The organism is Corynebacterium sp. HMSC074E01 (assembly GCF_001808885.1).
Lineage (GTDB): Bacteria > Actinomycetota > Actinomycetes > Mycobacteriales > Mycobacteriaceae > Corynebacterium.
Map to the genome: position 1 here is coordinate 125,082 of NZ_KV794844.1, position 45,780 is coordinate 170,861.

The 45,780-nt window shown below is 61.9% G+C and carries 46 protein-coding genes and 1 pseudogene; 20 read left to right on the forward strand and 27 right to left on the reverse strand.

The features are described from left to right. Positions 1-232: 232 nt before the first annotated feature. A pseudogene (locus tag HMPREF2537_RS04650) lies at positions 233-619 on the forward strand (IS110 family transposase); the annotation flags it as partial. A 2-nt stretch (positions 620-621) separates the two neighbouring features. Here the strand turns inward: HMPREF2537_RS04650 and HMPREF2537_RS04655 are convergent. From HMPREF2537_RS04655 to glf, 3 genes are all read right to left on the reverse strand, one after another. Then, positions 622-1,230, reverse strand: coding sequence for a three-helix bundle dimerization domain-containing protein (locus tag HMPREF2537_RS04655; protein WP_070525928.1), 609 nt, complete (start codon positions 1,228-1,230; stop codon positions 622-624). A gap of 50 nt (positions 1,231-1,280) precedes the next feature. Then, positions 1,281-1,517 (reverse strand): hypothetical protein, encoded by a 237-nt coding sequence (locus HMPREF2537_RS04660; RefSeq protein WP_046647607.1) that lies wholly within the window; start codon positions 1,515-1,517, stop codon positions 1,281-1,283. 74 nt (positions 1,518-1,591) lie between these two features. Continuing rightward, a complete protein-coding gene (glf, locus tag HMPREF2537_RS04665) occupies positions 1,592-2,788 on the reverse strand; it encodes a UDP-galactopyranose mutase (RefSeq protein WP_070525930.1) in 1,197 nt (398 codons plus the stop codon). A gap of 169 nt (positions 2,789-2,957) precedes the next feature. On the opposite strand from glf, the gene HMPREF2537_RS04670 reads away from it, so the two are divergent. Beyond that, positions 2,958-4,889, forward strand: coding sequence for an N-acetylmuramoyl-L-alanine amidase (locus tag HMPREF2537_RS04670; RefSeq protein WP_070525932.1), 1,932 nt, complete (start codon positions 2,958-2,960; stop codon positions 4,887-4,889). Positions 4,890-4,978: 89 nt separating this feature from the next. On the opposite strand, the gene HMPREF2537_RS04675 is transcribed toward HMPREF2537_RS04670, so the two are convergent. The 7 genes from HMPREF2537_RS04675 to serS form a co-directional block, all read right to left on the reverse strand. After that, positions 4,979-6,079, reverse strand: coding sequence for an HNH endonuclease signature motif containing protein (locus tag HMPREF2537_RS04675; RefSeq protein ID WP_070525934.1), 1,101 nt, complete (start codon positions 6,077-6,079; stop codon positions 4,979-4,981). Positions 6,080-6,124: 45 nt separating this feature from the next. Continuing rightward, complete coding sequence (locus tag HMPREF2537_RS04680; RefSeq protein WP_070523840.1) at positions 6,125-6,970, reverse strand: Cof-type HAD-IIB family hydrolase; 846 nt, start codon at positions 6,968-6,970, stop codon at positions 6,125-6,127. A gap of 115 nt (positions 6,971-7,085) precedes the next feature. After that, positions 7,086-8,633, reverse strand: coding sequence for a glycerol kinase GlpK (glpK, locus tag HMPREF2537_RS04685; RefSeq protein WP_070525936.1), 1,548 nt, complete (start codon positions 8,631-8,633; stop codon positions 7,086-7,088). Between the two features lie 33 nt (positions 8,634-8,666). Continuing rightward, the gene (locus HMPREF2537_RS04690) at positions 8,667-9,404 is read right to left on the reverse strand and encodes an MIP/aquaporin family protein (protein WP_070525938.1); all 738 of its coding nucleotides are present in this window, start codon (positions 9,402-9,404) and stop codon (positions 8,667-8,669) included. A gap of 75 nt (positions 9,405-9,479) precedes the next feature. Next, positions 9,480-11,204, reverse strand: a complete 1,725-nt coding sequence (locus HMPREF2537_RS04695; RefSeq protein WP_070525939.1) for a glycerol-3-phosphate dehydrogenase/oxidase — start codon at positions 11,202-11,204, stop codon at positions 9,480-9,482. A gap of 331 nt (positions 11,205-11,535) precedes the next feature. Next, on the reverse strand, positions 11,536-13,281 hold the full coding sequence (locus tag HMPREF2537_RS04700; RefSeq protein WP_070525941.1) for a lysophospholipid acyltransferase family protein: 1,746 nt from the start codon (positions 13,279-13,281) through the stop codon (positions 11,536-11,538). A gap of 89 nt (positions 13,282-13,370) precedes the next feature. Beyond that, the gene (serS, locus tag HMPREF2537_RS04705) at positions 13,371-14,633 is read right to left on the reverse strand and encodes a serine--tRNA ligase (RefSeq protein WP_070525943.1); all 1,263 of its coding nucleotides are present in this window, start codon (positions 14,631-14,633) and stop codon (positions 13,371-13,373) included. Positions 14,634-14,699: 66 nt separating this feature from the next. On the opposite strand from serS, the gene HMPREF2537_RS04710 reads away from it, so the two are divergent. From HMPREF2537_RS04710 to HMPREF2537_RS04720, 3 genes are all read left to right on the forward strand, one after another. Next, positions 14,700-15,431 carry a GntR family transcriptional regulator gene (locus HMPREF2537_RS04710; protein WP_210383618.1) on the forward strand — a complete coding sequence of 244 codons (732 nt, stop codon included), beginning with the start codon at positions 14,700-14,702 and terminating at the stop codon, positions 15,429-15,431. A 73-nt stretch (positions 15,432-15,504) separates the two neighbouring features. Continuing rightward, positions 15,505-16,620: a septum formation family protein gene (locus HMPREF2537_RS04715; protein ID WP_070525948.1), complete on the forward strand. Its 1,116-nt coding sequence runs from the start codon at positions 15,505-15,507 to the stop codon at positions 16,618-16,620. 28 nt (positions 16,621-16,648) lie between these two features. Then, entirely contained in the window at positions 16,649-16,996 is a 348-nt protein-coding gene (locus HMPREF2537_RS04720; protein ID WP_070525950.1) for a metallopeptidase family protein, read from the forward strand. 45 nt (positions 16,997-17,041) lie between these two features. On the opposite strand, the gene HMPREF2537_RS04725 is transcribed toward HMPREF2537_RS04720, so the two are convergent. Together HMPREF2537_RS04725 and pheA are read right to left on the reverse strand one after the other, a co-directional pair. Continuing rightward, positions 17,042-17,689, reverse strand: a complete 648-nt coding sequence (locus HMPREF2537_RS04725) for a histidine phosphatase family protein (RefSeq protein ID WP_070525952.1) — start codon at positions 17,687-17,689, stop codon at positions 17,042-17,044. 11 nt (positions 17,690-17,700) lie between these two features. Then, the gene (gene pheA, locus HMPREF2537_RS04730; RefSeq protein ID WP_070525953.1) at positions 17,701-18,612 is read right to left on the reverse strand and encodes a prephenate dehydratase; all 912 of its coding nucleotides are present in this window, start codon (positions 18,610-18,612) and stop codon (positions 17,701-17,703) included. Between the two features lie 41 nt (positions 18,613-18,653). Between pheA and HMPREF2537_RS04735 the strand changes: the two genes are divergently transcribed. From HMPREF2537_RS04735 to HMPREF2537_RS04745, 3 genes are all read left to right on the forward strand, one after another. Continuing rightward, on the forward strand, positions 18,654-19,799 hold the full coding sequence (locus HMPREF2537_RS04735; RefSeq protein ID WP_070525954.1) for an amidase: 1,146 nt from the start codon (positions 18,654-18,656) through the stop codon (positions 19,797-19,799). After that, positions 19,796-20,494: a CPBP family intramembrane glutamic endopeptidase gene (locus HMPREF2537_RS04740; protein ID WP_070525955.1), complete on the forward strand. Its 699-nt coding sequence runs from the start codon at positions 19,796-19,798 to the stop codon at positions 20,492-20,494. Before HMPREF2537_RS04735 ends, HMPREF2537_RS04740 begins: the two co-directional genes overlap by 4 nt. Positions 20,495-20,585: 91 nt before the next feature. Then, complete coding sequence (locus tag HMPREF2537_RS04745) at positions 20,586-21,980, forward strand: LCP family protein (RefSeq protein WP_083298967.1); 1,395 nt, start codon at positions 20,586-20,588, stop codon at positions 21,978-21,980. A 107-nt stretch (positions 21,981-22,087) separates the two neighbouring features. On the opposite strand, the gene HMPREF2537_RS04750 is transcribed toward HMPREF2537_RS04745, so the two are convergent. From HMPREF2537_RS04750 to HMPREF2537_RS04760, 3 genes are read right to left on the reverse strand one after another with little or no spacing between them, the layout of a single operon-like run. After that, on the reverse strand, positions 22,088-23,017 hold the full coding sequence (locus HMPREF2537_RS04750; protein WP_070525957.1) for a DUF5926 family protein: 930 nt from the start codon (positions 23,015-23,017) through the stop codon (positions 22,088-22,090). A 21-nt stretch (positions 23,018-23,038) separates the two neighbouring features. Then, positions 23,039-23,743, reverse strand: a complete 705-nt coding sequence (locus HMPREF2537_RS04755; RefSeq protein WP_049156880.1) for a glycerophosphodiester phosphodiesterase family protein — start codon at positions 23,741-23,743, stop codon at positions 23,039-23,041. Next, positions 23,743-24,690: an L-lactate dehydrogenase gene (locus tag HMPREF2537_RS04760; RefSeq protein ID WP_070443241.1), complete on the reverse strand. Its 948-nt coding sequence runs from the start codon at positions 24,688-24,690 to the stop codon at positions 23,743-23,745. The genes HMPREF2537_RS04755 and HMPREF2537_RS04760 overlap by 1 nt, the downstream gene beginning before the upstream one ends. A gap of 140 nt (positions 24,691-24,830) precedes the next feature. Between HMPREF2537_RS04760 and HMPREF2537_RS04765 the strand changes: the two genes are divergently transcribed. Then, complete coding sequence (locus HMPREF2537_RS04765) at positions 24,831-26,672, forward strand: alpha/beta-hydrolase family protein (protein ID WP_070525959.1); 1,842 nt, start codon at positions 24,831-24,833, stop codon at positions 26,670-26,672. A gap of 24 nt (positions 26,673-26,696) precedes the next feature. Here the strand turns inward: HMPREF2537_RS04765 and msrA are convergent, their stop codons facing one another. Further along, positions 26,697-27,347, reverse strand: coding sequence for a peptide-methionine (S)-S-oxide reductase MsrA (gene msrA, locus HMPREF2537_RS04770; protein ID WP_070525961.1), 651 nt, complete (start codon positions 27,345-27,347; stop codon positions 26,697-26,699). Positions 27,348-27,536: 189 nt separating this feature from the next. Here msrA and HMPREF2537_RS04775 point away from each other — a divergent pair, with 189 nt between their 5' ends. The 4 genes from HMPREF2537_RS04775 to HMPREF2537_RS04790 all read left to right on the forward strand — a co-directional run bounded on the left by HMPREF2537_RS04775 (position 27,537) and on the right by HMPREF2537_RS04790 (position 31,360). Then, positions 27,537-28,139 carry a superoxide dismutase gene (locus tag HMPREF2537_RS04775; protein ID WP_046647628.1) on the forward strand — a complete coding sequence of 201 codons (603 nt, stop codon included), beginning with the start codon at positions 27,537-27,539 and terminating at the stop codon, positions 28,137-28,139. A 302-nt stretch (positions 28,140-28,441) separates the two neighbouring features. Beyond that, entirely contained in the window at positions 28,442-30,148 is a 1,707-nt protein-coding gene (locus HMPREF2537_RS04780; RefSeq protein ID WP_070525964.1) for a carbon starvation CstA family protein, read from the forward strand. Further along, the gene (locus HMPREF2537_RS04785; protein WP_010188480.1) at positions 30,138-30,395 is read left to right on the forward strand and encodes a cory-CC-star protein; all 258 of its coding nucleotides are present in this window, start codon (positions 30,138-30,140) and stop codon (positions 30,393-30,395) included. Before HMPREF2537_RS04780 ends, HMPREF2537_RS04785 begins: the two co-directional genes overlap by 11 nt. Further along, the gene (locus tag HMPREF2537_RS04790; RefSeq protein WP_070525966.1) at positions 30,386-31,360 is read left to right on the forward strand and encodes an ArsA family ATPase; all 975 of its coding nucleotides are present in this window, start codon (positions 30,386-30,388) and stop codon (positions 31,358-31,360) included. Before HMPREF2537_RS04785 ends, HMPREF2537_RS04790 begins: the two co-directional genes overlap by 10 nt. On the opposite strand, the gene HMPREF2537_RS04795 is transcribed toward HMPREF2537_RS04790, so the two are convergent. Then, complete coding sequence (locus tag HMPREF2537_RS04795) at positions 31,357-32,253, reverse strand: LysR substrate-binding domain-containing protein (RefSeq protein WP_010188476.1); 897 nt, start codon at positions 32,251-32,253, stop codon at positions 31,357-31,359. The two genes, HMPREF2537_RS04790 and HMPREF2537_RS04795, sit on opposite strands and share 4 nt — an antisense overlap. Positions 32,254-32,323: 70 nt before the next feature. Here HMPREF2537_RS04795 and HMPREF2537_RS04800 point away from each other — a divergent pair, with 70 nt between their 5' ends. Both HMPREF2537_RS04800 and HMPREF2537_RS04805 read left to right on the forward strand, forming a co-directional pair. Next, positions 32,324-33,475 (forward strand): MFS transporter, encoded by a 1,152-nt coding sequence (locus HMPREF2537_RS04800; RefSeq protein ID WP_010188474.1) that lies wholly within the window; start codon positions 32,324-32,326, stop codon positions 33,473-33,475. An 11-nt stretch (positions 33,476-33,486) separates the two neighbouring features. Further along, entirely contained in the window at positions 33,487-34,779 is a 1,293-nt protein-coding gene (locus HMPREF2537_RS04805) for a copper oxidase (protein WP_070525968.1), read from the forward strand. A 127-nt stretch (positions 34,780-34,906) separates the two neighbouring features. On the opposite strand, the gene HMPREF2537_RS04810 is transcribed toward HMPREF2537_RS04805, so the two are convergent. Then, positions 34,907-36,343 (reverse strand): TM0106 family RecB-like putative nuclease, encoded by a 1,437-nt coding sequence (locus HMPREF2537_RS04810; RefSeq protein WP_210383619.1) that lies wholly within the window; start codon positions 36,341-36,343, stop codon positions 34,907-34,909. A gap of 76 nt (positions 36,344-36,419) precedes the next feature. Here HMPREF2537_RS04810 and HMPREF2537_RS04815 point away from each other — a divergent pair, with 76 nt between their 5' ends. Together HMPREF2537_RS04815 and HMPREF2537_RS04820 are read left to right on the forward strand one after the other, a co-directional pair. Further along, a complete protein-coding gene (locus HMPREF2537_RS04815) occupies positions 36,420-37,052 on the forward strand; it encodes a DUF6474 family protein (RefSeq protein ID WP_010188469.1) in 633 nt (210 codons plus the stop codon). 105 nt (positions 37,053-37,157) lie between these two features. Continuing rightward, a complete protein-coding gene (locus HMPREF2537_RS04820; RefSeq protein WP_010188467.1) occupies positions 37,158-37,475 on the forward strand; it encodes a histone-like nucleoid-structuring protein Lsr2 in 318 nt (105 codons plus the stop codon). Here HMPREF2537_RS04820 and HMPREF2537_RS04825 read toward each other — a convergent pair. Beyond that, the gene (locus tag HMPREF2537_RS04825; protein WP_010188464.1) at positions 37,472-38,110 is read right to left on the reverse strand and encodes a LuxR C-terminal-related transcriptional regulator; all 639 of its coding nucleotides are present in this window, start codon (positions 38,108-38,110) and stop codon (positions 37,472-37,474) included. The genes HMPREF2537_RS04820 and HMPREF2537_RS04825 overlap by 4 nt on opposite strands. A 36-nt stretch (positions 38,111-38,146) precedes the next feature. Next, complete coding sequence (locus tag HMPREF2537_RS04830) at positions 38,147-39,319, reverse strand: sensor histidine kinase (RefSeq protein ID WP_070525970.1); 1,173 nt, start codon at positions 39,317-39,319, stop codon at positions 38,147-38,149. Between HMPREF2537_RS04830 and HMPREF2537_RS04835 the strand changes: the two genes are divergently transcribed. Further along, complete coding sequence (locus tag HMPREF2537_RS04835) at positions 39,318-39,872, forward strand: DUF2020 domain-containing protein (RefSeq protein ID WP_070525972.1); 555 nt, start codon at positions 39,318-39,320, stop codon at positions 39,870-39,872. The two genes, HMPREF2537_RS04830 and HMPREF2537_RS04835, sit on opposite strands and share 2 nt — an antisense overlap. 36 nt (positions 39,873-39,908) lie before the next feature. Here the strand turns inward: HMPREF2537_RS04835 and HMPREF2537_RS12785 are convergent, their stop codons facing one another. Together HMPREF2537_RS12785 and HMPREF2537_RS04840 are read right to left on the reverse strand one after the other, a co-directional pair. After that, positions 39,909-40,061: a hypothetical protein gene (locus HMPREF2537_RS12785; RefSeq protein ID WP_168162400.1), complete on the reverse strand. Its 153-nt coding sequence runs from the start codon at positions 40,059-40,061 to the stop codon at positions 39,909-39,911. Further along, positions 40,061-40,819 carry a class E sortase gene (locus HMPREF2537_RS04840; protein ID WP_070525974.1) on the reverse strand — a complete coding sequence of 253 codons (759 nt, stop codon included), beginning with the start codon at positions 40,817-40,819 and terminating at the stop codon, positions 40,061-40,063. The genes HMPREF2537_RS12785 and HMPREF2537_RS04840 overlap by 1 nt, the downstream gene beginning before the upstream one ends. Positions 40,820-40,884: 65 nt before the next feature. Here HMPREF2537_RS04840 and yidC point away from each other — a divergent pair, with 65 nt between their 5' ends. Then, complete coding sequence (gene yidC / locus HMPREF2537_RS04845; protein WP_070525976.1) at positions 40,885-41,871, forward strand: membrane protein insertase YidC; 987 nt, start codon at positions 40,885-40,887, stop codon at positions 41,869-41,871. Here the strand turns inward: yidC and HMPREF2537_RS04850 are convergent. The 4 genes from HMPREF2537_RS04850 to HMPREF2537_RS12790 all read right to left on the reverse strand — a co-directional run bounded on the left by HMPREF2537_RS04850 (position 41,828) and on the right by HMPREF2537_RS12790 (position 43,987). Continuing rightward, complete coding sequence (locus tag HMPREF2537_RS04850) at positions 41,828-42,436, reverse strand: TetR/AcrR family transcriptional regulator (RefSeq protein ID WP_070525979.1); 609 nt, start codon at positions 42,434-42,436, stop codon at positions 41,828-41,830. The two genes, yidC and HMPREF2537_RS04850, sit on opposite strands and share 44 nt — an antisense overlap. A gap of 68 nt (positions 42,437-42,504) precedes the next feature. After that, complete coding sequence (locus tag HMPREF2537_RS04855; protein ID WP_010188457.1) at positions 42,505-42,765, reverse strand: GlsB/YeaQ/YmgE family stress response membrane protein; 261 nt, start codon at positions 42,763-42,765, stop codon at positions 42,505-42,507. A 138-nt stretch (positions 42,766-42,903) separates the two neighbouring features. Further along, a complete protein-coding gene (locus tag HMPREF2537_RS04860; protein WP_070525981.1) occupies positions 42,904-43,800 on the reverse strand; it encodes a universal stress protein in 897 nt (298 codons plus the stop codon). 46 nt (positions 43,801-43,846) lie between these two features. Then, entirely contained in the window at positions 43,847-43,987 is a 141-nt protein-coding gene (locus HMPREF2537_RS12790) for a hypothetical protein (protein ID WP_010188455.1), read from the reverse strand. Between HMPREF2537_RS12790 and HMPREF2537_RS04865 the strand changes: the two genes are divergently transcribed. Then, positions 43,923-44,975, forward strand: a complete 1,053-nt coding sequence (locus tag HMPREF2537_RS04865) for a pseudouridine synthase (RefSeq protein ID WP_083298970.1) — start codon at positions 43,923-43,925, stop codon at positions 44,973-44,975. The two genes, HMPREF2537_RS12790 and HMPREF2537_RS04865, sit on opposite strands and share 65 nt — an antisense overlap. Before the next feature lie 34 nt (positions 44,976-45,009). Here HMPREF2537_RS04865 and HMPREF2537_RS04870 read toward each other — a convergent pair. Then, on the reverse strand, positions 45,010-45,780 hold a 771-nt coding region (locus tag HMPREF2537_RS04870), incomplete at its 5' end, for a hypothetical protein (RefSeq protein WP_246820243.1).

A 45,780-nucleotide genomic window follows, 5' to 3' on the forward strand; every position in this document is an offset into this window, starting at 1 on the left:
TGGAACTAGTCGCTGGCTTCGGTATGGCTTGTTCCCGCCCCTGTCTGAAAATGATCCGGGGGTGATGCCGCCGAAGACAGTGACATCCTCAAACTGCTAATAGGAACCCGACCCAGCCCAGGTGGTATGAGGTCTCACAGTAATGTGGATGCCAGCGCAAGCATGTCCGACAACCCCAGCGATGAAGCTTAAATAGTCCAACTTCTCATTCATCGCTAGGAGGCATACACCCATGGCCTATGACTTCGTCATTGGCGTAGACGTCGGCAAATACTTCCACCACGCCTGCGTCCTCGATCCCCAAGGCAGGCAAGTCCTGTCCAAACGCATCAATCAGCATGAAGGCTCGCTACGCAAGCTCTTCGGCCAATTCCTCGCCGACAACGCCTCGGTCCTTGTTATTCCCAACAACATCGGCCGGTTGACCGTCGCAGTCGCCCAAGACATGGGGGCAGATGTTCGCCATCTACCAGGGCTTGCGATGCGGCAGCTCTCTCGCATCCACGTCGGCAACTCCAAGACCGATGTACGCGACGCCTACGTCATCGCCCATGCCGGTCTTAACCTTCCAGATTCCCTGCGCAGTGTCGACCGCGTTGAGGAAGTCTTTATCCAGCTGATTTAGGCCGTGACAGCGGCATCCTCCGAGATGGGCTCGATTCCCAGGCGGTTGAGCATGTAGAGCACGCGGGCGCCGAGGTCATCGGCCAGCTCGCGGGTCTCCTCCACGGTCTCGGCGGTGGCGATGTCCCAAATCTTGATGTCCTTGCCGGCCTCGTCGCGCGGGATCTCGCGGCCCAAGTACACGATGTAATCCGGGATGGTCACCAGACGCAGGTCCTCGAGGTAGCGGTCCGGGTGCTCCGCCATGCCGCGCTCTTGGAGCACGTGGGCCATGTGGGAGTCGGGGTCGTTTTCGGGGTGGGCTACGGCGGCGTCGACAAGCAGGGCCTCGCCGGCGTACTTCTTCGTCAGCGCTACGGCAGCCTGCGCCAGCGCGTGGTCAGCTCCTGCGGCGAAACGCACGTGGATGCGGTGCGTACCGAAGTGCTCGCGGACCTCGCGCTCCACCATCACAGGAATGAACTCTTCTAAAGTCGCACCAGCTTCGTGACGCTCAATGGTGGCGTCGAGGAAGGAATCAATCTCCTGCGCGGTGTACTCGTGGCCATAATCTGCGTGCAAGTCGTGGCGCAACGTATCGAAACGGCGGGCGTTAGGGGAAGTCATCTCTAAACTCACTTTCTGTTCGCCTATTGTTAACCTGCTGTTAACTTTAATCAATCGTTGAGCGTCCGACAAGTTTTATGTGCGGCGTCCCGGCCCCGTGCGCTGGCGAAACCTCCCAAAGAAAGGCCAAAGGCCTGCCGGGTGTTCCGGCAGGCCTTCCTGGATTGTTCCTTCTTCTTATCGGGAATGCGCGTTGCGCGACTGCGCAGCTTGAGGTGTTCCTCGAGCCGCTCCGGGGACATCTTCCACATGCTGCGGTCTGCACGCTTCTTCTTGCGCTGGGCCATGCCGTCACCTCCTTCCATCGAGGTGTCTCAGCATAGCGCGCCACGGGGACTAACCCGTACAGGCCGCACGCGGCTTAGTGGCCGCGCTCCTGCTCCAGGGCCTTGCCCTCATTCCAGAACGGGGCCAGCTTGTTATCGAACATGCTCAGCGCGGACGCGATGGCCATGTGCATGTCCAGGTACTGGTAGGTGCCCAGGCGGCCACCAAAAAGAACCTGGTTCTCGCGGGCCTCAGCGGCGGCGAGCTTGCGGTAGGCCTCCAGCTTGGAGCGGTCCTCCGGGGTGTTAATCGGGTAGTACGGCTCATCGCCCTTCTCGGCAAAGCGCGAGTACTCCTTCATAATCACCGTCTTGCCCTTGGGGTACTTATCGGCGCGCTCCGGATGGAAGTGGCGGAACTCGTGGATGCGGGTGTAGTCCACGTCCGCATCGTTGTAGTTCATCACCGGGGTGCCCTGGAAGTCACCGGTCTCCAGCACCTCCAGGTCAAAGTCGAGCGTGCGCCAGCCCAGCTCACCCTCGGCGAAGTCGAAGTAGCGATCCAGTGGGCCGGTGTAGACCACCGGCGCGCTTGGCGACGCCCCCCGCACTTCCTCGCGCACGTCGAACCAGTCGGTGCCCAGACGGACGTCGATAAGCTCGTGCTCCGCCATCTTCTCCAGCCAGGCCGCGTAGCCGTCGACGGGCAGGCCCTCGTAGGTGTCGTTGAAGTAGCGGTTGTTGAAGGTGTAGCGCACCGGCAGGCGCGTGATGTTGCCGGCCGGCAGCTCCTTCGGATCGGTCTGCCACTGCTTTGCGGTGTAATCGCGGATGAATGCCTCGTAGAGCGGGCGGCCAATGAGCGCGATGGCCTTTTCCTCCAGGTTCTGCGCCTCATCTACGGCGAACTCGCCGGCCTGCTCCTTGATGAGCTCGCGCGCCTCATCCGGGGAGTAGTAGCGGCCGAAGAACTGGTTAATCAGGCCCAGGCCCATGGGGAACTGGTAGGCCGTGCCGTCGTGCATGGCGAAGACGCGGTGCTGGTAGTCGGTGAAGTCGGTGAACTGGTTGCAGTACTCCCACACGCGCTTGTTCGAGGTGTGGAAGAGGTGCGCGCCGTACTTGTGGACCTCGATGCCGGTCTCCGGCTCGGCCTCCGAGTAGGCGTTGCCGCCCAGGTGCTCGCGGCGCTCGACGATGAGCACCTTCTTGCCCAGCTGGGAGGCTGCGCGCTCGGCCACGGTCAGGCCGAAGAATCCAGATCCAACAACGATGAGGTCATATGCAGTCATGGCCACCAGCTTAAGGCAGCAACACGTGCAAAACGGCGGGTGACACCCAAGCGAGGAAACTCGCGTGTCACACCTTCTTTCACTCCAACACCTGACGTACCATCTGTCCCGTTAGTTAACTTTTTGCGCTTCTCTTAACCTTGTGGCGCCACCATCCTAGGGAGTAACAGTGCACCTCAAACGTCGTCTTGTTCCCGCGAAATCGACGTGGTCAACGCCGGTTATCGCCACGGTCACCTCGATCGCTGTGGTCGCTGCCGCAGCCGTGGGCGGCCAAACCCTCATCCAGACCCAGGAAGCGGGCAGCGGCCCCATCGAAGTGAGCTCGGCCTCCGAAACCTTCGGTTCTGGCGAAACGGTCGTGGTGGATGACCCGGCCATCGCAGCCCAGGGCGAGGGCGAAGGCCCGCGCGCCGTCAAGCAATTCCACCGCGATGAGACCTTCTCCTCCTTCGCCGTCACGTGGAAGGGCACGCGCGATGTCGCGGCCTTCGTCCGCGCGAAGCAGCCGGACGGGTCCTGGTCCGAGTGGTACGACATGGACTCGATGTCCTACAACAACGATGACCCCAACGCCACGAACGGCACCGAGCTCATCTTCGTGGGAGATACCAACGACGTGCAGGTATCCATCAACAACGTGGACCTGGTGACCGGGTCGAACTTGGATGAAAAACTCACCGAGTCCCCCGTTGAGGACGCCGCGCTTGACGACGCCCCCTTCAACGTCGGCGACATCGCCCCCGTTGCCGAGACCGAAGAGCTTCCGGCCAACAGCGACGTCGAAGGCCTCGAGGCTGTCTTCATGGACGGCAACGCCCAGGAGGGCGAGGGCATTGAGCCAACCGCTGAGACCGATGGCATGCCGCGCGTGGTTTCGCGCGCCGGCTGGGGCGCGAATGAGAATATCCGCTGCAAGGGCGCCGACTACGACGACGGTGTGAAGGCCATCGCGCTGCACCACACCGCGGGTTCCAATAACTACACCCGCGCGCAAGCAGCCGCGCAGGTGCGCGCTGCTTACCAGTACCACGCCCAGAATTTAGGTTGGTGCGATATCGGATACAACGCGCTGGTGGATAAGTACGGCACCATCTACGAGGGCCGCTACGGCGGGCTCGCTAAAGCTGTGCAGGGTGCGCACATCGGCGGTTTTAACAAGAACACGTGGGGTATCTCCATGATCGGCAACTACGAGACTGCGCAGCCGACGGAAGCCCTCTTGGAATCTGTCACCGACCTTGCCGGCTGGAAGGGCGCCATTTCCGGTGTCGATCCGACCTCCCGCGTCTCCCTTCGCTCGGAGGGCTTCGGTGGTTCGCGCTACCCAGCAGGCGCTTCTGCCCCCGTCTATGGCCTCTTCGGCCACAGCGATGTGCACTACACCGCGTGCCCGGGGCAATACACCATTGCCCAATGGCCGAAGATCCGCGCGGCGGCGCACAAGAAGTACCTGGCCATCAAGTCGGGCGCGTCTGGTTCGACGTCGACGGACTGGGACAGCGAGGATACGACCACACCAGACACCCCTGACTCCACGCCGAGCACGGCTGCGCCGTCTGCCCCCGCACCGGCCCAGGAGGCAACATCCTCGCTGGGCGATACTGAAATCCCGATGAGCACCGTAACAGCACTGGTAGGCCTGGCCGGCACGCTCTTCGCCATCATGTATGCCCGCTCGGACCAGCAGATTGACACGGACCAGACCGTCAACGGGCTGCCGGTGGAGCAGATCCCGGGCATCGTGACCAAGGTGCTGTCCTTGAGCAAGAACGAGGGCTTGAAGGAAACGTGGACGGCGGTCCTTAACGCCTTCGGCCCAGCGCTGGGATTGGCTGTGGGCGGGCCGGATGAGTCGGCCGGCATCATCTACCAGCTCTTTCAGAACGGCATCGTCCTAGGCTCTGAGGACACTGGTACGCACGCACTCGTGGGACGCATCGCCAAGGAATGGGCGTCCGGCGACAACGCGGCGACGCTCGGCTTGCCGACGTCCAACGAAGTCCCCACCGGCCTCGGCAAGGAAGTCCGCGTGCAGTTCCAGGGCGGTTCCATTGTCTACAACCCGGAGACTGAGCAGATTCAGGTGTTCACGGACTAACCCCAAAGCACCCCAAGTCTAAGCGGGATCGCCGATGTAGCGGGAGCCACCTGATGGCTTCCGCTTCGGCATTTATTTGGGCTTGGGGTTTAGGTATCCGGGAGGGCTGAACCTAAAAAGTCCCCTGTGGTCTGCTGCTTCAATGCTGCCTGTGCCGCTTGGTATGCCGGCTGCGAAGTAATCGGCTCCGCCCAGGGTGGTACATACCCCACCCCGCCCCGCAACCTAAAGACATAGCCGGCACCAGTCGGCTTATCCGGGTCATCATCATTGATGCCATTGTGATAAGCACACAACATCGTCAGATTCGGCGGATCCGTCGCCCCACCCGCCTGCCACGGCACTAAATGATGCACCTGGCAATAATCCGCCGGCTTATTACACCCCTCACGCGCACACGTCGGATGCTCCGCACTCGCCATTAACCGCTGCTCAAACCCAGCCAAACGCCGCACACGATGCAACCACACCGGCCCTATAGTCGGATGCACCAAAGTCACATACCCAACCTCAGCAAACTTATAGGTCACAAACTCCCGGCCCGTCATCCGCCCACCGTTGGTAAGCACGAGCTCAATATCATCGCCCTCACCCCGCACAATCTGGTCCAACTCATCCAACGTAACCACCACATTGGTCGCCACCGCAGGCTTCGAACCCCCATGCGCCTGGTTAAAGAACACCTGACCTGCCGCATCCAACAAATCAGCCGGATTAATCGACTCCAAAGTCCCACGCATCTCACTAATGCGCAAGGCTGAATCAGTAATCGTCAACGAATGCGGCCCCACCTTCCGGTACGTCAAGCGCACCCCAGGTTCAGGCACCCGCTGCGGCCGCAACTGCTTCAAGCGTTCCTTCGCTACCTTTGGGATTTGGTGTGCTGGAGTCCCTGCCAACCTGACACGCAGATTCCACGCATCCAACTCCTTTTTCACCTTGGCGGTATACGCCTCAATCAAGTTCAACGACGCCACATCATGTCCTTGGGCAACCGCAGCCGCACGCGCTTGGCGCTGCTTGCCCGTAAAACGCGTCGACCCAAAATACACACGATGCAGCCCAGCTAACTCCACCGCATCAGCCAATGAAGCGCCACGCGCGCGTAAACCATCCACACTGCCTACCGCAAGCCCCACAAGATCCAACCCCGAACTGCGGTAGGAGAAATAAGTCTCCAAATCCCCCATGCGACAAAGACTAAAACACCACCACGCACCCCGCAACCGGAGATATCAGAACCAGCGCTCGAGGACCTTTGCCACACCTGCTTGATGGTGCGGCAGCGTCACTGCATCTGCAGCGGCCACGACATCCGGATGCGCATTCTCCATGGCAACACCGCACCCTGCCCACTCAAGCATCTCGATATCGTTGGGCATATCGCCAAAGGCGATGATGTCTTCGCGGGCGATACCGTGATGCTCAGCCAGCCACTTCACTCCGCGGCGCTTCGTCACGTTGGGGGCCGCAACCTCTAGAACGCCCTCGGACATCGAGTAGGTCACGTGAGCAAGCTCGGAATCAATGTGCGGCGCGATGAGTTCGTAGAGTTCCGGCGCCGAGAACGCGGTATTACGAATCAACAGCTTGACCGCCGGTCGAGACACCAACTCCCCCACGCTCACCAGCCCGAAGCCCTCAAAGAGCGCGTTCTCTGAATAGTGCGATTCCACCACGAAGAGTTCCTCAACCGGGTCCAAGACCGAGCCTCCCGCGCGCTCCGCCCCGAAGCCAACCCCGCCATGCGGTTCGAGCACCTTTGCAGCGACCTTCACGGTTTCAGCGAGGGCCTCAGGCGAAAGCTCGTGGGCGGAGAGAACGCGGTCCTCCGCCGAGTCATAAATCACCGCACCATTTGATGTCACGCAGACTGGGCGCACGGTCAGCTGCTCGAGCACGGGCATGATCCACCGGAAGGGGCGCCCAGTTGCCAGCGCAAACTCGCTGCCCGCGGCGACCGCACGGGCCACAGCTTCGCGGTTTCGCTTGGGCACCCGGTGGTTTCGGTCCAACAAAGTACCGTCGATATCGCTGATGATGAGGCGCGGAGCGTGGTCCGAGAATACTTCATTGGCCATAGCCCCGAGTCTACGTCAGGTTGAGACACACGACGGCACGGATAAGCGCCCAACGACGAAAGCGGCCGCCACGAGATTACTCGTCACGGCCGCGTCCTCGTGCGTCGTTCAGGTCTTAGGCAATCACGTCGTCATCGTCCACGTCTTCCCAGTTCAGGGAACGCTTGATGGCGCGCTTCCAATCGCGGTAGAGAGCCTCGACTTCTTCCTTTTCGCGTTGCGGCTTCCACACCTTGAAGTCACCCTGCTGGGAGCTCAGCACGCTGAGGTCATCCCAGAAGCCGGAGTCAAGGCCCGCGGCGAATGCAGCACCGGTGGCGGTGGTCTCCACGTTCTTCGGGCGGTGCACCTCCACGCCAAGCATGTCCGCTTGGAACTGCATGAGCAGCTCGTTCATCGTCATGCCGCCGTCGACGCGCAGCTCGGTGATCTCCACGCCGGAGTCCGCCACCATGGCATCGGCGACGTCGCGAGTCTGGTACGCCGTGGACTCGAGGACCGCGCGGGCCAGGTGTTTGCGGTTGGCAAAGCGGGTCAGGCCCACGATGACGCCGCGGGCATCCGGGCGCCAGTACGGGGCGAACAGACCAGAGAAGGCAGGAACGATGTAGACGCCACCGTTGTCCTTAACCTCACGGGCCATGTTCTCGATGGAGGCAGAGTTCGGGATGATCTGCAGGTTATCGCGCAGCCATTGCACCAAGGAACCGCCCATGGACACGGACCCTTCGAGCGCATAGACAGGGCGCTCGCCCTCGCGCTGGAAGCACACGGTGGTGAGCAGGCCGTTCTCGGAGAACTTCGGGGTAGTACCGGTGTTGAGCAGGAGGAACAGGCCGGTACCGTAGGTATTCTTGGCGGAACCCGGGCGGAAGCAGCCCTGGCCGAACATGGCGGCCTGCTGGTCACCTAAAATGGCGCGAATCGGCACGCCGGCCAGCGAGCCGCGCTCGCGCACGGTTCGGAAGTCACCCAGGGACGGGCGGATCTCCGGGAGCATGGACGTCGGGATACCCATCTCCTTGCACAGTTCCTCATCCCACTCGAGCTTCTCGATATCCATGAGCAAGGTGCGCGAGGCATTGGTGACGTCCGTGGCGTGCAGGGCCTCTTGGCCGTTGTCGCCGTCGGCGCCACCGGTGAGGTTCCACAGCAGCCAGGTATCGATGGTGCCGAAGAGCAGCTCGCCCTTCTCCGCGCGCTCGCGGGCACCCTCGACGTTATCGAGGATCCACTTCACCTTCGGGCCGGCTGGGTAGGAGTTGATGATGAGGCCGGTGCGGCGACGCCACTTGTCCGCGCCCTCGTCGCCAGCGAGCTCCTTGCAAATCTCGGTGGTGCGGGTGTCCTGCCAGACGATGGCGTTGTACACCGGCTTGCCAGTGTTCTTGTCCCACACAACGGTGGTCTCGCGCTGATTAGTAATACCGAGGGCGGCGATGTCTTCGACGTTGATGTCGCCGTTGGCCAAAGCCTCACCCACCGCGCGGCGGGTGTTGCTCCAGATTTCCTCCGGGTCATGCTCGACCCAGCCCTTCTCCGGGAAGATCTGCTCGTGCTCGAGCTGTCCGACGGACACCTGCTCGCCGTCGTGGTTGAAAATGATGCAACGCGTGGAGGTCGTACCCTGGTCAATCGCTGCAACGTAGCTCTTGGTAGTCATTGTGTTCTCCGTTTCTGAGTAGCGGGGTGTGTATTAGAGAGCCATGGACAACAAGCCAACGGCGACGGCCGCGAGGGACGGTGCAACCACCGGAACCCAGGCGTAGCCCCAATTCGCATCTCCCTTGTCCTTAATGGGAAGGACAAAGGCGTACATGATGCGAGGGCCAAGGTCACGGACCGGGTTAATCGCGTAGCCGGTGGCAGTACCGAGGGACAGGCCCACGGACACAACGACGAAGGCCACGGCGAAGTACTTCAGCGGGCCCAACTCGCCACCGGCCGGGCCGAAGGCGATGAACATGAGCAGCACGCAGGTAGCAATGAACTCGGTGACTGCGTTCCAACCGTTGTTCGGGTGCGCCGGGGCGGTAAAGAAGATGCCCCCGGTGTTCTTGTTGGCACCGGTGACGTTGCCGGCTTCGTCGAGGTTGTTGGAGTCGAAAAGCTGCTTAAACGTAGCCCAGGCAAGGAACGCGCCAAGCATGGCGCCCAGAATCTGCCCCAACAGGTAGTAGGGCACGAGGCTCCACTCGAGGGAACCATTCACGGCCAGCATGATGGTGACCGCCGGGTTGAGGTGGCCGCCGGTGGGGTCGGCAACACTAGCGCCGATGAAGACCGCGAGGCCCCAACCCATAGCGATGACGATCCAGTCCGAACCGCGTGCGCCTGAGGTTCGGAGGTTGACAACGGCGCACACGCCGTTGCCGAGCAGGAGCAGAAGCGCAGTGCCGATGAACTCCCACAGGAATGCATCCATTCCGGTCATAAGATGTCCTTTCTTATCTGCCTAGGCCAAGGGCCCAGCGAGGGAAAACCACCTCTCGCTGGGCCCCTGTGACTTTTAGGCTTCTTCCTTGGTGGCTCGTGCGCTTCCTGCGCGCTCGAGGATGTCGTTTGCTTCACGGTCGGTCAACGCTGCCTCGGCGGCGAGCTCTGCCTCGGTGTGCTTGGTGAAGTGGGAGACTTCGCGCTCGATATCGGCCTGCTCCCATCCCAGCAGCGGGGCGACGAACTCAGCGATCGGCTGTGCGGCAGCGACGCCGCGGTCGGCGAACTCGATGGCCACGCGCAGGCGGCGGGAGACGATGTCGTCGATGTGCAGGGCGCCCTCGTGGGTCACGGCGTAGCGCACCTCTGCCCAGATGTAGCTCTCGGCGCCCGGAACCGGCTCGAGCAGCGTGGCGTCGTCAGCAGCTGGGGCGAGCACCTCGCCGATCAGCGAGCCATAGCGGCCGAGCAGGTGCTCGATGCGCTCCTCGCTGAGGTTATAGCGGCGGGCGAGTGCCGGAACCTGGTTGGCCAGCGCGTGGTAGCCGTCCGCGCCCAGAATCGGGGTGCGCTCGGTGACGGACTCGGACACCTTCGTGCCCAGCTCCTTGGCAGCCAGGTCCACGGCATCCTTGCCGATGACACGGTAAGTGGTGTACTTACCACCGGCGACGGACACCATGCCCGGTGCGACGCGGGCAACGGCGTGGTTGCGGGAGAGGTTGGTGGTGGAATCTGACTTGCCGGACAGCAGCGGGCGTAGGCCGGAGTACACGCCGACGATGTCATCACGGGTGATCTTGTTGCGCACGCGCTGGTTGACCTCGTCCAGAATGTAGTCGATATCCGCCTTCGTCGGCGCCGGATCCGGCAGGGACAGGCCCTTCTCCCAATCGGTGTCGGTGGTACCGATAATCCAGTACTCACCCCACGGGATGACGAAGAGCACGGACTTCTCGGTGACGAAGCACAGCGCGGCATCCGCATCGAGGGCATCCTTCGGGACCACGATGTGCACCCCCTTGGAAGCGTGGACGGTGAACTTGCCTTCAGCGCCCGCCATCTCCTGAATCTTGTCGTTCCACACGCCGGTCGCGTTGATGAACGCCTTGCCCTTCACGGTGGTTTCGCGGCCGGTTTCCAGGTCACGGACCTTCGCGGCGGTGATGCGGCCGCGGCCGTCTTTCTCAAAGCCAATCACTTCAGTACCGGTGCGCACGCTCGCGCCGTATTCAGCGGCGGTGCGCAGGACGGTCATGGTGTGGCGGGCGTCGTCGACAAGCGTGTCGTAGTAGCGCACGCCACCGACGACGGCGTCCTCCTTGAGGCCCGGGGTTACCTTCAGCACGCCCTTGCGGGTGAGGTGCTTCTGCATCGGGACGCTCTTGGCGCCACCCATGAGGTCATAGAGGGTAAAACCACCGAACATCATGACGCGCTCCCAGCCGCGGTGGGTCAGCGGGAAGATGAACTTCAGCGGCTTGACCAGGTGCGGCGCTAGGGTCGACATGTTGAGCTCGCGCTCCTTGAGGGACTCCGCAACGAGGCGGAAGTCGAACATTGCCAGGTAGCGCAGGCCACCGTGGAACATCTTGGAGGAACGCGAAGACGTACCCGCCGCAAAGTCTTGGGATTCCAGCACGGCCGTCTTCAGTCCACGGGTGGCCGCATCCAGTGCGGCGCCGGCGCCTACGGAACCTCCGCCGATGATGACGACGTCATACTCCTCGGTGGAGTAGTCATTCCAGGTCTTTTCAAAATACTCAGGGTTGAAGCTGTTAATACTCGTCGTGGTCATTGTTGACCGAGTCTCCTCTCTCGCTGCACGGCGTCAGAAAGGCCTGTCCCAGTTGACGGTATGCGCAGCATGTTGTGCTCATCCACCACGCGCGCCCTGTGCACCGATGCCTCGGTCAACTGCCCGAAGGGCGGATGAAGAAGAAGTTTTCTCCCACGGCCAATGCTATAGATCACCAGTTTTTCTCTCTGGAGACGCTACTCACACGTAAGTTCCGCCGCCGTAAGCTGGAGTTTCCAAGCCGTTTCATAGGATGACAAAATAAAATAACACCCCCTTCCGGGGGTGTTAACGGACGTCAAGGGCTCTCCCAAGCCCAGGGTTTACATCCTTAGTTCTTTTCCTGCTGCAAGCGCGCCATCGCCTCCAGTACTTCTGCCATGCCATAACGCTCTGCGGAGTAGGTCACTGCCTGGGCAGCCTTAATCACCTCAATGGGGGCGGTCTCCAGCGCCACCATGCGCACGGCGACTCCGTCCCCGCCGTCGGCAAAGGTTTCATCCCCAGGCTCATTGGCAAAGAACAGGAGGTCCTTGGGCTCGACCCCGATCTTCTTCGCCACTGCCGCAAGCCCCTCTGCGGGGGAGGAGGCCGTTACCACCACGCCCCCGGGAGCATCGTTGAACTGCGCCCCTTCAGCCCCGTCCGAGCACGCAATGCGCCAACAGGTTTGGGGGAGCTCTCCAAAAGCCGCGGCGTCCAGAACTTCGCCCTGCTGCGAAAGCACAACCAGCTCCTCAACCTGCGGGTGCAACTGCGCAAGCGCTTCTTGGAGCCGCTGTGAAATTTCCCCGTTCTCCATGCTCAGCGCACTCTGATCCGCCACAATCACCCGCGGCACGGTGGAATACTGCGCCTTCACGCGGTGCGGCAGACGGGAAACGATGATGCGCGATTGCGTCGCTGCCGAGAGCAAACCTTGCTCCACCACGGAGCCGGCAAAGATCTCCTTGCTGCTCGCAGTCATGGAGGCCTGGGCCTCCACCACATCGGACTTCAGTTGCGCCATAACCTCCGTGACCTTGTCGCGGCCTTCCCCGACGCCGCGCATGGCTTCCTCAACCACCGAGTTGAGGTTCTCCTTGATCCACTCCAGAGTCTCCGGAGCAGTACGCGGGCGCTCTTTGCCTTTCTCAGCGGCTGAGCTTTCAACTTGCGCGCCGTCGTTTTCCTGGGTGGCGTCGGCGTACTCGCCGCCAAGCCCTGCTCCCGATTCTTCGGAATCAGTCCGCTTCATCAGCGCCATCCGGTCGCGCATGAGCTCCACCGTGGCCTCAGAGACGCGGTCCTTGAGATTGGTTAGGTCATCGCGCAGCCGGCGCACACGGTAGCGCTCACTCTCCACCTCGGAGTCCTGGGCCTCAGCCTCCTCCAACGTTGGCGCACCTCCGCCCTTGCGGGCCGGCACCCAAAACTCGCCGGCCGGCATCGGGCCAAACTCCGCCTCATAGTCGGCCCACAGGCCCTCCAGGGCCACCTGCATACGGCGCCGCACCTCCGCGATATCCGCGTCGAAATCGCCCGTTGTGTAGTAGGGCTCCAAGGCTTTAATCAGCACCGGCGTCTTCGTGCGGCCCAAGTGCTTCTTCTGCCCCTTCGTCCAGATGCGCTGGGAGCCAAAGATAACCTGCGGAACAATCGGAACGCCCGCGCCATGCGCAATACGAGCCGCGCCGTTGCGCATGCTGCGGATTTCAAAGCTGCGAGAAATCGTTCCTTCTGCGAAGACCCCCACGAGCTCCCCGCTCTTGGCCAGCTCGATGCCCTTCACAATCGACGCCCCACCATCAATACGGTCCACCGGCACATGCCCCATCACCTGAAAAAGCTGCCCGGCCACCGGCGCCTGGAAGATGGAGGCCTTAGCCAAGTAGCGCACCAAACGGCGCTTGCGGTAAGCCAAGAAGGCCCCGAAGAGGAAATCCATGTAGCCGGTGTGGTTGCACACGATGACGGCCCCGCCCTTGTCCGGGATATTCCCCTCCCCGGACAGGCGCATCTTGAGCCCCTGGGCCAGAGTCACCCCGCGGCCGATGTGCGTGATCTGCCGGTAGAGGAAATTAGTCACAGCGCTCATGGTGCTCCAAACAGCTAAGACCCCGCCGTCGAGAGCAGCGAGGAGGGACAAGAGAGGGCGGCGCGCGAGCCGCCGCGCGCCGCGTTCTTCTAGGAGTTTACGGGGTACAGAACGTCCTTGCCCACGAATGGGCGCAGTGCCTCCGGAACCACGACGGAGCCGTCTGCCTGCTGGTGGTTCTCCAGAATGGCCACGAGCCAGCGGGTGGTCGCCAGGGTGCCGTTGAGCGTAGCGGCGTACTGGGTCTTGCCGTTCTCATCGCGGTAGCGCGTGGACAGGCGGCGGGCCTGGAAGGTGGTGCAGTTCGAGGTCGAGGTGAGCTCGCGGTAGGTCTCCTGAGTCGGCACCCACGCCTCGTTATCGAACTTGCGCGCCGCGGAGGAGCCCAGATCCCCGCCCGCGATGTCGATGGTGCGGTAGGGAAGCTCCATCGCCGCGAGCATGTCCTTTTCCATGTTCAGCAGCTTCTGGTGCATCTCCTCGGCGTCTTCCGGCTTGCAGTAGACAAACATCTCCAGCTTGTCGAACTGGTGCACGCGCAGGATTCCGCGGGTGTCCTTGCCGTGAGAACCCGCCTCGCGGCGGAAGCAGGAGGACCAGCCCGCATACTGCAGCGGCCCCTTGGACAGGTCGATGATTTCTTCCTTGTGGTAGCCGGCCAAGGCCACCTCGGAGGTGCCGACCAGGTAAAGATCATCCGCCGGCAGGTAGTAAACCTCATCCGAGTGCTGACCCAAGAAGCCAGTTCCCTGCATGACGTCTGGGCGCACAAGCACCGGCGGGATCATGAGCTGGAAACCGGCCTCGCGGGCTTTCTGCGCAGCAAGCATCAGCATGCCCAGCTGCAAGAAGGCGCCATCACCAGTGAGGTAGTAGAAACGTGCGCCGCCGACCTTGGCGCCCCGCTTGACGTCGATAAGCCCCAGCGTCTCACCCAACTCCAGGTGATCCTTCGGCTCGAAGTCGAACTGCGGCTTCTCACCGACCTCCTCGAGCACGATGAAGTCATCCTCGCCGCCCGCCGGAGCACCCTCCACCACGTTGGAGAGCTGGTACTGCAGCTCCGTCACCTTGGCCTCGGCCGCGGCCGCTTCCTCGCCGGCCGCCTTGACCTTTTCCTTCAGCTCGTTAGAGCCCTCCAGCAGTGCCGGGCGCTCCTCGGGGGAGGCCTGGCCAATCTTCTTGCCAAAGGCCTTCTGCTCCGAACGCAGCTGGTCTGCCTTCACAATGGCCGCGCGGCGCTGTTCATCGGCGGCGAGCAGCTGGTCCACCAAAGCGGGGTCCTCCCCACGGTTTACCTGGGAGGCGCGGACGACATCGGGATTTTCGCGAAGAAACTTGAGATCAATCACGCCGGATAGTCTAGCGCACGGCCATACCTTTGCGCTGGTCATAACCAGCGCACTATCATGGATACTATGGCACCTCACATTATTACCGACAGCCCCGTGCCCAAGCACGCTCAGCTGCGGGATATTCTCTCCGAGCTCTGCCGAACCACCCTCAAACCCGGTGACATCCTCCCCGGCGAGCGCATTCTCGAAGAAACCTACGGTGTTTCCCGCATCACCGTGCGCCGCGCTATCGGTGATTTAGTGGCCGAAGGCCGCCTGCGGCGCGTGCGAGGCAAGGGCACCTTCGTGGCTCCGAACCCACTGGTCTCCCGGCTCCATCTGGCGTCCTTTTCCGATGAGATGGGTTACCAAAAAGTACAGGCTTCCTCGAGAATCCTGCTGGGCGAGCGCAGTACCGCGCCCAGCGAGGTCTGTGATTTCTTCGGCACAGAAACCACGGTTGCACACACCCACCTGCGGCGCCTGCGCTTGGGCGATGGCGAGCCTTATTCCATCGACGACGGCTGGTATAACTCCGCCTTCGCGCCGACGCTGCTAGAAAATGACATCTATAATTCCGTCTACGCGATTCTGGATAGCACCTTCGAGGTCCCCATCACCGAGGCCGAGCAAACGGTCACCGCGGTGGCGGCGGAGGAGGACATCGCCGAGCTTCTCGACGTCCCCCCGAACCCCCCGCTTCTCCACATCACCCGCCTCGCCCGCTCCGGGGACCGGCCAGTTGAATGGTGCTCCTCGGTCTACCGCACTGACCGCTACCGGCTCACGACCCACGTCTCCCGCACGCGTATCTAACCGTGCCCTCGCCCCGAACGGCACTGGGCGGGCTAGAAGCCAGGGCTGCTAAGGGAGTAGTATGAGGAGTTCTATGAGCACTTCATCTGCATGGCGCTCCGCCTCCGCCATCCGCGTCGTCCTCGTTGCAGCATTGGCCGCGGCCGTCTTCATGGCCTCCTACGGCCTCTTCAGCGGCGAGCCAACCGGCACCGATTCGGCCGGACATGGCTCCGCTAGCTCCAGCGCCGACGGCAGTCAGGCTGCCGATCCTTCTGCCGCCGACGGCGAAGCTGCTCCCTTCACTACCGCCTCCGCTGGGGCATGCGTGACGTGGGACATCGCCCCAGATGGCACCGCCACCGGTTTTGAGCAGATCAGCTGCGATAAACCACACCGCTTCGAGGTCTCGGCTCGCGAGGATCTCAGCGCCTACCCCACCAGCGAGTTCGGCCCCAACGCCACGCGCCCCGACATCACACGCCAAAACGCCTTGCGCGATGAGCTGTGCGAGGCACCCACGGTGAGCTACCTCAATGGCAAGTGGGATCCCAACGGGCGCTATGACATTGCTTCCATCCTGCCCCCAGCCACATCCTGGGATCAGGGTGACCGCACCTTGCTGTGCGGCCTGCAGACGACCGACGTCAACGGCGTACCGCAGGAATCCACCGGCAAGGTCAGCGAGGTGGACCAGGCGGTCGTCGCCAAGCCCGGCGAATGCCGCAAGGTGGATGATAAACAGGTGCTCAATACCGTGCCTTGCCAGGAACCGCACCAGTTGGAGACCGTATCCGTCATCAACCTGGCCGAGAAGTTCCCCAATGGCTACCCCAGCGATGAGGACATGGATAAGTTCCTCTCCGAGACCTGTACCCAAAATGCCATGGATTACCTGGGCGGCGAGGAGAACCTTTACCAGTCCACGCTGCAACCTTTCTGGGGTGCGATGAGCCGCGAGACCTGGGAGAGTGGCTCCCGTTCGGTGAATTGCTCACTGATCCACATCAAGGACGGCCACTTCTCCGAGATCACCGGCTCTGCCACAGGGGGACGCGAGGCCCTGAGCATTAACGGCGCCCCACCGACCGAGCAGCCGAAGCGCAACCCATTGCGTGACTCGAATGCTCAGCCGGGCGGCGAGAATGCCGAGCCAGCTGGTGCGAGCGCCGCTCCCGCCACCCCTGAAGCTGCGGCACCGGCCCTCTAAGCCCGGCCCTTGAACAGGAAGTAACCACATGTACGAGGTCAGCGAAGAACGCTTTGAGGAAATGGTCGGCGAGGCCCTGGATAAAATTCCGGATCGCTTCGTTGATCAGATGCGCAACCTGGTCATCCTCGTCGAGGAGGAACACCCGGAGAACCCTGAACTGTTGGGGCTTTATGAGGGCGTCATGCTCACGCAGCGCACCGCCTCACACACCGGCTACCTGCCGGATACCATTTCCATTTACCGGCAGCCGTTGCAGGCCATCAGCAACTCGGAAGAGGATCTCGCCCACGAAGTCATGGTGACCGTCTTCCACGAGGTCGGGCACTATTTCGGATTTGAGGAAGACCGCCTCCACGAGCTCGGCTGGGGGTAGGTGCCCGGAAGGGCACCTACCGTCGCCAAAGCGAAGGACCCCGAACTAGACTTCTGTATCCGCCCAGCGCTTGAGCGTCCACTGGCCAAAAGGCTGGCCCTGCGGCTCCATGAGGGTAAAACGGCAGTTCGGCATATAACCTGTATAAGCAAAGTCTGGGTCCACGCAGCAGGCATGCTTCGTCACCACGCGAATGGCGGCGCCGTGGCTGACGACGACGATATCTTCATCATCCTCCAGCTCGGCAGCGAGATCCTCCAACACCGGTTGGTAGCGCTCGAGCACATCCACGTAGCTCTCGCCGCCAGGCATCCGGGCGGTCTCGTCACCGTCGAGCCAGCCGCGCAGTGCCACCATGTATTCGCGGTGGGTGTCTTCGCTGCCGCTCATTTCATGATCACCTGCGAAAACCTCGTGCAGGCCCACCCGCACTTCCACGGGAACGTTGCGCTCATCGGCGGCCTCGCCGAAGGTACGGGCGGCCAGCATCGCGGTCTGCTGGGCGCGTAGGGCAATAGAACACACAAAGCGCACGCGGCGACCCGCGCACAGCTCAGCCAGCTCGCGGCCCACATCTTCTGCCTGGCCGCGGCCGCGCTCGGTGAGCTCGGCGCCCGGAGGCCGGGTATCCATAACGCGGTCAATATTGGAAAAGGTCTGGCCGTGGCGCAGCAGGATGATTCTTCCGGTCATGCTTCACCACACTATTGGCCGGTGCGCGCCTGCGCTACCCATTCATCGGCCTCTTGCAACCGCGCCAAGTTCCGTGGCGCCTCCCCTTGCGCCACTACGGAAGGCCAGGAACCAACGAAAACGACGTCCTCCGCCCGCAGCCACAGTGCCCGCAGAGCCTCCGCCACCGGCTGGTCCTCAATGTGTCCGATGAGATCGGCGTGGAAGCGATAGTTACCGAAGACGGTGCGCAGCGGGCGGGATTCGATGCGGGAGAGGTCCACCCCGCGGTGCGCGAATTCCTGTAGGGCCCCTACCAGGGAGCCCGGCTCGTTGGGCAGGGTGAAGATGACGGACGTCCTGTCGTTGCCGGTCCGCTCGGTCGGCTTTCCGGCCGGTCCCACGAGGACGAAACGAGTCGTGGCCCCCGCGACATCTGCCACATTCTCCGCAATAGAATCCAGTCCGAAGACCTCCGCTGCGCGGGCAGGGGCGGCAGCGACATCCACCTCCCCGCGCGCCACGGCCTGCGCCGCCGCACCATTCGACGCCGCCGGAACATACTCCACGTCCGGCAAGTTCTGCTTCAACCAACCGCGCACCTGCTGGTAGGCCACGGGATGCGTAGAGAAGGTGCGAAGATTCTCTGCGGTAGTGCCGGGGCGCACCAGAATGGAGAAGGACACCGGCAGGTCTACCTCGCGGTAGATCTGGACCCGGGAGCCGGCGGCAAGCGCGTCAAAGGTGGCAGTAACCGGCCCGTCCACGGAGTTTTCGATAGCCACGCAGGCATAATCCGCCGCACCGGAACGCACCGCCGACAGCGCCTCGGCCGGGGAGCTCACCGGCATCCCCTCGGGGGAAGCAAAGTCTGCGGCGAAATGCTGCATCGCCGCTTCCGTAAAGGTTCCAGCGGGCCCGAGGAATGCGATCGTGGTGCTCATGACAGCAACTTTATCTCACACAACTACTAAACTGAGCCGCCATGGAGAGCACCGAGTTCACTCTGGACAAGCTGCGCGAGGACCTATCTGGTCTGAGCCCTGCGGAGCACGGCTTCACGTACTTCGACCTCGAACGCCGGCCGCAGGCGCACGGGCGTTTGAGCGGCTGGATTCTCTCGGTTAAGGATCTCAACGATGTCGCCGGCATGCCCACCACGCTCGGGCATGCCGAGCGTGCCTACGTGGCGGAGGAGACCGATCCTTTCGTGCAGGAGCTTATCGACGCCGGCGCGCTCGTCGTCGGCAAATCCGCCGCGCCCGAGCTGGGCCTGCGCGTGGACACCGAACCTGTCGGCCTGGCGCACCCGGATAATCCGCTCTACCCGGGCCATACGCCGGGCGGTTCCTCCGGCGGAGCGGCGGTCCAGGTGGCGCGGGGTCTGCTGCGCGCTGCGCATGCCTCCGACGGCGGAGGCTCCATCCGCGTGCCGGCTGCCGCCTGCGGCGTCGTCGGGTTCAAGCCCGGCGGCGAGGACCTCTCGGTGCAGGGGTTCATCACGCGCAGCATCGCCGATACCGCAACTCTGCACGGCCTTAACCCGCGTGCCCGGCGCGCCCGCATCGGCGTGCTGACGGATCCCCTCTTCGCTCAAGCCGAGGTAGCCCCGCACATGCTGCGCGCGGTCGCAGAGGCCACCGCCACCTTTGAAGGCGCGGGTTTCGAAACCGTGGCCATTTCCCCCTATCCCCAGGCCGCGGCTACCTTTGAGGCCTTTCAACATATCTTTAGTCGCCGGCTGGCAGGCCTTGACTTCGCAGCAGGCTACGCGGAATGGATCCGCGCGAAGGGGCGCCGCGTCACGGAATCCGAATTTGCTGCGGCCCGCGCCCACGCCGCGCAGCTACCAAAAATGCTGGCACAAGAGTGGGAAGTAGACGCCATCTTAAGCCCCATGCTGGCCTTCGATCCGCCACGGCGCGGGCATTTCCTGGCGCTGGACCACCAGGCCAACTTCGATGAACAAACGCGGTGGTCGCCGTGGGGTTCGTTGTTCAACGTGGCGCAGCTGCCCGCTATTTCCGTGCCGTGGCCGGTGCGAGATCACCCGCCCGTAGGCGTGCACTTAGGCTCGCTCACGCTTGACGACGCCTCCCTCCTCGGCCTCGCCCAGGTGCTTCACCCATGACCGCCCGTTCCCGCCTGCGCGCGGAGATCCTCATTGTCCTGACCATCACGTTTGGCATCTCGGGCGTGCGCGCCGCGCTGCGTCTGACCGATTCCCTGCTCAACCCGGCGCCACTCAACGAGCAATCGGTCACCATCAACGCCTCGCAGTCGGCGTCGACGATGCTCGACCTCGCCTTCCAGCTCTGCAGTGCCGCGGTGCTCTTCGGGTGGGGAGCGCTTGCCCTGTACTTACTCTCCTCTCCACCCCGCCCACAGTGGCGGGACGGACTGCACGGCGCAGCGCTAGCGGCAGTCATTGGCCTTCCGGGGTTGGTGCTGTATTACGCGGCGTTGCACTTTGGCTGGACCAAGGAGGTCGTGCCAGGGGCTTTCGATACGTGGATTGAGATTCCCGTGCTTCTCATCAAGTCCTTTGCCAACGCCTGGGCGGAGGAGCTGGTGGTGGTGTACTGGTTCATGACCAGGCTCAAGCAATCAGGGTGGGCCCTGCCCGCAACACTGGCGGCTTCCTCCATCCTGCGCGGCTCTTATCACCTCTACCAGGGCGTTTCCGCCGGCTTCGGCAATATCATCATGGGCGTGCTCTATGGCTGGTACTTCCACCGCACGGGGAAGGTGTGGCCGCTGGTCATCGCGCACTTTCTGATCGACGCTATCGCTTTCGTGGGCTACGCACTGCTCTTCGGTGCTTAAGCACGGGCCAGAGTTCATAGCACCACAAAGACCGCTCCCGCACCCTGCGTGAAAGGTGGGGCGGAAGTGATTTCGCGGTACAGTGTTCCCCATGACCTACCAAGGACGCGATCCAGAGCGCGATTCCCGCCGCGCTGGCGATCCCCACGGCGATTCCCGCCGCGCGGGTGCCACTGGCCCTGCCCACCCCCACGGCCCGGATGGCCCGCGCGGTGCGCATGCTGCCGGACAGGACGCCGGTGAGTTTGTCCTTGGCGCTGACGGGCAGCCCCTGCGGGATCGCTACGGACGCCCGGTGCGTCGCCGCCCCTCTGCACAGCGGGCTAATCCCACGCACTCTTCTTCTCGCGCTCAGCGCCCCGGTGCGCAACGCTCTCGTCCGGAGGAAACCCGCTTCGACGTCGATGCTTATATGGCTCAGCACGCATCGCCGCGCCCGGCGCGCCAGCAGAGCATGCCCGCCCGGGAATCTGCCGCCGGCGTATACCGGCGAAACCCCGACGCACCGCCGCGCAGCTACTCCCCACAAACTGCGTCCCGCGGGCGTCCCACGGGGCGCCCGCATAGCCGCCGCAAGAAGGTCAACCCGGCCAAGCAGGCTTTCGGTTGCCTGGGCTGGCTTGTCGTCATCGCCCTCGTCTTCATGGTGGCCTTCACCTTGTGGACGGATTCACGCCTGACCCGTATTGACGCCCTGCCCACCGAGCAGGTGGCACAGACCTCCGGGACGAACTGGCTTTTGGTGGGTTCAGACTCACGCCAGGGGCTCACTGAAGAGCAGCAAGCGGAGCTAGGTACCGGTGGCGATGTAGGCGTCGGCCGCACCGATACCATCATGCTGCTCCACATTCCCGCATCCGGAAAGGCCCAGCTGGTCTCCATTCCACGCGATAGCTACGTCGACGTGCCTGGCTTCGGCATGGACAAGGTCAACGCTGCCTTCACCTACGGTGGACCGCAGCTGCTGACCCAAACCGTGGAACAAGCCACCGGCCTCCACATCGATCACTATGCGGAGATCGGCATGGGTGGCTTGGCAAACGTCGTGGATTCCGTCGGCGGCGTGGAGATTTGCGTCAAGGAGCCCATCAACGATCCGCTCGCGGGCATCGACCTCCAAGCGGGCTGCCAGAAGCTCCGCGGCCCAGATGCCCTCGGCTATGTGCGTACCCGCGCTACCGCGATGGGTGACTTGGACCGCGTCGAGCGCCAGCGCGAGTTCTTCGCCGCGCTGCTAAATAAGGCAACGGCCTTCTCCACCATTGGCAATCCCTTCAAGGCTGTCTCCCTGGTCAACCACACCGCGGATTCCTTCATCGTCAACGAGAAGGACCACGTCTGGCACCTTGCCCGCGTGGCGCTATCCATGGCCTCAGGCGTGGAGACAAAGACGGTTCCCGTCGGCGGCTTCGAGGACACAGTCGTGGGCAACGTCGTCCTCTGGGATGACGCCGAGGCCCAAGCGCTCTGGGACTCCATGCGCTAAGGCTTCGGCCGGTCGTTTCGATCAATTAAGGCTCTAAAACCTTGCGGTTTTAGAGCCTTAATTGATCGTTTCGTACCCACACCTCGGGGGCGAAGGCACCGAGGCGACTAGCGCAGCGTCACCTGACGGGACTTGATGTTCTGCAGCTGCTTGCGCTCATTGGCGTCGAGGTTAGCGTCGTTGGAAATCTCCTCCTCCAACGCCTTGTTCACGCGAGACAGCTCGGACTCGTAAGAATCGTGCGCGACCTCTGGGTCGAGGTCGAAGACCGGGGCGATGAGACCATGCGTGCGGAAGACACCGGCGAACTTGGTGTTCTCGCCCAGGTTGAGCTCACCGCGAGCGGCAATGCGCGCAAGCGCATTGAGGAAAGCATTCTCGTCATCGCAGGGGCGGACCCAGCGGATGTGAGCCTTGCCGCCACCAGCGTTGGCCCAGAAGGCGGTGCCGACGAAGCCTTCGGCCTCCTGGCCCACCTGGTAGGACTCGATGACGGAATCATTGGCTCGCTGCAGTGCCTGTGCCATCTGCGGCGGAACCTGCGCGCCCTCCGGCATCCACCACGCGAAGTCCTGGTAGACGTTGATCTCCAGCTCGGCGTCCTCCTCCAGCAGCTCCTTGAGCTTCGGCTGGGAACCATCAGCAGCAGTGGACTCGAGGGTGGAGCCCGGCGCGTTGTTTTTCACCCAGTTCAGAGCAAAAGCCAAGTCGCGGCCCGGGTTGTGGGTGTGGGACTGTACCTGCAGGCCCACGAAGGCCTCACCACCGGATTCCTCATCACGGATGAGCGCCGCAGTAGCACCGGGCAGCACGGTGGCGACGTAGACGTCCTTGTCAAAGCCCTTGACGGACAGCTTCGCCGTTGCGGAAGGAACAAATTCCTGCAGGGCGACGAGGCTAGCCTCAGCGGCCAGCCCACCAAAGGGGCGAGGGTCCTTTTCCAGGGCAGCGCGCTCGGCGGCGCGGGCAGCGAGCTTAGCTTGGCGGCGGGACATGCCCTCCGGCAGCTGTTCGTTCTTCTTTTTCTTCTTGGCCATACTGAACAACTTACCTGTTCATTACAGCTCAATGGCATGCAGGGCCACTTCCGGCTGGTTCGTGGCGAGAATATCTACCCCGTTGGCCCACGCCCACTTCATGTCCGCGGGTTTATCGATGGTCCACATGTACGTGGGCAAGCCGTGCGCGCCGATCGCGTCGGGCTGCAGCTTGCCGCGCAACAGCGACATGCCCAGGCCAGTGGGCTGCGACAACAGGATGTCGGGACGGTTGAAATGGCGCTCCCAATCGCGGCGCAGGTAGATGCGGTCGACGTGCGGGGCAAGTGCTGCCATTCGACGAATGGCCCGGTGGGAAAAGGAAATCATGTGGATCCGGGGGTCGTCGAGAAGCCCTGCGTAGCGCAGCCGCAGCACCATCTGTTCTTCGAGGATGTCGCCTTGCCCCGAGGGATGCTTGGTCTCAATGTAGAGGTGGTGCTTCTTATCCCCGAGCATGTCGAGGAGTTCGTCGAGAAGCAGCATGCGCTGGCCGCCGCCAATCTTGAGGCGGCGCAGCTCCTCCCAGGTCATCCGAGACACTCGGCCTGAGCCATTCGTGGTGCGGTCCAGTGTGGGATCGTGATGAACCACCACCTTGCCGTCGCTGCTCAGGCGGATATCGCACTCGATACCGTGAATGGGTAGCTCGAGCGCTTTCTCAAAGGCAAGAGGGGATAGCTCCGGATATTTCCCGGAGTATCCCCTGTGGGCGACAATCTTCACTAGCCGAAGATTTCTTCCTTGATGGTGTTGAGCGTGTTGAAGGAGTTCTCAAAGCGCTCCTTCTCGTGATCATCGAGGGCCAGCTCGATAACGCGGTTGACGCCGGAGCGGTCAACGATGGCCGGGGTGCCGATGAAGACATCCTCGTGGCCGTACTCGCCCTGCAGGTAGGCAGAGACCGGGAGAGCGACGGCCTGGTTCTGGATGACCGCGCGGGTGATGCGGGCCAGGGCCATGCCGATGCCGTAGGAGGTGGAGCCCTTAGCGTCGATGATGTGGTAGGCAGCGTCGCGGGTGTCCTCGAAGATCTTCTCGATGCGCTCGTTGTAGCCCGGGTCCTTTTCAGAACGGTGGGACAGGGAGACACCTGCGATGTTGGCGGAGGAGACGACCGGCAGCTCGGAATCGCCGTGCTCACCGATGATGTAGGCGTGGACGGAGGTCGGTGCCACGTCATCCATTTCAGAGAGCATGTAGCGGTAGCGGGCCGAGTCCAGGACGGTGCCGGAGCCGATGACGCGCTGGTGCGGGAAGCCGGAGGCCTTCCACACTGCGTAGGTCAGCAGGTCCACCGGGTTGGAGGCGACCAGGAAGATGCCGTCGAAGTCATTCTTCATGACGTCCGCCACGATGGAGTTCATGATCTTGACGTTCTTGTCCACGAGCTGCAGGCGGGTCTCGCCGGGCTTCTGTGCGGCACCGGCGCAGATGACGACCATGGAGGCGTCCTTGCAGTCTTCGTAGGTGCCCTTGGTCACGCGGGTGCGGGACGGCGCCCAGACAACGCCATGGTTGAGGTCCATGACGTTGCCTTCGAGCTTCTTTTCGTCGATGTCGATGATGGCCAGGTGATCAACAGTGCCCTGGTTGACCAGAGCGTAGGCGTAAGCAACTCCAACGTCGCCAGCGCCGATGAGTACTACTTTGTTTCCAACATGATTTCCCATGACTCCTATTGTGCCCCTAATGTCCGAGTTTTGCTCGTTATGCGCCCGAATTCACAGGTTCAGTAGTCCGATCTCACACTTTTATGCCCGATTGGGTCTGATTAGTGGCATCACTGCACGTCTGCCCCAAAGCTGGTTCAATGGCCAGCATGCGTCAACTTGCGCGCCGCATCGCCCTCAGGACCGCCCGCACGGGACTTCAGGCTGCCATCTTTTCGCTGGAGATAATCAGTGATCTCACCCCCGGCATGCGCATGACCGGCAGGCGGCGCTTGCCGCAAAATATGTGGCCCGGGCTCTTCGGCGCCGAAGTCGCGACCTGGGCAGCTGTCTCCCCGTCGCTCTTGCCACGCCCGTGGTGGGTTACCGCTGCCAACGTAGCCATCGGCCAAGGCGCGGGACACCTCGCCGCCACCACCGCGGCTTTCGCGGCCAAGCGCGCCCTACACCACGCAGGCCGACGGCCCCAGGACCGGGTCGGCCCTACCACTCGGCGCTATTCCTACTATTTGCTGGGGCTCGGAACCTTCATCGCGGGCATACGCTCCCTTCGCAATCAAAGAGAGCAGGCCCGCCTCGTTGGCAAGCTCAATGACCGCGGCCCGCAATCCGCCGCACTGGGCATGGTGGCGGGCACCGCAGGCTACGGCGCCTTGCTCATTGTGGGAGAGGCAGCCCAGCTCGCCGTCACCCAGCTTTCCCTCCAGGTTCAGCGTTGGCTGCCCCGGTGGATTGCCTGGCCCCTAGCCGGCGGCGCGGTGGGCTTCGCCGCGGCCGTGGCCAGCGACCGCATGGTCTGGCGCCGGCTGCTCCGCAAGGCCACTATCCAGGGCCTTGCCCTCAACAAGCTCGTCTATCCAGGCTCCGTCATGCCGTGGGAGCCGGAACGCTCTGGCAGCCCATGGTCCCACGAACAGTGGACGGCTGTCGGCTCACAAGGCCGCGTTTTTCTCGACCGCGGCCCCCGCGCCCAGGACATCAAAGAGGTCATGCACTTTGACCGGGCGCGCGAACCAATACGCATTTACATCGGCCTCATCCGCGGCCGTGGTCCGCACGCCGCTGCCCGCCACGCGGTGGCGGAGATGGACCGCACGGGGGCCTTCCACCGCGACACCATCGTGCTGCAGATGCCCTCCGGCTCAGGCTGGATCAATAATTATTCGGTCAGTGGCTATGAATTCCTCACGCGCGGCAATTGCGCCACCGTGGCCTTGCAATTCGACTACTTGCCCTCCATGTTTTCCTACTTGGTGGATAAGAACCTCTCCCGCACTTTTGCGCGCGAGCTCATTGCCGCCGTTCACGCCCGGCTCGAGCTCCTGCCCGAGGACAACCGCCCCAAGCTGTACTTAAGCGGCGAATCCTTAGGCTGCTATGCCATCGTGGAAAACTACGAGACGCTTGAGGAACTGCTCGCCGCCTGCGATGGCGCGGTATTCACTGGGCCGCCCCGGATGACCAGTTTCATGCGGCGCCTGCACCGTGAACGCGGATCCTTGGAGCGCTTGCCGCTTATCGACGGCGGCCGACACCTCCGCTTCGCTGCAGTCCCCGCACACATGGAGCACGATGCCTTCGGCGAGCCCTATGGCACCTGGGAGCGCCCACGGGTGGCGGTGGGACAGCACGCCTCCGATGCCATCGTGTGGTGGGATAGCAAGCTCATTTATGCTCGCCCCAACTGGATCCACGAGCCGACCCCGCAGACCTTGTACGCAGATACTTTTAAAAACCTGCGCTGGCACCCGTTCATCACCTTCTGGCAGGTAGCACTGGACCAGATCAACTCGCTCAACGTGCCGGGCGGCCACGGGCACAACTACTTCGAGGAGACCTTCTGGTACTGGGATTCCGTCCTCGGATCCCAAACCCGTACCCAGCTCACCCTAGAGCTAGCTGAACGCATGCGGGACTTTGTGGAGCGCGACCAGCTCAACAAACCTTCTGACTTCCGCACGCACGTGCGCAAACAGCTCTAGCCGGACTCACGTCCGTAAGCAGCTCTAGCCGCACTTGACGCCGGTGCTGTGGTGCGGGCAGTAACCGTTGGGCACCTTGTGCAGGTACTGCTGGTGCTCGTCCTCGGCTAGGTAGTACTCTCCCGAGTCTGTCTCACTGAGGCGGGTGACTTCGGTGGTGGTGGCGCCGAAGCCGGCGTCGGCAAGCTTGCCTGCGTAGGAATCCACGAGCTGCTGGATCTCTTGGCGCTCCTCGTCGGTCTCTGGGTAGAACGCAGAACGGTACTGCGTACCCACGTCGTTGCCCTGGCGGAATCCTTGAGTCGGATCGTGGGCTTCCAAGGCCTTGATCACAAGGTCGCGCAGGCTCACGCGCTGCGGGTCATAGGTAATCTGCACCGCCTCCGCGTGGTTGGTCAGCCCGCGGCAGACCTCGTAGTACGTCGGGTTAGGGGTGGCACCTCCCGCATAGCCCACGGACGTGGACTCCACGCCCTCAGTTTCCCAGAACATCTTCTCCGCGCCCCAGAAACAACCGATGGCGATGATGAGGGACTTCTGCCCTTCCTTCCACGGTCCAGTAATCGGAGTGCCTAGCACCGCATGGGGCTGCGGGTTGTCCAAGACGGGCTCGGCGCGCCCCGGAAGGGCGTCCTCCGCCGCCACCAGCTTGGGTTCTGGTGTGAAAAGAAACATGCAGGATTCTCCTTCGCTTAGTCTTGCCCTCCCCTTATACTCCGCTGCGCTGCCCACAATCCAGGTTTTTGTTCACGGCCTCTCCCATAGAAAAAATTTCACGGCCTCTCCCATAGAAAAAATATTGTGGCCAAATCCTCATCCGCGCCCTACCATGGGGCCTCGTACCCCAAAGAAAGGATGACACAAATGGCTGTTTACGAACTTCCGGAACTCGACTACGCATACGACGCTCTGGAGCCGCACATCTCCGCTGAGATCATGGAGCTGCACCACTCCAAGCACCACGCTGGCTACGTTGCTGGCGCTAACGCTGCGCTCGAGGCTCTGGAGGAGCAGCGCAACGGCGAGGCTAACGCTGACGCTATCCGCGCACTGTCCAAGAACCTTGCTTTCAACCTGGGTGGCCACACCAACCACTCCATCTTCTGGAAGAACCTCTCCCCGAACGGCGGCGGCGAGCCCACCGGCGAGCTGGCTGAGGCTATTAACCGCGACTTCGGTTCCTTCGAGAAGTTTAAGGCTCACTTCTCCGCCGTTGCTACCGGCCTGCAGGGCTCCGGTTGGGCAGTTCTGGGCTACGACCACGTTGCTGGCCGCCTAATTATTGAGCAGCTGACCGATCAGCAGGGCAACATCTCCGTGAACTTCACCCCGCTGCTGATGCTGGACATGTGGGAGCACGCCTTCTACCTCCAGTACAAGAACGTGAAGGCTGATTACGTCAAGGCTGTCTGGAACGTCTTCAACTGGGATGACGTTGCTGAGCGTTACGCTGCTGCCACCAAGTAAGCACTGTGGCCTCCTTTAAGGCCATGTAGCTTCGACCGCGCTGAGTTCTCTTCATTGAGGCTCGGCGCGGTTTCGCGTTTTCATCACCGTCTGCAGACCGTGGGCGGTGATGACCTACACCCCTTCTGCCCCACCCGCCCCAACTTTCCCTATAGAGATTTAGAAATTAAACCCACCTTCAGAAAATAGCTATGGCATAATTCACACCACCTGCACGCAGGGATGCGTATTACAGGCTTGATTTTCTTGCTGAGGAGTCAACGCTGATGCGCCATCTCATTTGACTCTCTTCAGGTGGTTTTGTGAACTCACTACTTCTCGTGTTTATCGGACTCGCCATGATGTTGGCGGGGTACTTGTTGTACTCGCGCTTCCTCGCATCGAAGGTGTACCAACTCTCCGAGGGCTTTTCCACGCCCTCCCACACCATGGAGGACGGCGTCGACTACGTCCCCACTAACAAATACGTGCTGTGGGGCCACCACTTCACCTCGGTTGCGGGCGCGGCTCCCATCATCGGCCCCGCCGTCGCCGTGATTTGGGGCTGGCTGCCAGCCTTCCTCTGGGTCACACTCGGCACGGTCTTCTTCGCCGGAATGCATGACTTGGGTGCGCTGTGGGCTTCCCAGCGCCACCGCGGGCAGTCCATCGGCACGCTCTCTGGACGCTATATCGGCGCCCGCGGGCGCGCGCTCTTCCTCGTCGTGATCTTCTTGCTGCTGCTCATGGTCAACGCGGCCTTCGCCGTGGTCATCTCCAACCTGCTGATTTCGACGCCCACCGCCGTCATCCCCACCTGGGGCGCCATCCTCGTCGCCCTGCTCATCGGCCAGGCCATCTACCGTTTCCGCTGGAACCTGACCATCGCCTCCATCGTGGGGGTCGCCGCGCTCTACGCGCTGATGATCATCGGTGACCGCGTCCCGCTGGCCCTCCCGGAAACCGTCCTGGGCATCCCGGACCGCGGCGTGTGGATCATCCTGCTCTTCGTCTACGCCTTCATCGCCTCCTTGCTCCCGGTGTGGGTCCTGTTGCAGCCGCGTGACTACATCAACGGCCTGCAACTCTTCGTCGGCCTCATCATCCTCTACGGTTCTTTCCTCGTCACCCGCCCCGAGGTTGTCGCGCCGACCGTGTCGGATCACGTCCCGGACAACACGCCAGGCATCTTCCCGCTCCTCTTCGTCACCATCGCCTGCGGCGCCGTCTCTGGATTCCACGGCGTGGTGAGCTCGGGTACGTCTTCCAAGCAGCTGGATAAGGAAACCGATGCCCGCTTCGTCGGCTACTTCGGCGCCGTGGGCGAGGGACTCCTCGCACTCGGCACCATCGTGGCCACCACATCTGGTTTCAAGACCGCCGCCGACTGGGAGGCCGTCTACAACGAATGGAATGCCGGCGGTGTCGAGGCCTTCGTGCAGGGCGGCGGTGCCCTCATGAACGAAGGTTTGGGCATCCCCACCTCGCTGTCCGCCACCATCCTGGCCACCATGGCCGTTCTCTTTGCCGCGACGACGATGGACTCCGGCGTGCGCCTGCAGCGCATGGCGGTCTCGGAGGCTGCCGAGCTCATGGACATCAAGCTCAGCGGCCTGGTGGCCACCATCATCGCCGTCGGCTGCGCTTTGGGCCTGACCTTCTCCACCGGTGTTGACGGCTCCGGCGGCATGCTCATCTGGCCGCTCTTCGGCACCACGAACCAGCTCATGGCCGGCCTCACGCTGTCCATCATCGTGGTCATCCTGACCCAGCTGCGCCGCCCAACGTGGCCAGTGCTGCTCCCGCTGGTTTTCGTTACCGCCATGTCCCTGTGGGCAGCGGTGCTACAGCTCAAGACGCTGTTCCAGGCCGGAAACTGGCTCCTGCTAGTTATCGATGCCGTCATCATCGTCGCCGCCATCTGGGTCATCGCCGAGGCTATCGCCGCCATTTCTCGTGCGCGCACGGCCCCGCAGGTGGTGTGGAAGGACGAAGACATCGAGCCTCCCCTGCCGGTCGATGCTCGATAAACTGAAGGCTTTTGGGCGCGGTCTGGACGAGTTCTACTCCGCGCCTTATCGGCGTTCCTTTGCTAAGGCGCAGCAGGAGGAAGACGATCTCTTCATGTTGTTGGTCCTCTCGGAAGCCCTCGGCCTGCCGAATCCGGCCAGCTACTACACCCTGGAATTGCTGCCGCTGATGTATGAAGACTTCCATGCCTGGCACACGCGCATGGGCATGGAGCGCTCACCCTTGAACGGAATCTCATGTTGTTAGCCCCCATCATGTTCTTTGGTGGCAAGGGCGGGGTGGGTAAGACCACGCTGGCCACCGCCACCGCCCTGCGCCTCTCCCAACAAGGCAAGCGCGTGCTGCTGGTGTCCACGGACCCGGCGCACAACCTGGGGCATATCTTTGGCACCGCGCTTGGCGACGTCCCGACAACCATCCGCCCCCACTTAAGCGTCATCGAGATCGACCCGGCGCGGGCAACGGAGGAGCACCTGAGGGGCGTCGGCAAGCAGATGCGTCGTTTCATGCCGGAGCGCCTCCACCGCGAGGTCGGCCGGCACGTGGACCTCGCCCGGCACTCGCCCGGCACGCACGAGGCAGCGATGTTGGAGCGCATCGCGCAGCTCATCGAAGAACAGCAGGATGGTGGGGAGTTCGAGCACATTATCTTCGATACCGCGCCCTCCGGCCATACCTCGCGGCTCATGGCACTGCCGGAGATCATGGCCGCGTATACCGATGGGTTGCTAGCGCGGCGCGAGAAATCCGACAAGTTCGGCGCGGTGGTGCGCGGCATGACCTCGGCGGAGAAGGCGGTATCCGCCAGCTCGCAGGACCCGGTGGACCGCCGTAACCAGGAGATCCGCTCCACGTTGCTCAAGCGCCGCCGCCGCTTCGAGCGTTTGCGCTCCGTGCTTTCCGACGAAGCCACCACGTCCTTCTTCCTCGTCCTCACCGCGGATCGCACCCCGGTGTTGGAAACCTCCGAGTTCTTCGCGGAACTGAGTTCCCATGGCGTGCACTGCGGTGGACTGCTGGTCAACCGCCGCACTCCGGAAAGCACGGAAGAGTTTCTTCAACAGCGCCGCTCCTCAGAGGATGCAGCCTTGGCGCTGCTCGCTGAAAAGCTGCCGGGCCAGCCGGTACACACCTTGCCTTGGCTGCCGCACGAGGTATCCACCCCCGAGGCGCTCGCCGCCCTGGCCGCCGAGCTTCCCTTCGGCAGCTAATCGGCCTCGACCAAGCTACTGCCCTCGGCGGTGCGGGCCACCACGAAATCCTTGAAGTGCTCAACCGGCGGGGCATCATCGCCTTCGCGCCACACCAACCCCAGCTCGCGATAGGCCTCGGGTTCTATGGGAATGAGGTTGCGGGCTTTCAGGTACGGGTCATCAAGCGGCAGCAACGCCGATCCCAGTCCGGCGGCCACGAGGCCGGCCACGGTGGTCAGCTCCATGGATTCGAAGACGAGGCGCGGGCTAAAACCGGCCTCGCTCGCTAGGGAATCGAGAAGCATGCGTGTTCCATAGCCAGGCAACATGCCGATGAAGGGCTCATCGCGAAAGTCTTCCATGCGCACACTGTTTCTTCCGGCAGCCCAATGCCCTTCCGGCACCGCGAGTCCGAGTCTTTGCAGCTTGAGCTGGTGCCAGCCCAGCGGGCCCGGGCTTATAGGCCGGGGACCGACGAGCGCCAAGTCGGATTCGCCGGCCGCTACTCTGTCCACGAGCTCGCGGGCCGCGCCCTGGTGCAGGCGAATATCCACGTGGGGGTGCCTGGCGCGATAGGCCTTGAGCAGCTCCGGAACCATCCACGTGCCGAGGGAATGCATGAAATCGAGGCGCACGGTGCCGCGCTCCGGATCCATAAGTCGGGAGACGGCATCGCGCGCGGCGGCTTCCGACAAGAGCATCCGCCGCGCATGGTCCACGAAGGCCCGGCCGCGCGCATTGAGCCGCAGGCGTCGGCCGCTGCGCTCAAAAAGGCTGGCCCCCACGGCCGTCTCGATACGCTGAACGCGGCGGGTCAACGCGGATTGGGAGAGCCCGAGGGAGTCGGCAGCGGCGCCGACGAGGCCATGGTCGGCCACGGCGACGACTCCGCGGACATCCTCCAGATTCATGCACACCTCGCATGATTTATGTAACTTTCGGACATTTTACACATAATCCGCGCTAGGCCATGCTTGGTGCATGACCAGAACGCGGCGCGCCACCATTGCCATGCTCTTCGTGGGCCTGGCAATTTTTTCTTGCCTCTACCCCACCCAAGCCATGCTGCCTACCCTGGTGGAGGACATGGGCATGTCCCCCACGGAAGCCGCCATGACCATTTCCGCGGCCACGGGTGCCCTGGCTATTTGCGTCATCCCCGTGTCCATCATCTCCGAGCGCATCGGCCGCGGAAAACTGCTGCTCGTGTCCACCATCGCGGCCACGCTCATCGGCATGCTCGTTCCGCTGGCCCCCAATCCAGAGATCCTCATCGCCACCCGCGCGCTCCAGGGGGCCGTCATCGCCGGCGCGCCCGCTACCGCCATGGCCTGGATCTCAGAGGAACTGGAAAGCTCTTACGTCGCCCGCGCCATGGGCTTGTATATCGCCGGCACCACCATCGGTGGGCTCACCGGCCGCCTCATCCCCACCGGGCTGCTCGAGCTCACATCCTGGCGCTGGGCTCTAGCGGGCTCCAGCCTGGTCACGCTCATCCTCGCTATTATCGCCGCTATTTTGCTGCCCTACCAGCAGAATTTCACGCCCAAGGAAATCCACTTTCGATCAGAGCTGCGCGCGATTTTTCGCCATGCCCGGGATATCCGCCTTATCCCCTTGTTCATCGTGGCTTTCGTGGCGATGGGTACCTTCGTCTCCCTCTATAACTTCCTAGCTTTCAGGCTCATCGACCACTTCCATCTCTCGCCGGGCTTGGCCGGCTTGGTCTTCCTCTTCTACCTCACCGGAACGTGGTCCTCGGCGCGCGCTGGCCGGCTGGTTAGCCAAGTGGGCCACGCCAACACCTTGCTGCTGTCGTGCCTGCTTTTTGCCGTGGGCATCGCGCTCTGCATGGGGTCGCTCATCCCCACCCTGTTGGGCATCGTGCTCTTCACCATCGGCTTCTTCGCCGCGCACTCTACTGCCTCGGGCTGGGTGGGCCACATCGCTACCCATGACCGTGCGGAGGCTTCCAGCCTTTATGTCTTCTTCTATTACCTCGGCAGCTCCATCCTGGGCGCGCTGGCCGGCGTGCTCTTTGATTCCCTGTCGTGGACCGGCTTCATCGCCGTCTACGCTGCCCTCGCCGCTGGTATCGCGCTGCTGAGTTGGATGGTGAGAAAAACCGGATAAACTCGTGTTTTATGGATAAGTGGTCGCCGCGCACGTGGCACAGGAAAGCATCCCGCCCTGTCAGCCTGTGGATGATGGTTTTTCTTCTCGCGGGCGCAATCCATACCTTTATCCCGAACTACCGTTGGGTCCTCATCCACCTTTTCACGCTGGGCATCCTCAGCAACAGCATCGTGGTGTGGTCCCAGCACCTCACCGAAAAATTCGTGCAGCTCAAAGTTCCGATGTCGGCCCGCCCGAGGCAGCTCGCACGCATCTATCTGCTGAACACAGGCGTTATCTTCACCCTCGTGGGTCAGCTCCTTACCGAATTCTGGGATCTGCACTGGGTACTCACGCAGATCGGCGCCACACTTGTGGCTCTTGCGGTGTCCTGGCACGGGATGACCCTCTTTATGTTGTGGCGCCGCGCGGAATCCAAACGATTCCGTCCCGTCGTTGCCGCTTACGTGGCCTCAGCCCTCTTCCTTGCCGTGGGTGCTTGTCTCGGCGCTTTCCTCGCAACGCATCCCTCCCATCCGCGCCTGCTCATCGCGCACGTGGCCGCCAATATTGGCGGCTTCGTGGGTCTAGCGGCGGCCGGTTCACTCACCATCTTGTTCCCGTCCATCTGGCGCACCAAAGGAATCAATCCGCGCATGGGCCTAAGCTTTACCCTGCTGGGCCTGGGCGTCATCGCCACTCTGGTGGGCAGCATCTGGAATATTCCGCAGGTAGGCCTCATCCTCTACTGCCTGGGCTGGGCGCTCAGCCTGCAGGGCTGGCTAGTCAACGTCCTCACCGTGCTCCATGACCCGCGCGGACGCATTAGCTTCCCGGCACTTTCCGTGCTCTTTTCCTCTTTCTGGCTGCTCGGCGGTCTGATCTATTTCACCACCCAGCACTTCTTCTCCAGCGAGCCAAAGATTCCCATGCTCGCGCTCGTCGTAGGCTTTGGCGCTCAACTGCTCATCGGCGTCATGGGCTACATGCTCCCGACCACTATGGGCGGCGGCCCCTCAGCGGTGCGAGCTGGCCTGCGCGAGTATAACCGCTGGGGCCTGGGGCGCTCCGTCTTCGTTAATGGCGGACTCGCCCTGTGGCTAGCCACCTCTAGTTCCCTCACCATGGTTGCTGCCTCGCTGCTCTGCCTTGGTTCCCTGGCTGTCTTCCCCATCCTCACCGCCCGCGCGGTCAAGGCCCAGAAAGCCGTGCTGCTCAAGAAGGCTGAAGGTCCAGCCCCGACGAACACCACAGACTGGGACCAGGCCTGGGTGGCCCTTGCGGTACTCATCATCCTCGGCGGAATCAGCCTCATTGTGTAGATCCCCAGACCTGAAACCCGCAACCTCCTGGTGAGCGGTGGGCGTCGGCAAGCGCTTGGCGACGCCCCACCTGCAGGTTGCGGGTTTCAGGTCTGGGGGTGTGCAAACAGGAGATAAGGCGGGCCTGCTAGGGCTCGAGGGGTAATACTCCCGGCGCGTCATCGGACATCCACTCTCGGACGGCGTGGGTAGCGCGCACATCGCCCGCGTTATAGCGCAGAATCTGTGCACGCGCGTCTGTGTCACCGGCAAGTGCGGCGCGGCGGGCATTAACGGATTCCTCGCCGTCAAACTCTTCCGGCCATTCGAAGCCCGCAACCGGTGCCACGGTCTTCAGACCCAGCCCCGCAGTACCGGCGAAACTGCGCCTGACGTGGACGAACATATCTACCCATTCTTCCGAGGAGATGAACTCTTCCACCTCCTGCAGGTTCGGTGTAGAAAAGCGCTGGGCGGATCTGCGCATCCAATGGTTCTCACCGTGGGCGGAGTAGCAGTAGGCTGCGAAGGTCTTTCCAGCCGCATGTGCCTCAGCACGCACCCCCATGAGCCACTCCCAGAACTCGGCAAAATTTTCCGCCTCCGCGCGGCCACCGAGCGGTTCCCATGTAACGAATGAATGGTACTCACCGTCCAGGAGCGCACCCCAGAGGTATGCGCCTTGATCCAGGTAGGCCTCCATGTCGACATCAACTTCGACATCCGCTCGGGGAACACTAACCCGTTCGCGGCGCAACAGTGGGATGTCTTCGCGCCAGGCAGCGGCGAGGGCGGAGGGGGCGCCGAGAGAGGCGTCGATAAGCCCTTGCACCGTCGTGATGCCACGCTCGCGGTAGGGGTTAGCGCGGTCGCCCGGCAGGAAGAGGGAGATATCATCGCGGGCTTCGAGCTCCTCCTGACACAAGGGCCAGAAGCGGCAGGAAGCGCACTCTTTGACGCGGCGCGGCTCAGTGGGAAGTGGCTGCGCCAATGCCTCATCAATAGCGAACCGCGAGGTATCCGTGACAAAAGCTTGGCTACGGTCCTGGCCAATCGCCGCGCCCCTGCCAGAGTTCAGGCCCACTTCCTCCAAACCCCGCGCGGCCAAGGCTAAGCGGTAGCCGTCGACGGCATGGTGTCGAATTTTGTATTTCGCCGGGAGCGGCTCACTCAACCCCAAGCGGTGGGTGGGAACAACCAGCGTGCGCGATCCCTCGTGCGGGCGGGCCACGCGGTGATCGGAGACGATGACAGGACTGTATTTATCCCCGTCACGCACGAGGAGCTCCACACGCACCATCCATTCGGAGGTCGAAAAGACCGCGTTCGTAATGTGCGTATAGCCGCGAACAAGTGCTTCCAGCGTGGCAAGCGCCCGCTCGAAATCATCCCCCTCCAGGTCGATCCGGCGGAACCGGCCCGGCCCCTTTTTGGGGAGGCGGCTAAGTGCAGCATCAATGGCCGCGGCGTGGCGCTCCGCCCGGGCTTGGCTCACCGCGGTGCGTGGGATCTCAGGATGCGCGCGGCGCTGCACTAAGCGATAACGGCAGCCCACAAGATCCGTGGCAACGAGCACATCCTTCACAGCAGGTGAGCTTAGTAGACCACCTTGCTAGAGTTGTAGCGAGACCCTAAAGATAGCTAAATAAAAGGACGTTTCAATGGGCATTATGAAGAAGATCCGCAAGGCCCGCCGTGAGGCCCGCGCTGAGATCAAGGCCGCTAAGACCCGCGCAAAGGCAGAGGTCAAGGCTGCGGATAAGGCCAAGCACCGCCAACAAAAGCTGTTGGCTAGGCAAGAGAAGGCGCTTATCAAGTCTGAGGAAAAGGGCCTGAAGAATCGCCGCAAGCACGAGTACAAAATGGCCAAGAAGGAACTCGAACGCATTAAGCAGGGCCGTTTTAATAAGAACAACGTCAAGCGTTATGCCGGCGCCCTGCGTACCGCAGCACCTCTTCTTTTGCCCCTGCTTTACCGCGGCATCACCGCTGCCCAGCGCGAGGTGGAGAAGAAGCGCGCGCAGAAGGCCGGAGTCAGCGCTGAGCAGCTAGCGTCCTTCTCCGGTCACGGCGCGCCGCTCAAGGCCCGCACGGCTGGCATCCGCAACTCCCTCAAGGACGCGCAGCTTCCCGCTGGCTTCAAGCGCGACGTCAAGGAGCGCCTCAACGAGCTTGACTCCGCGATTGACAATGCCGAGTACATGACCGACCAACAGCGTCAGCGCGCGCACCGCTCCATCTCCGGAGAGATCGACTCGCTGAACGAGGAAATCCAGTCCAAGCTGCGCGCTTAGCCTTGTGGCGCGCACGCTCTTACCTCCAGGCCGCACTTACCTTCCCCCGGGCGGGGAGGGCAGCCGTCGCGGCGCATCATCATTGTTAAGCCAGAATGGAGATTCATGGCCCGCCGCGAAATCACTCAATTCTTTGACGATATCGATAACAAGCCCCTCAGCGAGGAAGAGCTGATCGTCATCCGCTTTAGCGTTGACGGTAAGGACTATCTCCTCGACGTGTCCCAGGACAACGCCGACAAGTTCCACGCGGCACTGGAACCCTTCGTGAAAGCTGCCCGCCACCCCGTCAAAAAGGACACCCGCCGCTATAAGCCGGCCGATGTCCGCGTGTGGGCTGCCAAGCACGGCTATCAGGTAGCTGAGCGCGGAAAGATCCCCAACGATGTCATCTTGGCGTACCGCAACGCCAACAACCTTTAAAGAACGCCCTGCTCGCGGGCAGCAGCCACGGCGGAGGTGCGGGAGCGCACGCCCAATTTATCGTAAATATGGACTAGGTGGGACTTCACCGTCGCCTCTGACAACATCAGCTCCACACCGATCTCACGGTTGGAGGATCCTGCCGCCACCAGCTTCAATACTTCAAGCTCGCGCGGGGTAAGGGAGGTGCGCGGGGTGCGCACGCGGGTCATCAGCTTATCGGCCACCACGGGCGAGAGTGCCGAATCTCCTTCGGCCGCCGAGCGTACCGCCGCGAGCAACTCGACCGGTGGCGCATCCTTCAGCAGGTAGCCCACCGCTCCAGCCTCGATCGCTCCAAGGATATCCGCGTCGGTGTCATAGTTGGTCACCACGAGTACCTTGGGGGGATTCTCCATGGAGTAGCGGATGGCAGCGGTTGCCTCCGCGCCACCCATCACGCGCGTGCCTTCGATGCCCGCACCAAAACGCAGGTCCATGAGGAGGACGTCGATGCCGCCCGCCTGCGCCGCGGACACAGCAGCTTCAGCCGTAGCTACCTCGCCCACTACCTCGATATCCTCTGCCCCCTCGAGCACCGAGCGTAGACCTAGGCGTACGATCTCGTGGTCGTCGGCAAGCAAGACCCTAATCACGGGCTTCCTCCTCATTGGTACAGTGTGGACAATTTCCTAATCTACATCGTTATCTAAGGGCACACTAACTGAGACCGCCGTGCCGCCGCCTGGCGTGGATTCAATCACGACTTCGCCGCCGAGCTCCTCTGCGCGCCTGCGCATCGCCGATAGACCAATATGGCCCAAACCCGCCGGCTTATTCTCCACCGCCGCGACGTCAAAGCCCTGGCCGTTATCCACCACGTCCACGCGCACCTCATCCGGCGCATAGGTCACGGTGACCCGCGCCTTGCTGGCATGGGCATGCTTGACGACGTTCCCCATCGCCCCCTGCACAATCCGCAGCAACGCCGCTTCCACCTTCATGGGCAACTGCTGCGTATCGCCCTCAACGTCCACAGACACGTCGACCCCACCGGTTGCCGCGAAGTTATCCGCCATCCGCGTCATGGCAGCTCCCAGGGAAGTTTCCGATAGTGCCGCCGGCTGAAGTGCCGCAATCATGGCGCGCGCTTCATGAAGGTTATCCGCTGCGGTGCGCCGCGCGAGCTCAATGCGCTCTTGTGCTTTGGGAATATCTTCTTGGTCGAGGTCACGGTCAGCGGCATGCAGCAGCATCTGGATGGAGGACAGGCCCTGCGCCAGGGTGTCGTGGATTTCGTGGGCGATGCGCTGGCGCTCTGCCGTCATTCCGGCCGTGCGCTCAGACTCCACGAGTTGCGAACGGGTCTTCACCAATTCTTGGTTCATACGGCTCAGCGCGCGGAAGGCGTAGGTAATCGCGATTGTCACCAGGGCCGATACCGCGGGGCCCATGATGCCGCCGAAGGACAGCCCACCCGGTATCTGCACCAGCACGGTCATCACCGTGGCCGCGATAACGCAGATGACACCGGGGATCATCTCCAGCACGTAGAGGTAGACAAAGTACAGGGAAAACACCAGGTAGATGGCCGCGGGCGCCACTGCCAAATCAGCGAGCCACAACACCGTGAGGATGACCATCCAGCCATAACGCGCGACGCGCGGAAGGACCTCCAAGTAAGCCGATCCCCCGAAGTAAACCACAGCAAAGGAAACCAGGAGCAGGAGGTTCAACACGCCCTGCCACAGCGGTAGGCGCACCGTGGTAAAAATCGCCACCACCAGCAGCGTCGCTGTCAGGACGTGAATACCATTGCGCAGGGCATCCGATTCAACTGAGCGCTGGTCTAATGTGGACGTCATGCGCCACAGCCTACTTCCCTCGTTTGCCGCCTGCCTGATCGGTATCGGCTTAGCCACCGTGGGGTGCTCGGAGGCTCAGGACCTCACCAACAGCGCCCACACCACCAGCCCCGCGCCAGAACTCAACGCAGGCGACGGCCTGCCCGCGGACGCTACCGCCGAGGTCAGCGACTGGGAAGACTGCCCTTACTTGGATACCCAGTGGGTCGCCGATACGAATGGGCAAAGGATGACACGGTGGGGCGTCGACAAGCGCTTTAGCACCCCCGCCTGCGTGTTCTGGTCCTACCCTGAGGACCCACAAGCCACCGTCCTGGTGCGGCAGATGCCCAGCGTGGAGGAGGCCCGGGCGGTCGTGGATTGGGCTGCACCGGTGGAGGACACGGAGCTCGCCGAATTCGATGGGTGGTCAGGCGGACGCGGTGTCTTTGAGGATCACACGGTCTTTGCTGTGCAGAAGGAGAACCATGCCGTGGTGGTGTGGTCGAATCAGCTGCAGACCCTCAAGCCCCAGCTCATAGCGCAGGAAGCGATCAACCGCTTAGGTCTATAAAGACCTAAGCACGTAAACACCTAAACGGTAAAAGGCCTAAACGGCGACGTCGTTATAGGGCATCTGCGCCGCTACCCAGGGGAAAATAACCTCCATGAGCAGGAAGAAAACCCCCGCGGCAAGAGCCAGCGCCAACAACGCCTTCACCGCGGTGGGGCCAGGCAACAAGTTCCAGAGTGCGCGATACATTAGTTCTCCTCCAAGACGGCGGGGCGGTCATTGTCATCTGAGCCGGGTGCTTTAGCTTCCCGGTCGGTCTCCATCGCGTGAATGATCATGCGCTCCGCATTGGAAAACTGCGGGTGGCAGGTGGTGAGGGTGAGTAGGGATTCGCTGGGCTCAACCCCCTCCGCACCGGGGATGGGCTGGAGCACGCTGACATCGCCCGGCAGCGTGATATGGCGGCCCTGCACCGGCTGGTACTCCGGTTTGGCCTGTTGCTCTGGGCTAAAACAGTCGCCCGGGACACCATCAATGGGCAAAACACGGTAGGTGATCCACTCCGTTTCGGTTTCGATGACGATGGCATCACAGGTGTCCAGGTTTCCCAGATCATTAAAAGGAGCGCCCTTGCCCACGCGGTGCCCAGCTACAGCAAAGTTTCCCGGCTCACCGGGCATCTGCGTCTCCGTGTAGCGGCCGGGTCCACGCAATAGGTCATCCTCGTTGGTACCTTCCAGGACCGCGAAAGCGAAATCCGAGCCAAAGGCCGGTATGTAGAGGCGCGCGAAGGCCTCACCAAGCTTCGGGGCGTGACCCCCTCCACGCGGGTTGTGCCATTCTTCCTCAAGCGTCTCATTGGCTTGGTCCTGCATCTGGCCAGACTTAATGTTGGTCCAATAGGACTCATAGAAAGCGAAAAGCAGCAACAGCACGCCGGCCGTCAGCATAAGCTCACCGATGACGGTACCTACGGTCGGTCGAGTGCGTGCAGTGGGGTGAGGCATACCAGCATCTTAGCTTCCCTGTAATGTGTAGATGCTCCACCACCCTGCAGGAAAAGGAAAAGGCGATGATCAGCATCTTCATGTACCCGGTCTCCGGAATCATGAAACTTTGGAACCTACTATTTGCTTCTTTCCTGGACGGTTCGATGGCGTGGATTCTCACCATCGTCTTCTTGGTACTCACAGTCCGCGGAATCATCGCCCCGCTCAATTGGCTCTCGGTAAAACAAGGCCGCATTGGCGCTCTCATACGCCCGGAGATGACCAAGCTCGACGAACAGCTCAACCAGGCTGATTCGGTCGAAGAAGCCGTTACTATCCTGACCCAGCAGCGTGAGCTCAATAAACGCTTTCAGCACAACCCTGCGGTGGGATGCTTTCCCATATTTCTCATCACTCCGGCCTTCATCGGGCTCTACCAAGTGGTGCTTAGGGTTTCCGGTTCCACGAATGAACCAGTAGGAATGCTCACGCTTGACGACGTCTCCTCATTCCGCAACTCCACAGTTTTTGGGGTCCCCCTGACCGATTTCGCTCGCGAACATCACGACTTGATCCTGCCGATGCTTCTGGCGGCGCTCGTGTTTACATCCCTCAACACCCTGATCACGCTCTACCGCAGCTACCTCACCACGCGTTTCGATCAGAAAATACCGCGCCGCCTGCTATGGTTCATGGCACTCATGGTGATTCTGATCCCTTGGATGTTGTGGTCAGTGGCCTGGAACGGCCCCATCCCCGTGACAATCATCTTCTACTGGGGCTGCACCTATCTCTTTACCCTGCTACAGACCTTGGTGTATGAATTCATCCTGCGCCGCCGTTATCCTCTACCAGAAGCTGTCCACGAACTACGGCGCGAGAGCATTCGACGCTGGCGGGATAAGGAAGAGAAAAAAGAGAAGAAGGCCGCTAAACGGCGCCTTAAGGAAGACCCCAAACACAAGGAAGAAGTGGCTGCTGCCCGCAAACGCCACTCAGCGATTGTGGCGGAGGCACGAAAGATTCTTAAATCGAATAATCGGCCGGAGGCGCCGACAGAAGCTGAATAGCCAGCTGCTTCGCGGTAACGAGCGGGGCAACGTCGCGGGTCAGGCGCGCGCCGGCCAGGCCACCATCAAGGAAGATAAGAATCTGGCTCGCCTGCTCCTCTGAGGGGTAGCCATTCTTAGTGTTAAGCAGCGCCGTGATGGTGGAATGAATCCACGTGCGGTGCTCTACGCAAGCAGACACAATGCCCCGCTCGGCGTCTGTCTCTGGGCGTGGGTATTCGCCAGCCGCGTTAAGGAAGTGCGATCCGCGAAACTCCATGGCTGGCTGCTCTTCGATGGCCTTGTCAAAGAAAGCCAAGATCTTGCTCTCTGGGTCGGTGGCGTCCTCGGTGCGTTTTTGCCAATCCGCGCGGTACTCCTCGTCAAGGGCCTCGACGTATGCGATAACGAGGGCATCCTTGGAGCCGAAAAGAGAATAGAGCGAAGCCTTTGCCACATCTGCCTCGCGCAGAATGCGGTCGATTCCGATGACGCGAATACCTTCGGTGGTAAAGAGCCGCGTGGCGGATTCGAGTAGTCGGCTACGCGGACTCGGGCGATTGCGTCGCGACTTCTTTTCGGCCATTTCTTCTCCTTACATGACAAAACCGGTTCATCTATACAATATAGACAAACCGGTATGTATGCGAATTATTATTTCTTGCGGCCCGTAATGGCTCCCACAATCCACAGCAGGATACAAGCGCCGACGGTCGCAGTGATAATCATCAAGAACCAGCTATCACCAACGCTCTTGTTAAAGAGCGCCAGCAAACCGCCACCAATGAGGCCGCCGATAACACCAACGATGAGGTTAGTGAACAGCCCCTGGTCACGCTTCATAATCTTCTCTGCGAGCCAACCCGCAATGATGCCAACAACAATCGAACCAAAGAAACCGAGACCAAGTCCCATGTCACTCACTCCTTCTCTAAACAGTAAATAGCTTCTATCTACGTACCCCCACCGTACGCGTTAAAACACCAAAACGACCCGGGCCCACCATATATCCAATAGATGGGTCCGAATCGTTATAGCGGGGTTATGCGATGGTTACTCCGAGTCCGGACGTACCACCATCATCGGGCACGGTGCGGACTGCAGCAGCGCGCGGGAGGTGGAGCCAAGCAGCATGCCCTTGAAGCCACCACGGCCGTGGGAACCGACAACCAGCAGCTGTGCACCTTCGGAAGCCTCGGACAGCGCACGGACCGGGCGGTCACGGGCGATAACCTTCTTGACCTGAACATCCGGATACTTCTCCTGGAACTCAGCCAGGCGCTCAGTCAGCAGCTCTGCCTGCTCCTTCTCCACCTCAGCCCACTCAGCCTGTGCGGCGGAGAGGCCGGCCAGGGAAGCCTGCACCTGCATATCCATCCACGTGTGAACGGCAATCAGCTCTGCGCCACGGGCATCCGCTTCCTTGAAGGCGTAATCCGTCGCCTTCTGGGATACCTCGGATCCATCGACGCCGATGACGACAGGACCATACTTGGTGGACTCCGTGACGTGGTTATCCTCACGGACTACGACCACCGGGCATGAGGCGTGGGAGACCACGGAGGCAGAAACCGAGCCCATGACCATTCCAGAAAGACCACCCATACCGCGAGAACCCATCACAATCATGGTGACGTCCTTGGACATCTCCAACAGCATGTCGATCGGGGAACCCTCGGCCACGGTGTGACCAATCTTCAGATCCGGGGCAACCTTGTGGGCCTCGGCGCGGGCCTCCTCGATCTTCTGCAAGGTTTCCGCCTGGAGGTCATCAAAAAGCTCCTTCGGCGGGACCATGCCTTCGGCGTAGAGGAACTGCGGCATCGTATAACTCGATGCGATACGCAGTGGGATACCCCGCTTCACCGCAGTGTTGGCAGCCCAGCGGACGGCGTTCTTCGACGCTTCCGAACCATCGACGGCTACGACGACAATGTCTTCCTTTGCCATGACCTTTCCTTTCGAAGTGCTTACACTTCCAGTCTAATACCTATTACTAGACCTGTGGGGTGGTCGCAGCATCTGCGTTGGCAGGGAAAAGAAGATTGTAGGCGGCCACGACAATGTCACGAATCACGGCACCGATACCATTGGAAAAGAAATCGATGACGGGCGCGAGAATAGAGTTGAAATCCATGGAAAAAAGAATATCGCAAAAAAGGCGTGGCGCAACACCACTTCCTATCCGCGATGGGCTAAACCCTACCCACGCTCGCGTGCCCGACGGACCAATCACCGCGTGGGACTTCGTACACAATCTCATCACCACGCAGCGCCATCGTCATCCCGAGGACAACGAGGCCGCTCTTCAGACACGATTCGACGCCAACGAAGTTGTGCGCCAAGATGGTTCCCCTCTTCGCCCCGACAGCATCCTCGCCACCAACGCGGTGGTGTACTTCTATCGCATACCCGCTCCTGAGCAACCCGTCCCTTACGGCATCCCAATCCTGCACGAAGACGAGCACCTCCTGGTCGTCGACAAGCCGCCCTTCATGGCCACGATGCCTCGCGCCCGCCACATCACGGAGACTGCCACCGTCCGCCTGCGTCGGGAGACCGGGAACAACGACCTCTCGCCTGCGCACCGTCTAGACCGTCTCACCTCCGGCCTCCTCGTCTTCACCAAGGACCGCTCTGTTCGGGGCGCCTACCAAACGCTGTTCGCCGAGCGCCGCGTCACCAAAACTTACGAGGCCATCGCCCCGCTTGCCGACGTCTCCCCCGGCACCATCTGGCGCTCCCGCATGGAGAAGACCCCGGGGGAGCTACAAGGGCGCATCGTCGAGGGCGAGGTCAACGCCATCACCGAAGTAGCCGCCGTGGAACCGGTAGATAAGAACCCCTACGAAATGCTGCATGGGTCGCTTCCTGCGTTGGCGCGATACACGCTCAAACCACATACCGGAAAGACCCATCAGCTCCGCCTACACATGCTTCAGGCAGGCATCCCCATTATTGGTGATCCCATATACCCGGTGATTTTCCCGGCAGAGGCCGAAGACATGCGGATTCCCATGCATCTGACGGCAACACGCATTTCCTTTGTCGATCCTTTAACAGGACGGCCCCGAGAATTCTCCTCTCAACTACCACTTGAATCCCACCATTTTTTGAGCCCGTAATTAGGAACCTTTAACCACCGTTAAGGGCTTCGTCTCACCTTTCGAAGGCCGGAAGCTCGCTTTCATTTCCAAGGGCACGCCCGGCCGCCTCCCACCAGGTGCCCGTGTCCCGCGCGCCCTTCCAGCCGGCAACGTAGGCCACCACCAACCCTGCGAGCGGAATGACGACAGCGCCAATCGAACTGAACAGAGACGCCACGAAATCAATCACATGGTCAATCTGGAAGAACTCAAACACCATGCCGTAGAACTCACCCCGGCTATGCATGTCCGGAACACGCTTAGCCACGGGGTCAATCACTGGTTCTAGGCGGTCACGAATCGCCGGCCCGAAAAACAAAAGAACGAAGGACAGCGCCGCCAATGCGAACTTCCTGCTGACTTCCCACGCGCCCGCGCGATGGGGATGTGTGGCTAATTCAACGCGCCTCTGCCGTACTGACTCGTTGCCAACAGGAAGCAAGTCGATCCGCTTAAAGCCATCACGGAGTCTTACCCGCGCCGCACGACTACCGGGCTCAAGGACATCTACAGTCTTGCCCGCGAAGAAGTGGCTCAGGCCGTCCTCTTCCCACCCTGACGCCGCGTTCTCCCTGAAGACCAACGAATGATCAACGTCCTTCACGCGCGAAACGACCTGCCCCTCACGTATAAGACATGCAGCCGGCACCTTATCCATCAATCCACGGGGTATGGAACACTGTGCAACCCGCGACCGAATCTCGTCCGAAGTAGAAAGGCTTAAAGTGTCGTCTAAATCTGTTAAAGCAGAAACGGGGCCTGACCCCCGGAAAGTAGACACGTC

What these genes read in the sequence shown, in the direction of transcription:
- HMPREF2537_RS04655 (WP_070525928.1), bottom strand. Translation starts at nt 1,230, where the DNA reads ATGACTTCCCCTAACGCCCGCCGTTTCGATACGTTGCGCCACGACTTG.
- HMPREF2537_RS04660 (WP_046647607.1), bottom strand. Translation starts at nt 1,517, where the DNA reads ATGGCCCAGCGCAAGAAGAAGCGTGCAGACCGCAGCATGTGGAAGATG.
- glf (WP_070525930.1), bottom strand. Translation starts at nt 2,788, where the DNA reads ATGACTGCATATGACCTCATCGTTGTTGGATCTGGATTCTTCGGCCTG.
- HMPREF2537_RS04675 (WP_070525934.1), bottom strand. Translation starts at nt 6,079, where the DNA reads ATGGGGGATTTGGAGACTTATTTCTCCTACCGCAGTTCGGGGTTGGAT.
- HMPREF2537_RS04680 (WP_070523840.1), bottom strand. Translation starts at nt 6,970, where the DNA reads ATGGCCAATGAAGTATTCTCGGACCACGCTCCGCGCCTCATCATCAGC.
- glpK (WP_070525936.1), bottom strand. Translation starts at nt 8,633, where the DNA reads ATGACTACCAAGAGCTACGTTGCAGCGATTGACCAGGGTACGACCTCC.
- HMPREF2537_RS04690 (WP_070525938.1), bottom strand. Translation starts at nt 9,404, where the DNA reads ATGACCGGAATGGATGCATTCCTGTGGGAGTTCATCGGCACTGCGCTT.
- HMPREF2537_RS04695 (WP_070525939.1), bottom strand. Translation starts at nt 11,204, where the DNA reads ATGACCACGACGAGTATTAACAGCTTCAACCCTGAGTATTTTGAAAAG.
- HMPREF2537_RS04700 (WP_070525941.1), bottom strand. Translation starts at nt 13,281, where the DNA reads ATGAGCGCTGTGACTAATTTCCTCTACCGGCAGATCACGCACATCGGC.
- HMPREF2537_RS04710 (WP_210383618.1), top strand. Translation starts at nt 14,700, where the DNA reads ATGGCACCTCACATTATTACCGACAGCCCCGTGCCCAAGCACGCTCAG.
- HMPREF2537_RS04715 (WP_070525948.1), top strand. Translation starts at nt 15,505, where the DNA reads ATGAGCACTTCATCTGCATGGCGCTCCGCCTCCGCCATCCGCGTCGTC.
- HMPREF2537_RS04720 (WP_070525950.1), top strand. Translation starts at nt 16,649, where the DNA reads ATGTACGAGGTCAGCGAAGAACGCTTTGAGGAAATGGTCGGCGAGGCC.
- HMPREF2537_RS04725 (WP_070525952.1), bottom strand. Translation starts at nt 17,689, where the DNA reads ATGACCGGAAGAATCATCCTGCTGCGCCACGGCCAGACCTTTTCCAAT.
- pheA (WP_070525953.1), bottom strand. Translation starts at nt 18,612, where the DNA reads ATGAGCACCACGATCGCATTCCTCGGGCCCGCTGGAACCTTTACGGAA.
- HMPREF2537_RS04735 (WP_070525954.1), top strand. Translation starts at nt 18,654, where the DNA reads ATGGAGAGCACCGAGTTCACTCTGGACAAGCTGCGCGAGGACCTATCT.
- HMPREF2537_RS04740 (WP_070525955.1), top strand. Translation starts at nt 19,796, where the DNA reads ATGACCGCCCGTTCCCGCCTGCGCGCGGAGATCCTCATTGTCCTGACC.
- HMPREF2537_RS04745 (WP_083298967.1), top strand. Translation starts at nt 20,586, where the DNA reads ATGACCTACCAAGGACGCGATCCAGAGCGCGATTCCCGCCGCGCTGGC.
- HMPREF2537_RS04750 (WP_070525957.1), bottom strand. Translation starts at nt 23,017, where the DNA reads ATGGCCAAGAAGAAAAAGAAGAACGAACAGCTGCCGGAGGGCATGTCC.
- HMPREF2537_RS04760 (WP_070443241.1), bottom strand. Translation starts at nt 24,690, where the DNA reads ATGGGAAATCATGTTGGAAACAAAGTAGTACTCATCGGCGCTGGCGAC.
- HMPREF2537_RS04765 (WP_070525959.1), top strand. Translation starts at nt 24,831, where the DNA reads ATGGCCAGCATGCGTCAACTTGCGCGCCGCATCGCCCTCAGGACCGCC.
- msrA (WP_070525961.1), bottom strand. Translation starts at nt 27,347, where the DNA reads ATGTTTCTTTTCACACCAGAACCCAAGCTGGTGGCGGCGGAGGACGCC.
- HMPREF2537_RS04775 (WP_046647628.1), top strand. Translation starts at nt 27,537, where the DNA reads ATGGCTGTTTACGAACTTCCGGAACTCGACTACGCATACGACGCTCTG.
- HMPREF2537_RS04785 (WP_010188480.1), top strand. Translation starts at nt 30,138, where the DNA reads ATGCTCGATAAACTGAAGGCTTTTGGGCGCGGTCTGGACGAGTTCTAC.
- HMPREF2537_RS04790 (WP_070525966.1), top strand. Translation starts at nt 30,386, where the DNA reads ATGTTGTTAGCCCCCATCATGTTCTTTGGTGGCAAGGGCGGGGTGGGT.
- HMPREF2537_RS04795 (WP_010188476.1), bottom strand. Translation starts at nt 32,253, where the DNA reads ATGAATCTGGAGGATGTCCGCGGAGTCGTCGCCGTGGCCGACCATGGC.
- HMPREF2537_RS04800 (WP_010188474.1), top strand. Translation starts at nt 32,324, where the DNA reads ATGACCAGAACGCGGCGCGCCACCATTGCCATGCTCTTCGTGGGCCTG.
- HMPREF2537_RS04805 (WP_070525968.1), top strand. Translation starts at nt 33,487, where the DNA reads ATGGATAAGTGGTCGCCGCGCACGTGGCACAGGAAAGCATCCCGCCCT.
- HMPREF2537_RS04815 (WP_010188469.1), top strand. Translation starts at nt 36,420, where the DNA reads ATGGGCATTATGAAGAAGATCCGCAAGGCCCGCCGTGAGGCCCGCGCT.
- HMPREF2537_RS04820 (WP_010188467.1), top strand. Translation starts at nt 37,158, where the DNA reads ATGGCCCGCCGCGAAATCACTCAATTCTTTGACGATATCGATAACAAG.
- HMPREF2537_RS04835 (WP_070525972.1), top strand. Translation starts at nt 39,318, where the DNA reads ATGCGCCACAGCCTACTTCCCTCGTTTGCCGCCTGCCTGATCGGTATC.
- HMPREF2537_RS04830 (WP_070525970.1), bottom strand. Translation starts at nt 39,319, where the DNA reads ATGACGTCCACATTAGACCAGCGCTCAGTTGAATCGGATGCCCTGCGC.
- HMPREF2537_RS12785 (WP_168162400.1), bottom strand. Translation starts at nt 40,061, where the DNA reads ATGTATCGCGCACTCTGGAACTTGTTGCCTGGCCCCACCGCGGTGAAG.
- HMPREF2537_RS04840 (WP_070525974.1), bottom strand. Translation starts at nt 40,819, where the DNA reads ATGCCTCACCCCACTGCACGCACTCGACCGACCGTAGGTACCGTCATC.
- yidC (WP_070525976.1), top strand. Translation starts at nt 40,885, where the DNA reads ATGATCAGCATCTTCATGTACCCGGTCTCCGGAATCATGAAACTTTGG.
- HMPREF2537_RS04850 (WP_070525979.1), bottom strand. Translation starts at nt 42,436, where the DNA reads ATGGCCGAAAAGAAGTCGCGACGCAATCGCCCGAGTCCGCGTAGCCGA.
- HMPREF2537_RS04855 (WP_010188457.1), bottom strand. Translation starts at nt 42,765, where the DNA reads ATGGGACTTGGTCTCGGTTTCTTTGGTTCGATTGTTGTTGGCATCATT.
- HMPREF2537_RS04860 (WP_070525981.1), bottom strand. Translation starts at nt 43,800, where the DNA reads ATGGCAAAGGAAGACATTGTCGTCGTAGCCGTCGATGGTTCGGAAGCG.
- HMPREF2537_RS12790 (WP_010188455.1), bottom strand. Translation starts at nt 43,987, where the DNA reads ATGGATTTCAACTCTATTCTCGCGCCCGTCATCGATTTCTTTTCCAAT.